Source organism: Bacillus sp. AR2-1 (genome assembly GCF_008368755.1).
GTDB lineage: Bacteria > Bacillota > Bacilli > Bacillales > Bacillaceae_G > Bacillus_A > Bacillus_A wiedmannii.
On sequence record NZ_QORY01000035.1, the window covers coordinates 44,376 to 102,046 of the forward strand.

57 protein-coding genes, 5 pseudogenes and 1 riboswitch (1 of these 63 only partly in view) are annotated in these 57,671 nt (G+C 35.2%); of the genes and pseudogenes, 18 read left to right on the forward strand and 44 right to left on the reverse strand.

Annotated features, from left to right (window positions below):
- Positions 1-4,907 (reverse strand): SpaA isopeptide-forming pilin-related protein (locus DT250_RS28865; protein WP_149214205.1); only part of this gene is annotated, 4,907 nt, incomplete at its 3' end.
- Between the two features lie 59 nt (positions 4,908-4,966).
- Positions 4,967-5,059, reverse strand: a riboswitch (cyclic di-GMP riboswitch).
- Positions 5,060-5,230: 171 nt separating this feature from the next.
- A complete protein-coding gene (locus DT250_RS28870) occupies positions 5,231-5,767 on the reverse strand; it encodes a TetR/AcrR family transcriptional regulator (RefSeq protein WP_149214172.1) in 537 nt (178 codons plus the stop codon).
- Between the two features lie 322 nt (positions 5,768-6,089).
- Between DT250_RS28870 and DT250_RS28875 the strand changes: the two are divergent.
- Positions 6,090-6,311 (forward strand): annotated as a pseudogene (locus tag DT250_RS28875) (hypothetical protein); the annotation flags it as partial.
- On the opposite strand, the pseudogene DT250_RS28880 reads toward DT250_RS28875, so the two are convergent.
- From DT250_RS28880 to DT250_RS28905, 7 genes and pseudogenes are all read right to left on the reverse strand, one after another.
- Positions 6,301-6,420 (reverse strand): annotated as a pseudogene (locus DT250_RS28880) (CPCC family cysteine-rich protein); the annotation flags it as partial. The pseudogenes DT250_RS28875 and DT250_RS28880 overlap by 11 nt on opposite strands.
- Positions 6,417-6,852 (reverse strand): annotated as a pseudogene (locus DT250_RS28885) (hypothetical protein). The pseudogenes DT250_RS28880 and DT250_RS28885, both read right to left, overlap by 4 nt.
- Positions 6,853-7,040: 188 nt before the next feature.
- On the reverse strand, positions 7,041-7,694 hold the full coding sequence (locus DT250_RS28890; protein ID WP_131933761.1) for a DUF975 family protein: 654 nt from the start codon (positions 7,692-7,694) through the stop codon (positions 7,041-7,043).
- 202 nt (positions 7,695-7,896) lie between these two features.
- On the reverse strand, positions 7,897-9,336 hold the full coding sequence (locus DT250_RS28895) for a PH domain-containing protein (protein WP_149214206.1): 1,440 nt from the start codon (positions 9,334-9,336) through the stop codon (positions 7,897-7,899).
- Positions 9,329-9,805, reverse strand: coding sequence for a PH domain-containing protein (locus DT250_RS28900; RefSeq protein WP_149214174.1), 477 nt, complete (start codon positions 9,803-9,805; stop codon positions 9,329-9,331). The genes DT250_RS28895 and DT250_RS28900 overlap by 8 nt, the downstream gene beginning before the upstream one ends.
- 79 nt (positions 9,806-9,884) lie before the next feature.
- Positions 9,885-10,052 carry a hypothetical protein gene (locus DT250_RS31910; RefSeq protein WP_179952875.1) on the reverse strand — a complete coding sequence of 56 codons (168 nt, stop codon included), beginning with the start codon at positions 10,050-10,052 and terminating at the stop codon, positions 9,885-9,887.
- A 2-nt stretch (positions 10,053-10,054) separates the two neighbouring features.
- Positions 10,055-10,636 carry a TetR/AcrR family transcriptional regulator gene (locus tag DT250_RS28905; RefSeq protein WP_088057532.1) on the reverse strand — a complete coding sequence of 194 codons (582 nt, stop codon included), beginning with the start codon at positions 10,634-10,636 and terminating at the stop codon, positions 10,055-10,057.
- Between the two features lie 156 nt (positions 10,637-10,792).
- Between DT250_RS28905 and DT250_RS28910 the strand changes: the two genes are divergently transcribed.
- On the forward strand, positions 10,793-10,945 hold the full coding sequence (locus DT250_RS28910) for a sporulation protein YjcZ (RefSeq protein ID WP_149214175.1): 153 nt from the start codon (positions 10,793-10,795) through the stop codon (positions 10,943-10,945).
- Between the two features lie 39 nt (positions 10,946-10,984).
- Here DT250_RS28910 and ecsC read toward each other — a convergent pair whose 3' ends face one another.
- Genes ecsC through ecsA form a run of 3 tightly spaced genes read right to left on the reverse strand, consistent with a single transcriptional unit; the run spans position 10,985 to position 13,653 of the window.
- Positions 10,985-11,692 (reverse strand): ecs operon protein EcsC, encoded by a 708-nt coding sequence (gene ecsC, locus DT250_RS28915; protein ID WP_149214176.1) that lies wholly within the window; start codon positions 11,690-11,692, stop codon positions 10,985-10,987.
- A 13-nt stretch (positions 11,693-11,705) separates the two neighbouring features.
- A complete protein-coding gene (ecsB, locus tag DT250_RS28920) occupies positions 11,706-12,917 on the reverse strand; it encodes an ABC transporter permease EcsB (protein WP_149214177.1) in 1,212 nt (403 codons plus the stop codon).
- Positions 12,910-13,653 carry an ABC transporter ATP-binding protein EcsA gene (gene ecsA / locus DT250_RS28925; RefSeq protein WP_001292603.1) on the reverse strand — a complete coding sequence of 248 codons (744 nt, stop codon included), beginning with the start codon at positions 13,651-13,653 and terminating at the stop codon, positions 12,910-12,912. The genes ecsB and ecsA overlap by 8 nt, the downstream gene beginning before the upstream one ends.
- 556 nt (positions 13,654-14,209) lie before the next feature.
- Here ecsA and DT250_RS28930 point away from each other — a divergent pair.
- The 3 genes from DT250_RS28930 (at position 14,210) to DT250_RS28940 (ending at position 16,048) form a co-directional block, all read left to right on the forward strand.
- Positions 14,210-14,644 (forward strand): HIT family protein, encoded by a 435-nt coding sequence (locus DT250_RS28930; RefSeq protein ID WP_001016840.1) that lies wholly within the window; start codon positions 14,210-14,212, stop codon positions 14,642-14,644.
- 185 nt (positions 14,645-14,829) lie between these two features.
- Positions 14,830-15,192: a YtxH domain-containing protein gene (locus DT250_RS28935; protein ID WP_087985644.1), complete on the forward strand. Its 363-nt coding sequence runs from the start codon at positions 14,830-14,832 to the stop codon at positions 15,190-15,192.
- 298 nt (positions 15,193-15,490) lie between these two features.
- Positions 15,491-16,048, forward strand: coding sequence for an HTH-type transcriptional regulator Hpr (locus DT250_RS28940; protein WP_000834920.1), 558 nt, complete (start codon positions 15,491-15,493; stop codon positions 16,046-16,048).
- 5 nt (positions 16,049-16,053) lie between these two features.
- On the opposite strand, the gene DT250_RS28945 is transcribed toward DT250_RS28940, so the two are convergent.
- Positions 16,054-16,389, reverse strand: coding sequence for a DUF1878 family protein (locus tag DT250_RS28945; RefSeq protein WP_000383652.1), 336 nt, complete (start codon positions 16,387-16,389; stop codon positions 16,054-16,056).
- Between the two features lie 117 nt (positions 16,390-16,506).
- Here DT250_RS28945 and DT250_RS28950 point away from each other — a divergent pair, with 117 nt between their 5' ends.
- On the forward strand, positions 16,507-16,701 hold the full coding sequence (locus tag DT250_RS28950; protein WP_000172690.1) for a hypothetical protein: 195 nt from the start codon (positions 16,507-16,509) through the stop codon (positions 16,699-16,701).
- Positions 16,702-16,731: 30 nt separating this feature from the next.
- Here DT250_RS28950 and DT250_RS32760 read toward each other — a convergent pair whose 3' ends face one another.
- Positions 16,732-16,845: a hypothetical protein gene (locus DT250_RS32760; RefSeq protein ID WP_002007073.1), complete on the reverse strand. Its 114-nt coding sequence runs from the start codon at positions 16,843-16,845 to the stop codon at positions 16,732-16,734.
- Between the two features lie 279 nt (positions 16,846-17,124).
- Between DT250_RS32760 and prsA the strand changes: the two genes are divergently transcribed.
- Both prsA and helD read left to right on the forward strand, forming a co-directional pair.
- Positions 17,125-17,991, forward strand: a complete 867-nt coding sequence (prsA, locus tag DT250_RS28955) for a peptidylprolyl isomerase PrsA (RefSeq protein ID WP_149214178.1) — start codon at positions 17,125-17,127, stop codon at positions 17,989-17,991.
- Between the two features lie 419 nt (positions 17,992-18,410).
- Positions 18,411-20,747 (forward strand): RNA polymerase recycling motor HelD, encoded by a 2,337-nt coding sequence (gene helD / locus DT250_RS28960; RefSeq protein ID WP_149214179.1) that lies wholly within the window; start codon positions 18,411-18,413, stop codon positions 20,745-20,747.
- Positions 20,748-20,751: 4 nt separating this feature from the next.
- On the opposite strand, the gene DT250_RS28965 is transcribed toward helD, so the two are convergent.
- The 4 genes from DT250_RS28965 to DT250_RS28980 form a co-directional block, all read right to left on the reverse strand.
- Positions 20,752-22,008, reverse strand: coding sequence for an FtsW/RodA/SpoVE family cell cycle protein (locus DT250_RS28965; protein WP_149214180.1), 1,257 nt, complete (start codon positions 22,006-22,008; stop codon positions 20,752-20,754).
- 7 nt (positions 22,009-22,015) lie between these two features.
- Positions 22,016-22,423: a PadR family transcriptional regulator gene (locus DT250_RS28970; protein ID WP_097906861.1), complete on the reverse strand. Its 408-nt coding sequence runs from the start codon at positions 22,421-22,423 to the stop codon at positions 22,016-22,018.
- A 4-nt stretch (positions 22,424-22,427) separates the two neighbouring features.
- Positions 22,428-22,961, reverse strand: coding sequence for a sigma-70 family RNA polymerase sigma factor (locus DT250_RS28975; RefSeq protein WP_060489197.1), 534 nt, complete (start codon positions 22,959-22,961; stop codon positions 22,428-22,430).
- Positions 22,962-23,244: 283 nt separating this feature from the next.
- Positions 23,245-23,655, reverse strand: a complete 411-nt coding sequence (locus DT250_RS28980; RefSeq protein ID WP_149214181.1) for a DUF2283 domain-containing protein — start codon at positions 23,653-23,655, stop codon at positions 23,245-23,247.
- Positions 23,656-23,793: 138 nt separating this feature from the next.
- Between DT250_RS28980 and DT250_RS31915 the strand changes: the two genes are divergently transcribed.
- Entirely contained in the window at positions 23,794-23,958 is a 165-nt protein-coding gene (locus tag DT250_RS31915) for a hypothetical protein (protein ID WP_000561154.1), read from the forward strand.
- A gap of 388 nt (positions 23,959-24,346) precedes the next feature.
- Here DT250_RS31915 and glpD read toward each other — a convergent pair whose 3' ends face one another.
- From glpD to DT250_RS29060, 16 genes and pseudogenes are all read right to left on the reverse strand, one after another.
- The gene (gene glpD, locus DT250_RS28985) at positions 24,347-26,029 is read right to left on the reverse strand and encodes an aerobic glycerol-3-phosphate dehydrogenase (RefSeq protein ID WP_000672824.1); all 1,683 of its coding nucleotides are present in this window, start codon (positions 26,027-26,029) and stop codon (positions 24,347-24,349) included.
- Between the two features lie 133 nt (positions 26,030-26,162).
- Complete coding sequence (glpK, locus tag DT250_RS28990; protein WP_097890536.1) at positions 26,163-27,653, reverse strand: glycerol kinase GlpK; 1,491 nt, start codon at positions 27,651-27,653, stop codon at positions 26,163-26,165.
- 12 nt (positions 27,654-27,665) lie between these two features.
- Positions 27,666-28,487 carry a glycerol uptake facilitator protein GlpF gene (glpF, locus tag DT250_RS28995; RefSeq protein ID WP_088610017.1) on the reverse strand — a complete coding sequence of 274 codons (822 nt, stop codon included), beginning with the start codon at positions 28,485-28,487 and terminating at the stop codon, positions 27,666-27,668.
- A 226-nt stretch (positions 28,488-28,713) separates the two neighbouring features.
- A complete protein-coding gene (gene glpP, locus DT250_RS29000) occupies positions 28,714-29,274 on the reverse strand; it encodes a glycerol uptake operon antiterminator GlpP (protein ID WP_000394296.1) in 561 nt (186 codons plus the stop codon).
- An 88-nt stretch (positions 29,275-29,362) separates the two neighbouring features.
- A pseudogene (locus DT250_RS29005) lies at positions 29,363-29,812 on the reverse strand (helix-turn-helix domain-containing protein).
- Between the two features lie 360 nt (positions 29,813-30,172).
- Complete coding sequence (locus DT250_RS29010; protein WP_044444076.1) at positions 30,173-31,024, reverse strand: DUF2935 domain-containing protein; 852 nt, start codon at positions 31,022-31,024, stop codon at positions 30,173-30,175.
- 194 nt (positions 31,025-31,218) lie between these two features.
- Positions 31,219-31,419 (reverse strand): sporulation YhaL family protein, encoded by a 201-nt coding sequence (locus DT250_RS29015; RefSeq protein WP_000449224.1) that lies wholly within the window; start codon positions 31,417-31,419, stop codon positions 31,219-31,221.
- A 76-nt stretch (positions 31,420-31,495) separates the two neighbouring features.
- On the reverse strand, positions 31,496-32,368 hold the full coding sequence (locus DT250_RS29020; RefSeq protein ID WP_149214182.1) for an alpha/beta fold hydrolase: 873 nt from the start codon (positions 32,366-32,368) through the stop codon (positions 31,496-31,498).
- Positions 32,369-32,607: 239 nt separating this feature from the next.
- The gene (locus DT250_RS29025) at positions 32,608-32,856 is read right to left on the reverse strand and encodes a hypothetical protein (RefSeq protein WP_149214183.1); all 249 of its coding nucleotides are present in this window, start codon (positions 32,854-32,856) and stop codon (positions 32,608-32,610) included.
- On the reverse strand, positions 32,856-33,944 hold the full coding sequence (locus DT250_RS29030; protein WP_149214184.1) for a response regulator aspartate phosphatase: 1,089 nt from the start codon (positions 33,942-33,944) through the stop codon (positions 32,856-32,858). Before DT250_RS29030 ends, DT250_RS29025 begins: the two co-directional genes overlap by 1 nt.
- Positions 33,945-34,193: 249 nt before the next feature.
- Positions 34,194-35,171, reverse strand: coding sequence for a ring-cleaving dioxygenase (locus DT250_RS29035; protein ID WP_088080549.1), 978 nt, complete (start codon positions 35,169-35,171; stop codon positions 34,194-34,196).
- 45 nt (positions 35,172-35,216) lie between these two features.
- A complete protein-coding gene (locus tag DT250_RS29040) occupies positions 35,217-36,161 on the reverse strand; it encodes a ring-cleaving dioxygenase (RefSeq protein ID WP_149214185.1) in 945 nt (314 codons plus the stop codon).
- Positions 36,162-36,857: 696 nt separating this feature from the next.
- Positions 36,858-37,667: a hypothetical protein gene (locus DT250_RS29045; RefSeq protein WP_149214186.1), complete on the reverse strand. Its 810-nt coding sequence runs from the start codon at positions 37,665-37,667 to the stop codon at positions 36,858-36,860.
- Between the two features lie 675 nt (positions 37,668-38,342).
- A complete protein-coding gene (yhaM, locus tag DT250_RS29050) occupies positions 38,343-39,287 on the reverse strand; it encodes a 3'-5' exoribonuclease YhaM (RefSeq protein ID WP_000726648.1) in 945 nt (314 codons plus the stop codon).
- A gap of 41 nt (positions 39,288-39,328) precedes the next feature.
- Entirely contained in the window at positions 39,329-42,253 is a 2,925-nt protein-coding gene (locus DT250_RS29055) for an ATP-binding protein (RefSeq protein WP_149214187.1), read from the reverse strand.
- The gene (locus tag DT250_RS29060; RefSeq protein WP_149214188.1) at positions 42,250-43,491 is read right to left on the reverse strand and encodes a metallophosphoesterase family protein; all 1,242 of its coding nucleotides are present in this window, start codon (positions 43,489-43,491) and stop codon (positions 42,250-42,252) included. The genes DT250_RS29055 and DT250_RS29060 overlap by 4 nt, the downstream gene beginning before the upstream one ends.
- Before the next feature lie 208 nt (positions 43,492-43,699).
- Here DT250_RS29060 and DT250_RS29065 point away from each other — a divergent pair, with 208 nt between their 5' ends.
- Positions 43,700-43,885, forward strand: coding sequence for a YhzD family protein (locus DT250_RS29065; RefSeq protein ID WP_149214189.1), 186 nt, complete (start codon positions 43,700-43,702; stop codon positions 43,883-43,885).
- Positions 43,886-43,911: 26 nt separating this feature from the next.
- On the opposite strand, the gene DT250_RS29070 is transcribed toward DT250_RS29065, so the two are convergent.
- Positions 43,912-44,274: a hypothetical protein gene (locus tag DT250_RS29070; RefSeq protein WP_016136590.1), complete on the reverse strand. Its 363-nt coding sequence runs from the start codon at positions 44,272-44,274 to the stop codon at positions 43,912-43,914.
- Between the two features lie 154 nt (positions 44,275-44,428).
- Between DT250_RS29070 and DT250_RS29075 the strand changes: the two genes are divergently transcribed.
- On the forward strand, positions 44,429-44,569 hold the full coding sequence (locus DT250_RS29075; protein WP_000273536.1) for a YflJ family protein: 141 nt from the start codon (positions 44,429-44,431) through the stop codon (positions 44,567-44,569).
- Between the two features lie 66 nt (positions 44,570-44,635).
- On the opposite strand, the gene DT250_RS29080 is transcribed toward DT250_RS29075, so the two are convergent.
- Both DT250_RS29080 and DT250_RS29085 read right to left on the reverse strand, forming a co-directional pair.
- Positions 44,636-45,220 carry a hypothetical protein gene (locus DT250_RS29080; RefSeq protein WP_149214190.1) on the reverse strand — a complete coding sequence of 195 codons (585 nt, stop codon included), beginning with the start codon at positions 45,218-45,220 and terminating at the stop codon, positions 44,636-44,638.
- 79 nt (positions 45,221-45,299) lie between these two features.
- On the reverse strand, positions 45,300-45,836 hold the full coding sequence (locus DT250_RS29085; RefSeq protein WP_149214191.1) for a DUF4352 domain-containing protein: 537 nt from the start codon (positions 45,834-45,836) through the stop codon (positions 45,300-45,302).
- 317 nt (positions 45,837-46,153) lie between these two features.
- Here DT250_RS29085 and DT250_RS29090 point away from each other — a divergent pair, with 317 nt between their 5' ends.
- The 4 genes from DT250_RS29090 (at position 46,154) to DT250_RS29105 (ending at position 49,610) form a co-directional block, all read left to right on the forward strand.
- Positions 46,154-47,146 carry a zinc-dependent alcohol dehydrogenase family protein gene (locus DT250_RS29090; protein WP_149214192.1) on the forward strand — a complete coding sequence of 331 codons (993 nt, stop codon included), beginning with the start codon at positions 46,154-46,156 and terminating at the stop codon, positions 47,144-47,146.
- 160 nt (positions 47,147-47,306) lie between these two features.
- Positions 47,307-47,987 (forward strand): FadR/GntR family transcriptional regulator, encoded by a 681-nt coding sequence (locus DT250_RS29095; protein ID WP_088121492.1) that lies wholly within the window; start codon positions 47,307-47,309, stop codon positions 47,985-47,987.
- 70 nt (positions 47,988-48,057) lie between these two features.
- Positions 48,058-49,248 carry an MFS transporter gene (locus tag DT250_RS29100; protein ID WP_149214193.1) on the forward strand — a complete coding sequence of 397 codons (1,191 nt, stop codon included), beginning with the start codon at positions 48,058-48,060 and terminating at the stop codon, positions 49,246-49,248.
- Between the two features lie 56 nt (positions 49,249-49,304).
- Positions 49,305-49,610 carry a hypothetical protein gene (locus DT250_RS29105; RefSeq protein ID WP_088610007.1) on the forward strand — a complete coding sequence of 102 codons (306 nt, stop codon included), beginning with the start codon at positions 49,305-49,307 and terminating at the stop codon, positions 49,608-49,610.
- A gap of 96 nt (positions 49,611-49,706) precedes the next feature.
- Here DT250_RS29105 and DT250_RS31920 read toward each other — a convergent pair whose 3' ends face one another.
- From DT250_RS31920 to DT250_RS31925, 5 genes are all read right to left on the reverse strand, one after another.
- Positions 49,707-49,853 carry a hypothetical protein gene (locus DT250_RS31920; protein WP_000498635.1) on the reverse strand — a complete coding sequence of 49 codons (147 nt, stop codon included), beginning with the start codon at positions 49,851-49,853 and terminating at the stop codon, positions 49,707-49,709.
- Positions 49,854-50,356: 503 nt separating this feature from the next.
- Positions 50,357-50,668: a YbjQ family protein gene (locus DT250_RS29110; RefSeq protein ID WP_000637510.1), complete on the reverse strand. Its 312-nt coding sequence runs from the start codon at positions 50,666-50,668 to the stop codon at positions 50,357-50,359.
- A 136-nt stretch (positions 50,669-50,804) separates the two neighbouring features.
- Entirely contained in the window at positions 50,805-51,008 is a 204-nt protein-coding gene (locus DT250_RS29115; protein ID WP_088121490.1) for a DUF4028 family protein, read from the reverse strand.
- 138 nt (positions 51,009-51,146) lie between these two features.
- The gene (locus DT250_RS29120) at positions 51,147-51,677 is read right to left on the reverse strand and encodes a general stress protein (protein ID WP_097890560.1); all 531 of its coding nucleotides are present in this window, start codon (positions 51,675-51,677) and stop codon (positions 51,147-51,149) included.
- Between the two features lie 36 nt (positions 51,678-51,713).
- On the reverse strand, positions 51,714-51,854 hold the full coding sequence (locus tag DT250_RS31925) for a hypothetical protein (protein ID WP_080377776.1): 141 nt from the start codon (positions 51,852-51,854) through the stop codon (positions 51,714-51,716).
- 222 nt (positions 51,855-52,076) lie between these two features.
- Between DT250_RS31925 and DT250_RS29125 the strand changes: the two are divergent.
- The 3 genes and pseudogenes from DT250_RS29125 to DT250_RS29135 all read left to right on the forward strand — a co-directional run bounded on the left by DT250_RS29125 (position 52,077) and on the right by DT250_RS29135 (position 56,097).
- Positions 52,077-52,327: pseudogene (locus DT250_RS29125) on the forward strand (hypothetical protein).
- A gap of 205 nt (positions 52,328-52,532) precedes the next feature.
- A complete protein-coding gene (locus DT250_RS29130) occupies positions 52,533-55,223 on the forward strand; it encodes an ATP-binding protein (protein ID WP_097906876.1) in 2,691 nt (896 codons plus the stop codon).
- 16 nt (positions 55,224-55,239) lie between these two features.
- Entirely contained in the window at positions 55,240-56,097 is an 858-nt protein-coding gene (locus DT250_RS29135) for a CheR family methyltransferase (RefSeq protein ID WP_149214194.1), read from the forward strand.
- A 38-nt stretch (positions 56,098-56,135) separates the two neighbouring features.
- Here the strand turns inward: DT250_RS29135 and DT250_RS29140 are convergent, their stop codons facing one another.
- Positions 56,136-57,278, reverse strand: coding sequence for a fused response regulator/phosphatase (locus DT250_RS29140; protein ID WP_149214195.1), 1,143 nt, complete (start codon positions 57,276-57,278; stop codon positions 56,136-56,138).
- 167 nt (positions 57,279-57,445) lie between these two features.
- Positions 57,446-57,671, reverse strand: the 3' portion of a protein-coding gene (locus DT250_RS29145) for a ferritin-like domain-containing protein (RefSeq protein WP_088062271.1). It continues 215 nt past the right edge of the window; only the last 226 of its 441 coding nucleotides appear in the window; its start codon lies beyond the right edge, outside the window; the stop codon is at positions 57,446-57,448.

Here is a 57,671-nt window from a genome sequence, read left to right on the forward strand (position 1 = left end):
TTCGTTGTTTCTGGTTTTTCTGGATTCGTTGTTTCTGGTTTTTCTGGATCCGTCGTTTCTGGTTTTTCTGGATCCGTCGTTTCTGGTTTTTCTGGATCCGTCGTTTCTGGTTTCTCTGGGCCTGGTGGTGCTAAAGAAGTCAATTTGTTTAATACTTCTAATTGAACTGGACTTATCATTCCTTTTGTAATTTCAAATGGAATTGGATTAGTTAATTTTTCATAACCCTTTGGTGCTTCTACTTCTACAAGTGTGTAGTGACCTACAGATAAGTCTGAGACTTTCGCTTTTCCTTCTTTATCTGTTGCTACTTTCGTTACTACTTTTCCTTTTTCGTCATGAACTTCAAACACTGCCCCTGATAATACATTCTTACTTTCAGCAGCCATTTTTGTAATTTCTACTGAACCTTTATCTAACTGTTCATTCTCTACTTTTAGTGATAAAACTTCTGTCATACCTTTTTTGATTTCGAATGATACTGGCTCTGTTAGTTTTTTGTAGCCTGGTAAATTTTCTACTTCTACTAATTTGTAACTCCCTACAGATAGGTCTGAAATGTTTGCTTTTCCTTCTTTATCTGTTGTTACTTTCGTTACTACTTTCCCTTTTTCATCTTGGATTTCAAAGACTACACCTTCTAATGCCTTCTGACTGTCTTTGTCCACTTTTGTGATCTCTACTGAACCTTTATCTACTTGTTCGTTTTCTACTTTCAGCGATAAAACTTCTGTCATACCCTTTTTGATTTCAAATGATACTGGCTCTGTTAGTTTTTTGTAACCTGGCAAACTTTCCGTTTCTACTAATTTGTATTTTCCTACTAATAGATCTGAAACTTTCGCTTTCCCTTCTTTATCTGTTGTTACTTTCGTTACTACTTTTCCTTTTTCATCTTGCACTTCAAAGACTACGCCTTCTAATGCTTTTTGACTGTCTTTATCTACCTTTGTAATTTCTACTGAACCTTTATCTAACTGTTCATTCTCTACTTTTAGTGATAAGACTTCTGTCATACCTTTTTTGATTTCGAATGATACTGGTTCTGTTAGTTTTTTGTAACCTGGTAAACTTTCCGTTTCTACTAATTTGTATTTTCCTACTAATAGATCTGAAACTTTCGCTTTTCCTTCTTTATCTGTTGTTACTTTCGTTATTACTTCGCCTTGCTCATCTTGCACTTCGAAGACTACGCCTTCTAATGCTTTCTGACTGTCTTTATCTACCTTTGTAATTTCTACTGAACCTTTATCTAACTGTTCATTCTCTACTTTTAGTGATAAGACTTCTGTTATACCCTTTTTGATTTCGAATGATACTGGCTCTGTTAGTTTTTTGTAGCCTGGTAAATTTTCTACTTCTACTAATTTGTAACTCCCTACAGATAGGTCTGAAATGTTTGCTTTTCCTTCTTTATCTGTTGTTACTTTCGTTACTACTTTTCCTTTTTCATCTTGCACTTCGAAGACTACGCCTTCTAATGCTTTTTGACTGTCTTTATCCACTTTTGTAACTTCTACATCACCCTTGTCTAACATTTCATTTTCGACTGTTAAAGCAAGAGATTTTGTCATGCCTTTTTCAATTTGGAAAGTAATCGGATCTACTAATTGCTTATATCCTTTTGGTGCTTTCACTTCTACTAACTTATATGTTCCAACTGATAAATTAGTAATTTTTGCTTGTCCTTTTTTATCTGTCGTTATTTTAGCAACTACTTTACCTTTTAAATCACGTACTTCAAATACAACATTTTCTAATGGTGCTTTACTATCTTTATCTATTTTTGTTATCTCTACATTCCCTGTATCCAACATTTCATTTTCTACTTTTAATGATAGAACTTCGGTCATGCCTTTTTTGATTTCAAATGATACTGGTTTTTCTAGCTTTTTATAACCTGGTAAACTTTCTACCTCCACCAACTCATACTTCCCAATAGATAAATCTGAAACGTTTGCTTTTCCTTCTTTATCTGTCGTTACTTTTTCAACTACTTTACCTTTTAAATCACGTACTTCAAATACAACATTTTCTAATGGTGCTTTACTATCTTTATCTATTTTTGTTATCTCTACATTCCCTGTATCCAACATTTCATTTTCTACTTTTAATGATAGAACTTCGGTCATGCCTTTTTTGATTTCAAATGATACTGGTTTTTCTAGCTTTTTATAACCTGGTAAACTTTCTACCTCTACTAATTTATACTTTCCTACTGATAAATCATCAATTGTTGCTTTTCCATCTTTATCTGTTGTTACTTCTTTGACTACTTTATCTTTTTCATCTCGTACTTCGAAGACTACGCCTTTTAATGCTTTCTGGCTGTCTTTATCTACTTTTGTGATTTCTACTGAACCTTTATCTAACTGTTCATTCTCTACTTTTAATGATAGGACTTTCGTCATACCTTTTGTAATTTCAAATGACACTGGCTCTGTTAGTTTCTTATAACCTGGTAAGCTTTTCGTCTCTACTAATTTGTACTTTCCTACTGAAAGATCTGAAACGTTTGCTTTTCCTTCTTTATCTGTTGTTACCTCTTTGACTCCTTTATCTTTTTCATCTCGTACTTCGAAAACTACGCCTTTTAATGCTTTCTGGCTATCTTTATCCACTTTTGTAATTTCTACTGAACCGTTTTCTAACTGTTCATTCTCTACTTTTAATGATAGGACTTTCGTCATACCTTTTGTAATTTCAAACGATACTGGCTCTGTTAGTTTCTTGTAACCTGGTAAGCTTTTCGTCTCTACTAATTTGTACTTTCCTACTGAAAGATCTGAAACGTTTGCCTTTCCTTCTTTATCCGTCGTTACTTTTCTTACTACTTCACCTTTCTCATCTTGGACTTCAAATTCGACACCCGCTAATACTGAACCGTTTTCTTTGTCCACCTTTGTAATTTCTACATTACCTTTGTCTGTCATTGCATTTTCTACTGTTATCGGGAATATACCGTCCCCTGTTACATTTACTTCGAATTCTGTTTCTTTTAATTGGTATCCTTCAGGCGCTTTCGTTTCTTTTAAAATATATTTTCCTGGCGCTAACGGTTTAGAAATTGCCTTACCATCTTTATCTGTAATAATATGCTCAACTACTACACCGTCTTTTACTATATCAAACTCTGCATTTGCTAATGGTTTTTCACCATTTTCTGAATCAATTTTCTTTAATTCAATTTGACCCTTTTGCAAAGTATTTTTAATTTCAATTGCTTTTGTTTCTCCAGCTTGAAGTGTAACCTCTACTGGAATCGTTAATTTTTGATACCCTTCTGGTGCTACTGTTTCATAAATTTTATACGTCCCAGGAGCTAAAGTTTGAGGTACTGAAAAGCCGTTTTCGTCCGTTATCAGTTTTGCAACAACTTCATTTGCACTATTTCGAACTTCAAATTCGGCACCTTTTAACCCTTTGTTCGGATTCTCAGCATCTATTTTATGAATCGATACTGTACCTTCTTTTGGAGCTTCAGGCGGTGTAACAGTTACTTCTTTCGATGTTAATGTTTTATCATCAAAATGTAATTCTGCCTTATTAGGAATCTTCTTATCTACGTAAGAAGATAAGTCTGCATTAGCTTTAATTTTCGCCTTAATACTAAGGTTAATTACCTGGTCTTCATATGACTTATAGTCAAAATTCTCACCAAACGTAAATGTTACTTCACTTCTTTGTTTATCTATATTTAACGTTCCTTTAGAAGTAATATCTTGGCCATTTTGATCATATACTTTTGCCTCTAATACTTCTAAAACATCCTCTAAATCATCACTGATTACCATTGACGTATAATTAGACGGATTTTTCGGTATATGTGTACCAACTTGGTATTGAATAGCTTGATCCATTTGTGTTAACTGCTGATTCTCTACAAGCTTACCATTCTCATCGACTATATTTTTTTCAATGCTAGGTGGATTATCGTCACCTGAACCGGTTCCTCCCCCACCACTTACAAATACTTCTCCAACTTTTTCTTCAGTTACAATATTTTTACCTTCTAATTTTACTGTATTTTTATGAGGCTTTGCAGCAGGATTAGTAATCTTTGTTTTATATCTTAAAATATAACCTTTTGAGCTGTCTGGAAATTCAATTTTAAATCCAGTTTTCGTTGCATTAATTTTAATTTTAGATAAATCTGCTGGCTTAACATTTGTTGGTGCATAGCCATCTTCAAATACAGCCTCTTCTAATACTAAGCTATTTGTAATTAATTCATGCCCAGGTCCTAATGTGTCTGTTAATTTAAGATCTTGCATTTCTGTTCCAGTTGCATTTACATATACCGTCCAGTCTGCAATTGAAGGATCTTCCTGATTATAAGAACCCCATTTCAATAGATTATCTGTATTGGGCTGTGGCTTTGGTCTCTCTGTCGTATTATTTACACTTATTTCTTTATTTACGATTTGACCATCAACGTTAAATTCTAATGGGATTTTTTTAATACCATCATATGCTTCTAGACCAAAATAGAATTCTACGAATAAAGAACCTTTAATGTTATTCTTTCCTTCTACGTAATCACCCATAGTACATGTCAATAGACCCTTTTTCATCTCACATGTACCAACTGTTTTTCCTTCAGCATCTTTTAAAGGAAAACTCATATTCATAAGATCTTTTCTGAATTCTTTTGGCATATCAATTGTGAATTGATCTCCACTTTTTATTTTTTCTTTAGCTGACCACTTCACTTCTACTTTCATGCCATCTGAGGCTTGATATGGTTCAGACGTTGTACCATCAGTACGGGAAATATTAATCTCGTCCACTGGATTTTTTATCACAGCGGCTTGAATAACTGGAGCCCACACATTTAGCACTGAAAATAATACTAGAAAAACTAATGAAACCATCGAAATATGCCTTTTAGTACTTTTCATTTGCATAATTCCCTCCTATTTTTTATATTTATATAACAAAAAAAGACCGTCCGGTTGCATCAAAAATGTGCAACCAGACGATCTTAGTAACCAATATGTATTACCGTAGACTCTAAGCTTTGCGGCCTATCCTTTCGAATAGTGTGCTAAAAATATTTTTTATTCTTTTTTTGTTTCATTTTCCTCTTAAACCAAATATTACTATACCGTCTGGACGGTTATAATTCAATACTCTATAAAATTGTTCTATTTTTCTAATAAAAAAAATAATTCACCAGTGCATTAAATAAGCAATGGTGAATTATTTTACATTATATAGTTAGTATATTCTATTTATACGAACTATAAATAAGAGCTTGAATCACTTTTTCTCTTAATTCGGGGCTTAGTCTTCCAACCCCTAAATATTCCGAATACCATAATCCATCTGCCGCTAATCTAATAATTGTGGCACAAACTGAATCTATCTCATCATTTTCTATTTTATTTTGCAGTTGCTGAAATGATTGTTTTAACGGTTCAAGTAATTCAGGCTTTAGCATTAATGCTGCCATCATACTACTACCCAGCTCTTCTACTCTTCTCTCATTACTTAATCTTTCCTCTACAAAAGAACGTACCCACCTTCCTTTCTTCTCTAAGTCCTCCGCTACTTTATTGTGAATAGCGTCTTGATACTCCTCCGTCCCTTTGAATATCATGCCCTCTATTAAAGCTTCTTTAGTTGAAAAGTGATACAACAATCCACCTTTACTTATCCCCGCCTCTTTTGCTACCGCTTCTAAGGTTAACTTAGCAACCCCTTTACATTGCACAATTTGAGAAGCGGCCGCTAAAATTTTTTGCCTTGTTATACTTATACTCATTCCTTTTTAAAACCCCCATTTCTACTAAATTTATATAAATACGTATCTTATTTTTAATATCGCTGAGTAATAATAAATATTTTCTTTATACAACAAAGGCTTCATTACCTTTGAATTGTTCGTTGCTTCTTCTATTAAAAATTTCCATATCATTCAATATGATAACATCAAACACTTACGATTGACTATACATCTATACAATTATATTCGTTGAAAATATATCCATAAACACAAAATGCATACAAATTGATTATCCTTATATATTTAATCTATAATTTAAAGAGGTTTATATGTTCATAAAATAAAGTGAACTTTTATAAGGATGATTCCATTAGAAAAATTTTCTCTTAGTTATTTAATATGCTTATTAGTTTTCTCTATAACAGTAAATGTTTTACCATATGCACGCATTCTAAATTATACGGATTCATGGGGACCGATTTGGGTATCTATTATTATGTTTTCAATTCTTGGAAGCATTCCTGTTCTTATCGGTTGTTTATTAGGTGAATTTTGTTATAGAAAAATAAAAGGAAGTCAGGACCGTTAAACTGAACCTCATCATCTTCCCAATAACATATATTACAAATTTCATATGTACCTGGTGGTTCTTCTATTGTTCTATACCCGCAGCACGGACAAGTGTATTTCATTCTGTCACTCCATTATTAACTTGTTTTTTCCGATATATTCCGGCCCACAAAGAATGTAACAGCGCAAATCATAGTTATTCCCATGAAAGAAATATTAGAATCTTCATATGTAGTTGGAATCCCAACTGTTACTGAAACAATACTACAAGCTAAAAGTAAATATAATAATAAAGATATAATATAGCTTAGTTTAAATCGAAAAATGATACCTCTAAACAATAATTCCCCAAGTAGACAGCCACCTAAAATGATAGGTACTCCGAAATATAATGTAAGGACTCCCATTTGCGCAGTAGATTGAATTATCTTTCCAATTATGTTTGGCGAAGTCATCTCATCATTTTTTCCTATCCTATCATATAAATCAAGTGCCGTTACTGAAATAAAGAAACTTAATATAGAAAATGAATACGGAATTAAAAACTTGCTCACTCTCATTCACCTCGCTTTTTTGTTTCACATATATTATTCATTATTTTTACATGAAAAAATAGCCCTCTATCCTAAAACATAGAGGGCAGAATTTTTATATAAAAACCTATACCTTATCCTGAAGTGCTCCCCATAAACAGAACATCTAAACTATCTGTGCCCTATATTCTTTAGGGGATAGGTGGTTATTAGAAAGTAGTGTCTTCTTTTTTATAATATTCTTTTGAAATCTCTTCATAAAATGCAGCTGATGTCGTGTAGAAATAAGGTACTAACCATAAGAAACCGATTCCTAAAGTAAGAATACTTAAAATGAACCAACCTAAGAAACTTAAGCATAGTAAAAAGTAATCCATTTTATGTCCATTCATCATACGACGGCTTTCAGTAATCGCTTGATTCGCTGTATATTCTGGATGATCATTCAAAATAAAATATGTCATAGAATAAGAAAATGATTTAATAATACCTGGAATAATAAGAAGTAATGTCCATAGAACCAAGTACACATTCATTAGTAAATATGTTAAAAACGATTTCATAAACTTACTTCCATCGTTAAACCATCTAAATATATGACCAATACGAGCATTAGTCCCGCGAATTACATTTAAAACAAAATAAGAAGCACCTACTGTTAACGGCCCGATAATAAACATTGCAATAATAGTTACTGTAAGTGACTCATTTGCTTCTTCCCAACCCCAAAATATCGAGAAAATACCTGTAGTTAAAATTTCAACAGCTCCAATAAGGATTCCAACCAATAAGGTTGCCCCTACCGCTAATCCCCATTTTCCTTTTAATGCATCAAGTGCTTCTCTTTTTAACTGACTGATCATATATAGCCTCCTAATACTTTTTCTATATTAGTATACCATTTATATCAAAAATTCCACAGATTTTCCTGAAATAGAAGCATACTACCTTTTTTGATATGTATTGATATATGTGTGCTGTAGCTTTACTAATATATGAATTAAGTCACTCATTTTCCTATAATAAAAAAAAGCCTGCCTTTCATAATAGGCAAGCTTTTTCAAGCTAATTCTCACTCATTCTCTTCTTATACCAATCCTGCATTCTCTCCGCATCTTCTACTCTCGTATGTTCTAATTTATACTCCGATGATGCGTTAGAGAACTTATACGTACATAGATTTGCACGGCGCTGGAAATAGGATTGTGTCTTTTCCATTGATTGGACGTGCCTTCTTCTAACAAGCCCTGTATATTTGCCGACGCTGCGATATACAAGCGTAATTTGCTCTCCGTTTACACTGTAACCATTTGTTTTAAATGTTGCGTATCCAAGTGTAAAGATGAGAATCGCGAGCGGAATTAATGCCCACATGATGAAGTGCTTTTCAAAGTATATACTTATTCCAATAAGTGGGATTGCTAGCATTGCGAAAAAGATGAAACTATCAATGAGATAGCGGCGTAATGCTGCTTTTGGTAGTGAAATAATGTTTTTATTCAGTTCATATGGTAGTTGTAAATGTGCGAGTAACTGTTGTACGCGATCTTTTCGAATGATAGGATGCAGTGTAACTTTTTCTTTCTCGTCACCCAGTCCTTTACCTTGAATCACTTCTACTTGTACAGCACAATAACCGAATGGCTGACGCAAAATACTTTCTTTTATCGTAATACCTTGAATGCGGTGCAATTTTAGGACGAGTTCTTTTTTCTCAAGTAATCCTTGCGAAATGCGGACTTCATCATTTCTTCGATTCACTGTGAAATCTCCATGTTTTAGCGCATAACCGATTGTCGATATAATCCATGAAAGGACAATCAAAATAGCTATCATGAAAATCCAGCCATATATATCATGTTCCATTACATACGACTTGACGCCATTCTCTATCCATTTCGGAATGTACTCATCTACTTGGTGATACACGAAAAAGATTAATGAGAATAATAGTCCAAACTGACCAGATGTAACAGACGCTAGCAAAATTTCTTTCCAAGTTAATTTATATTCAGTCGCTTGCTTTTCCTCTGTTACGATTTCTTTTTCTACTACTTCTTCTGATGTTTCTTCTGCTTTCAATTCTGGAGTTGGATCATTTAGCATGGCAATAAGCTCTGTTGCTTCTTCTACTGTAATACCAGCTAAACTTACTTCTGCATCGTCGCCTCCCCCTGCTGTTTCGATTTGAATCTTTTTTAAGCCAAGCATTTGATATAGCACGTTAGAACTTGTATTAATCGTTTGAACACGCTCTTTATTTAAGTAGCTCTCCTTCTTCACAAAGAGCCCTTGCTTCACATGTAATACGTTATTTTCGACCCAATATGTTGTGTAATACCATTTTTCAAATGCTGAAAAAACGGTGAGTAAACCGAATGCAGCGGGGATTAAATACCAAAACGGGAATTTTCCATTTAAACTAAACATGAAAATAATGAGTGGTATAAAATCTGTTATTTTTAATTCTAATAACATCGTGATCGGATGCTGCCTCTTATACATCCTCATCACTCACTTTCGCTAATTCTGCGATTTTCGTTTTCAACATTTCTGCTTCATACATCGTTAAGCCTGGGATACTGTGAGAAGTTGCCGCTGTTGAAATGTGCAATTCTGCTAAGCCATATTTTCTCATAATCGGACCTTGTTCAATTGTCACGTGCTGTACACGAATCATCGGTACTAATACGCGCTTTACGACGAAAAGACCGTGCTGAATTTCAAGTTCTTCTTCATTTAATTGATAACTGTAATAACGTTGACGAAGTTTTGGGAATAAAAAGTACGAAAATGGTGCAAAAGCAACTGTTAGACCAATCATCACGTACAAAATCCACGCCCACCAATCAAACTTTATCATGAGGAAAAGGTAAGCTAACATGACGAGAATACCGATTCCTTCTTCAATTACAGCACGAACTTTCCACACCTTGACCATGTCAGGGTTAATTTCATTTTTCAATGGATCCATGTAACCACTCCAAATCTAGTAATCTAATATACGAATACTCTCAATCTATATTTTACATAACTTTACATAAAATTGAAATTTAATCTTCTTTCTTCTCAGGAATAAAATATCCGAACCAAAGTAGCCAAACGAAGCCAATTAACTTCATCCAACTTCCATCTGCTTGAAAAGCTTCAATCATACCTGGTATTTTATAAATCCCAATAAATCCAAGAAAACCGAGCCACCAGTTTTTTTGCATTTTCATTTTTATTCCTCCTTCATTACGTTTTTCACATTTTGAATCCAAATTTCTTTATACTTTAACTGGAATCCCATCAGCATGTAATTACTCATATTATCGATTACGAGCGCTAACGTATGAGCATTTTCTTCCGTTGCATGTTGTGACACAACGTCAAGTTCTACACCTTTCTTCAATAAATCGTGGAAACCATTTAAGAAATCTTCTTGTATTTCAAATAAGCGTTTCTGATACTTTTCATTTCGCGATGCAGTTACGATAAATTCATTTATAACGCGTAATATTCCTTCTTGCCCTTCATACTCAGAGAGCATATGTAAACCATCAGCAATTAACTTTTCTGCAAAGTTTTCTTTCGTATATTGCTCTTTATCGAAATAACTCACGAAATGATATCCAGAGAAAATTTCTTCAAATAAAAAATCGACTAACGCTTCTTTAGAAGAAAAATGATAATAAATAGCCGGTTTTGAAATACCTACCTCTTTCGCAATCATGGAAAGGCTCATCTTCTCAATGCCGTGCTCTGCCATGAGTTTAAATGATGCTTCTACAATGTTTTGCGATGTTTGTAAATTCTTCGTCATACTGTACCTCACTTATTTTTACTTACCGGTCGGTAAATAAATTATAAAATGAAACGAAACGATTTGCAAGTTAGTTAGAGTGACAGAAGGGATTTATTGGTAAATATAGAAAAGTATAAAGTAAAAGCAACATATAACAATAAGGAGGATATTCCTATGGGACTTGGCGGTAAAGGCGGTAGTGGTGGCACTGGTGGCGGTGAAGCTGGACAAGATGGTAAGAGCGTTAGTAGTGGGTATATAATACTCATTGTGCTCTTTATCGTATTGACTGTAGTCGGAGTTGGCTATAACGGGATTAACTTCTAAAAAAAGCATCCTAAATTACACATTTAGGATGCTTTCTTTTTAATTTTTATTCAGCAATCGCATACGATAACAATTCATCGTCACTTCTCCAAGTCTTTGCAGTAATTGATAGTTCGCATATGCACCGACCGGGGCACCGATTATTGGTACGAGCTGAAGCATTTTGGCTAAATCAATATAGTCTCGGTACTCTGTTTGGAACTTTTCCCAGTCCATATGATTTTCTTCTTCTGTATCCCACGTTTCGATTGCTTTCCATATTTCTTTTCGGTGGTCGTCACTTGAAAAGGCAAGTTGGAAAACGTGAAGGATAAAAAGGCGCTCTTCTTTGTTGCTCGTATCAAATCCGTACAATGTTGCTGCATCGAATAAAAATTTAATTTTAATGCCGAGTAAGAGCGGAAAGTCAGCAAGGCCAAGGAGAATACCGCCAGCTCCTGTTCCAGCCCCTTCTGCCGCTGCTATTTTTTTGTACTCATCCATTTTTTTACGTACTTCGTCGTCTCGTCTTTGCAATGACCAGTTCGTCTCTTTTAATTTCGGCTTTATAAAGTTTGATCCGGCACTAATCGTTTGCACCATCATCCGAATCGTTTCTGTTAATACTTTTTGCACTTTCGCCGGAATAAGCTGTTGTACTTTCGTCTGCACTTTCTTAGAGAACCGTGTCATCATAGAAGAATCTTTCATGAATGTAGCTTTCCACTGCTCCAATTCTTTTATAACCTTCTCTTCGTATGTAATCATAGGTTCATTCCCTTCAATTTAAACGCTCAATACGTTTCGCTCCGTATTGATAAACGAAACCGATACTAAATATTATGCTTACGAATAGTAAAATTCCCGTCATCATGAAATCTTTCGTCGCAAGGGCAAATATAACTGTAAATACAACGCTGCCAGTAAGAAGAATTGCATTTAATAAAGTAAGAAAATCTTTCTTCTTTTCTTCTCCCCCGACCGGATACAAATCAAGCCAAATCTTCATGCGGTGATGCTTCCATAACGTTAATAGCTGATAACCGATTAAATACAGGAAAATAAGGCTTACGATAAATCGTCCATATAAAAACGGAATGAAGTACAGAATAACTCCGCCAAGAGCGAGCAAGCGCATATATAAGCCAAAATAGTTACCAGATCGTAAAAACGTTCTCGTATATAAGTATAAATATGTACGTTTTTCACCAATCATCGAAAGGATGAAATCGAGCCATTTTCTGCGTGCTACTCTTTCTTTTAATGCCGGTACATCAACGAACATATTCGCTATGCGATACAGCAGCATCATCTTCTTACCTTCTTCAGAAATTAAGTACTCCCAGTTTAGCGGCTTTCCCTTCACCATTTGATGCAGTACTACAAGGTATAACATCATGAGAAGGACGATTCCGCCAATAAACATAACGGAAGTACGCTCTACAAGGAAGTACACAAATAAGCCGTTTAAAATAAAACGAATGAACCAATCTGCTCTTTGTATATTTTGATCTGTTAAAAATGACTTTTCCCACGCTACAAATAAGTTCCACGCTTTTACAATGACAAACGCGAGTACAATCCATATGTAAGCCGCTCCTGTTTGTTTCATTTGCTGGAAGTATAACGGGGCAAGCGCTGCCGCTACGATTGCGATTATGTATAACTGAATCATAAACGTAAAGAGAAATGCCTTTGTGAAGTAAGGTTTTAAATTTTCTTCAACTGGCAGCAAGTAAACGAGATCTGCTTCTTTTAATAACGTTTGAATAGATCCGGCCGTTAATACGAGACCAAGCAACACTGCCATAACGAGCGCCGCCGGAAATGAAGGTGTTAACGTTTGTAACCATTGCTGGTAATAGTACGCTCCTGCGCCGATAATGAATACGAAAATAAATTTTAAATGATCGTTAAATACGTATTTACTATATGTACGAACTTCTTTTAGAAAGTGACGAAATCGTTCTTTCCATAATGCTGTGCTATTCATAATCTTCTTCCTTTGTTAATGCAATATAAATATCATCTAACGTTGCACCTGGCATATTAAACTGTGATTGCAGTTCAGATAATGTTCCCTTCGCTCTCACTTCACCTTGATGGAGAATAATGAATGAATCACAATAACGCTCTGCTGTCGCTAAAATATGTGTACTCATTAAAATGCCCGCGCCGCTCTTTTTCATTTGATCCATCATTTGAAGGAGTGATTGAATTGCTAACGGATCAAGCCCAACGAAAGGTTCGTCCACAATGTAAAGAGATGGCTCCACTAAAAACGCACTCATAATCATTACTTTTTGTTTCATCCCTTTTGAGAAATGAGATGGAAACCACTTTAAACGATTTTTCATGCGAAACTCTTGTAATAGTTGTCCTACACGTTCTTCATATTGTTTTTCATCGACACCGTACGCCATCGCTGTTAACTTCAAATGTTCTTCTAGCGTTAGCTCATCATATAATACTGGTGTTTCTGGGATGAACGAAAAACTAGAACGGTACGCTGTCATATCGTCACGAATTGTTTTCCCATTAATTGTGACAGTTCCTTTTTTCGGTTCCATTAAACCGATAATATGTTTAATCGTCGTACTTTTACCAGCTCCATTTAAACCAATTAAGCCGACAAGTTCGCCTTTATTAACAGAGAACGAAACATCTTTTAGTACAGGGCGCTTCGTATATCCTCCTGTAACATTTTCTACACGCAATAACTCGCTCATACGACACCACTTTCTTCATTAGTATTTTCTATATTCATCTTACCAAAAATGGCGCTGTACTACATAGTATCGATGTCTTAAAAAAATTTTAAATTTGTTAGCATATATTTTTACGAAAGCGGACATCATAATTAGTGAAGAAGGAACACATTGAAAAAGCGACCACCAATTGATGAGTACAACAACATAGTTAAGTCATCATGAAATGGGGTGTCCATGTTGGACAAAGAAATTTACACATAACCAGATCATTTGTTTCATTTTAGAAACGGGGTGTCTCCGAAAGAGCATATACTGTTTTAAAAAATAAACAATTTCCTTTTATAAAGATTGCAATTCATTTCACTTGAAAATGGGGTGTCTACGGCAGAAACTTTAGCCGATTTACCGTGCATTTCTTAAATAAATGAGGTGTCTGCGAAACGTAAATTACGATAATGCTTTTTCAATCCCTCTTCAGAAAACAGGAAGCTGAGTCAGCTTCCTGTTTTTCGTGTTTGTTCTCTTATATAATTATGGTAAAATACGGCTAAGGCTACTTGAAAGGATGAGATCAATGAATCATACAGCAGATAATTGTATTTTTTGTAAAATTATTGACGGGCAAATCCCTTGCTCAAAAGTATACGAAGATGAACATGTGCTTGCATTTTTAGATATTAGTCAAGTAACAAAAGGACATACCCTTGTTATTCCAAAAGTTCACAAACAAGACATTTTTGCATTAACGCCAGAAATCGCATCACACATTTTTTCTGTCGTTCCGAAAATCGCAAATGCGATTAAAGCAGAGTTTAACCCAGTTGGCTTTAACCTACTTAACAATAACGGTGAAAAAGCTGGACAAACTGTGTTCCACTTCCACCTTCATTTAATTCCACGCTACGGTGAAAACGATGGTTTCGGTGCTGTTTGGAAATCACATCAAAATGAATACACAATGGAAAATTTACAGAACATCGCAAGTACAATTGCAAATAGTGTGAAATAGTGACACTATAATAAGAAGTAATACATAACAAGCCACTTTCCTAACGTGATTAAATATTGCAAGGCTTGTTTCTTCACTCAAGATGCCAGGGAACGTGCACCGCACAATTTTCTTTCCCTTATCTTAAAGATATGCATATTTTTTCACATCATGAATACGAACAAAAAATAAGGAGGTTTCCTTTTATGTCAAAAGCTAAATCCTTTATTACAGGTGTCATTTGCGGCGGAGCAGTTGCTGGACTAGCCGTTCTTTTCTCTACTCCTTCTTCTGGCAAAGCTATGCGCGGTAAGTTAAAAGAAAAAGGAAATGATATTAAAAAGACTTTAGCTGATATTACAGCTGATACAAAATTATTAAAACGTCAAATCGTTGAAACTGCTTCAGAAGGTAAAGAAGTGTTTCAAGAATTAAAAGACGATATGCACGATACGATTTCTAACTGGAAGCAAGACATTTCTCAAAACAAACGCCATATTGAGAAAGAGATTTTGGACATTCAAAAATCAATTGAGAAACTACAAGAAGCTGTTCCGGAAAAGGCGTAAACAAATTCCTGCTTAGTTTTTTGCATATAACAAATATTTTTTATATAAATCGACCTTAACACGGCATATCACACAGATATGCCGTGTTTTTATGCATTTACAATATATGTTATCACTTAACATGTAAGGACAACACATGTATTCACAACTCATAAAACGCTTCCATAGTTATGCATGATTTGTATAGAATGTCATTTTTCCGAAAAATTTTCACAATTCTCACAAAAAGACTTTATTAATTTTTACTTTACTGGCATAATAGATAGTAATGAAAAAGAATGTTAAAGTGGGTGAGTAAATGAAAAGTGGAGAAAAAGATTACTCGGTAAAAGAAGCGATGATTTTCAGCCAACGCATTGCTCAATTATCGAAAGCGTTATGGAAATGTGTAGAGAAAGATTGGCAACAGTGGATTAAGCCTTACGATTTAAACATTAATGAGCATCATATTTTGTCAATCGCTTATCATTTAAAAGGGGCTTCTATTTCTGAGATTGCTAAGTTTGGAGTTATGCACGTATCAACGGCGTTTAACTTCTCGAAAAAGCTGGAAGAACGCGGCTATCTTGTATTCTCAAAAAAAGAAGATGATAAACGAAATACGTACATTGAGATTACAGACAAAGGGGAAGAATTACTACTTCGCTTAATGGAGGAGTATGATCCTGAAAATAACTCTGTATTTAATGGGGCTCTTGCACTTCGTAATTTCTATGGTAAGTTCCCAGAAAATATCGAACTTATCGCTATCTTGCGCAACATTTACGGACAAGACTTCATCGATATTTTTGAGAAATCATTAGAGAATATTGAGGAGAATTTTACGGAATCCGATCAGAAGTTAGTTAAGAAGTAATCTATTTATTGTTTCGCAATCATGCTTAAGAATTCATTCATAAGCGGCTTAAATAAACCTTGTTTTGCTAGCGCTTCCGCAGTTTCGTGTACTTCGAGCTGATGTGGAAGCGCTTTTTCAAATTGATCTAACAGCGCATCGAACAAAAGAAGTCCTTCTGCTTTCTCCACTACATATTGCTCGTTCAATATTTCACAAAGATTTAGTATACGTTCAATATCTTTTTTACGAGCTTTTTTCTTTATGATCAAAGAATAAAATGGACACTTTTCTTCATCAATCATTTTAAATAGTAGGTCTACGTAGTATTCAGCTTGTTCTAATCTTCTAACAACGTCCATTTTCTCCCTCTCTTTCTAACACAAAGTCTTCTATTTCTGAATTTTATAACACGAACAAAATATCGTATGATACAATATATAAAGTATATGTATTTTACCAAAAGGAGGTCTCGCCTCATGACACTTATAACAGTTGTTTTTGTCGCATTCGCACTTCTTGTTATATTTTACACGAATTTCATGACACATACACTGTGTGAACGAAAACAAATAGCTGCGAGCCGCCAACCCGGTGTCTTTCGGGTTATTAATGTATGTATAACAATTTTATTAATTTCTAGTTATATAGAAATTATATTTCATGGAAAGTGAGGAAGGAAGCCCCTTCCTCACTTTTTTCCTCTATAAGCAAATTATACCTACTATAACCAATAAAATAAACAGTACAAGTAATAAAATAAGTTGAGAATTCATCCCCATCCCCTCCTCTTTTCTGTATATGCGGCATGCGCCCAATATGGAACACCTTCAAAATCTGACACGCACTGGTTAAATTTTCTTTATCAATATGAAATCGAGTCGAAATATGATATATTAAATTTTGTACATATTGCTTATACTATGAAATAAATGACACGCATCTTAACTTTATCCTCAGCCTCGGTAAGCCCTGTTAAGCGCGCTTTACCAATATACAAAGCAAAAGTATCAGTGAGACTTAATCGGGCTCTTATGAACTAAAATTCATTGGTGTAGGATAAATTAAAAATACATAATAGTAGGAGTGTTTATCGAATGAAGAAAGCTATGCTTGCCTTAGCCGCAACAAGTGTAATCGCATTATCAGCATGTGGAACAGGATCATCATCAGACAAAATCGTTACATCTAAAGCTGGTGACATTACAAAAGACGAGTTCTACAATCAAATGAAGACACAAGCTGGTAAACAAGTACTAAACAACATGGTTATGGAAAAAGTACTTATTAAAAACTACAAAGTTGAAGACAAAGAAGTAGACAAAAAGTTCGATGAAATGAAAAAACAATACGGTGATCAATTCGATACACTATTAAAACAACAAGGTATTAAAGAAGAAACTTTAAAAACTGGTGTGCGTGCTCAATTAGCTCAAGAAAAAGCTATCGAGAAAACAATCACTGATAAAGAATTAAAAGATAACTACAAGCCTGAAGTTAAAGCAAGCCACATTCTTGTAAAAGATGAAGCGACTGCGAAAAAAATTAAAGAGGAACTTGGACAAGGTAAATCTTTCGAAGAGTTAGCGAAACAATACTCTGAAGATACTGGTTCAAAAGAAAAAGGTGGAGACTTAGGATTCTTCGAACATGGTAAAATGGTTAAAGAATTCGAAGATGCTGCTTATAAACTGAAAAAAGATGAAGTAAGCGAACCTGTAAAAACACAATTCGGTTACCACATCATTAAAGTTACAGACATTAAAGAGCCAGAAAAATCATTCGAGCAATCAAAAGCTGACCTGAAAAAAGAGTTAGTTGCGAAGAAAGCACAAGACGCTGAATTCATGAACGATCTTATGATGAAAGAAATCAAAAAAGCTGACGTAAAAGTTGAAGATAAAGATTTAAAAGATCTTTTCAAAGAGCAAAAAGCTGACGCTAAGAAAGACGAAAAGAAATAATGAAAAGCTCGGGATTAGCCCGAGCTTTTTTGTTTGCACTCTTCTCTCGATACATTGCGTCTAGATTCGGTACATAAAATTATGTAGTTGATTTTCGTGAATCTAAATTATATCAGCGATTTTTCAATTATATCGACCGCAACTCTAATTATATCGGCGATTTTCAAAATATATCGACTTACCGACAAAAACTGACAATGATCGCGATCCCCTCTTCAAGAAACACAAAAAAACCTCGATTCCACCGCGCGGAACCAAGGTTTATCTTATTATCATTGATTAAATGAAAAAACTATGTTAAATTAGTACAGAAACACGTTTTCAAAAATATATAGAACGTATTTATCCGTATCTTAATTGTACACCAAAACACATCTTCAGTCAACCTCTATTTTTCACTTTTAAAGGAGTGCTTACGTATGAACAAAAAACTTGATTTAGAGCAAAAACGATTGGATACCGTAATTGAAACAATTACGGAGCAAATTGATAAACTGGAAAACGAAACTGGCAGACGCCGGGCAGAAGTAATCAATATTCGTAAACACTTTTGGGATGACGTGAAAGTAAACACTGATACTTTCGATGATTATCTTGAAACAGTTATCAACTTGAGACAACAAGCTCAGTCACTAGCTGTCACACAAATTACCCATAAGCACACCTTTAATCGACTTGCCGCATTAAGACGTATGCATAAAGCACCTTATTTCGGACGAATTGATTTCAAAGAAGAAGGAGAATCTGCCGCGGATCAAATTTATATCGGCGTAGCTACACTTACTGATGCAAGCGGGGAAAACTTTCTTATATATGACTGGCGCGCACCTATTTCGAGTGTGTACTACGATTATCCACCAGGACCGGCTGAATACAGTACACCAGGCGGCGTAATCCACGGTAATGTGGAGAAAAAATTACAATACATTATTCAAAATGGCGAGATTGATTCTATGTTCGATACGAGCCTTACAATTGGTGATGAAATCTTGCAACAAGCGCTCGGAAAAGGTACGAACAAACATATGCAGAGCATCGTCGCTACAATTCAGCGCGAGCAAAATGAAATTATCCGTCACGATGAAGGCCGACTTCTTATCGTGCAAGGAGCTGCTGGTAGTGGTAAAACGTCAGCTGCCCTGCAACGAATCGCCTACTTACTATATAAATATCGCGAATGGCTAAAAGCAGATCAAATTATTCTCTTCTCCCCTAACTCTATGTTCAATAGCTACGTTTCTAACGTACTACCTGAACTCGGTGAAGAAAATATGCAACAAGTGACATTCCAAGAATATTTAAACCATAGACTAAGTAAAGCATTTGACGTTGAAGACCCTTATGAGCAATTAGAATATATGTTAACTGAAACGAATAGCCCTACCTATAAAACGAGAAATGCGAGCATTCGCTTTAAAGCATCCACTCAATTTTTTGAAATGATTAGAACGTACAGACAATCTCTTGAATCTTCAGGCATGTTATTTAGAGGAATGAAATTTAGAGGAAAGTTAATTGTTTCTGCTAAAGAAATTACAGAACAATTTTACAACACTGACTCCTCCCTCCGTTTCCATAATCGAATTGAAAAGTTAACAGATTGGCTAAATAAACAAATAGATGCAATTGAAAAAACAGAGCTGAAAAAGCCTTGGGTAGAAGAGGAAATTGAATTACTGAGTAAAGATGAATATCAAAAGGCTTATAAATATTTACAGAAAAAAGGCGAGTTTGACGACAACTCCTTTAATGATTTTGAGAAAGAAACGAAAGTACTTGGACGTATGATTGTTCGTAAAAAATTGAAGCCGCTTCGTAAAGGCGTTCAAACATTGCGTTTCATCAATTTCACAGGCATATATAAACAACTCTTCACAGATGCATCATGGGTTACTGGAGAAAAGCCGAAGGAATGGGATGACATTTGCTCCTTAACAGTAAACATGCTTGATGAAGGAAAGTTATATTACGAGGATGCAACGCCATTTTTACTTTTAAAAGAGTTAATTGAAGGCTTCCAAACGAATAGATCGATTAAACACGTACTCGTAGACGAAGCGCAAGATTATTCGCCGTTTCAGTTTGAGTTTTTAAAACGTCTCTTCCCTGCTGCAAGAATGACTGTACTCGGAGACTTTAACCAAGCGATATTTGCCCATGCGAGTGAAGCAGTGAATTTCAACACACTTACTAGCTTATACGGACCAGATGAAACGAACGGCATCAACTTAACTCGTAGCTATCGCTCAACAAAACCCATTATTGAATTTACACGTGCTCTCGTACCAGAAGGAAAGAACATTCACGCCTTTGAACGTGACGGCGAGAAACCTACAGTGACGAAAGTATCGAATAACAGCGAACTGCACGAGCATATTACTGCCAAAGTTGCTGCACTACAAAAAGAGCAGCACAATACGATCGCAATTATATGTAAATCTGCCGCCGAAAGCGCCGCTGCCTACGAAGCACTTCGTCATATCGAGAATATTAAACTTGTGAAAAGTAACTCAGCCGAGTATGAGCAAGGCATTGTCGTGATCCCTGCTTACTTAGCGAAAGGTATCGAATTTGATGCTGTTATTATTTACGATGCTTCTAAAGATGTGTACAGCGATGAGAGCGTTCGTAGATTGTTCTACACTGCTTGCACGCGCGCAATGCATGAACTGCAACTTTATAGCGTTGGCGAGGTTAGTCCTTTTATACTTGGGGCTGATTCGGAGAGTTTTGAGCTTATAACGAAAACACCTTGATGATTCAAGGTGTTTTTCTCATTCTAACTGAAATATCCTTACGCCTATATACACTCAGCACAATCCCCATTATAAATGCATGAAATAGAGTTGGTATCCATCCGTAACTAATAAAAGGTAATGATATAGAAAAACGTGGTAATATCCCAAGGATCATGCCAACGTTACAAATAAAATGGATTACAAAAAGAGTCACTCCGCCAACGAGGAGCAATTTACCATATCCATCATTTATTTTATAAGCTATGTTCATTATTCTTACTGCAAAAAGAGAAAGAATCAAGACAAGAACTAACGCAAGCACATATCCATAGTAGTAAGTCAAACTCGCGAATACAAAATCAGTATGGGCAGCAGGGATAGACTTTATATTTCCATATGTACCAAACCAACCTGCTAAAGACATCGCCTCTTTTAAACGTAAATACCATAGATCATGCTCTGGGTTTAACATTCCTAAAATTCTAGCTATCCGGTATTCTTTTACAGCCGACCAGGAAAATAGATCCCTAATAATAAAGGGTAAAATTGGTAAAATTGTAATGAGCCATGCCGTTTTCTTTCCTAATTTACTCCACCAAAGCATAACGAAGACCATCGTGATATAAATAAACATCGTTGAAAAAGCGGCTCCAATTAAGAATAAATACAGAGAAAATAAATATAGGGCGACAAGATACCTAACTTTCAACCTACTATTATTGAAAAAAGAAGCCCAAGCTAGAAAAAAGAACGGCACTGCCATTAAACGACTAATTGCAACGGGACCAATTTTTATTAACGGTTCTCCAGCCACCAAAACGTTCGGAAAATAATTTAATATTAACAAGATAAGTGCCCCAATTGTATAAAACAGCCACCCGAATCTTTCTAACTTCCGATAATCAGTCAGCATCATAACTACAACTGTTGCAATACCGAGAATAACAGATATCACTTTATTCATTAGTAAATCATTCATATATCCAAAAGCTATAACCGGTAAAAACCCTAACCCCATAGCAGTCACTAATAAAATAAGTAAACACCAATCCACCTTTGGCTTATGCAGTTTATTAAGCTCCTGCCCTAATTTAATCGGACTTCCCATTTGTTCCACAGCTTTATTTTCAGCAACTTCCTCACTTAATCCTTTTTCTATCCATGTGTTCTTTGCCTGTTTTAAGTGAAACTCTAGTTCAGTTGCTACAAAATCTTTCGCTTCTTTTGATTTAATATGATTCGTAACTTCGCTTACAAAACGCTCCCCTTTTTTATTCAATTTCGCCTCACTCCTGTACTAAGCCTTTTAGTATAAATTGTACCTTCGTAGCATTTTTTTCTGCCTTTCGCAGCATCTTTCTTCCTTTATCATTTAATTGATAATATTTCGCTCCTGCATGATCCCAGCTAGATTGAATAAAACGGTTCTGCTCTAGGCGATGTAATACGGTATATAAAAACCCTTCATTTCCTTCGAATTTCCGAATCCCTCTCCCTCGTAGTAGCTGTGACAATTCGTACCCTGTTTTTTCATTACTGAGGAGTTGTAAGATAGCTAAAGAGATATCCTCTTCTTTTTCGTTTAAAGCATTGATTTTTTCACGCACCTGCTTTCGATGTTGATTAGAAAAACTCAAATGTTTAAACGTTGTATTCTCCATTGATTTTCGCAGGCCTTTTAATCGATCTTCCATTTGATTATTCCTCCAATCCTTTCTTCAAAAGCTCCTTCGCTTTTTTCAGTCTCGTTTTTATCGTGTTTTCTTTCACGTCTATTACAATAGCAATCTCTTTAATTGATAATTCTTCATAATAAAATAGATAAATAACTTCTCGATATTTTATCGGTAAATTCATTACTGCAGAAGCGAGCTCACGGTCCTCCGCATTTTGAATGACAATTTGTTCGACACTATCATTTTGAACCCCAATGTAAGCAGATTCATCCTCTGCCACGATCACCTTTTTGTTATACCAACTCTTTATATAGTCCTTACATTGATTAATCGCAATTCTCCATAACCACGTTTTCACATTCGACTTCCCTTTGTATGTATGAAGAGATTTATAACATTTCACAAATATATCTTGCGTTACATCCTCAGCAACCTCTTTATTATTTACATATGAATACACAAGTTGTAAGACTTCTTGTCCATACTTGTTCATGATTTCATCGATAAGGAGTTCCTTATCTTCTATTTCAAACGCTTCTACCGTTAATTCATCCACATCATTTCCTCCTTCCCATATATTAGACGACGTACTGTATGGAAAAGTTTTATAAATTTACAAAAAAAATCCGTTTGGCAATAATGTTTTTTATAAATCACTTCCTCAGCAACTTACATATAATAAACCGAATAGTCGTTACAATACATTCACCTAAAGAGCGCCTTTCTCCCAAGGCGCTTTTTAAGTTTGCAATAAGGATTTTGTCTTAGTTTTCTATCGTCAAGATTCCCCTCATCGCTAAATGAAAAAGAGAACCCATTCAATCGAGTCCTCTTCCCTCCTAACACTCACTTAAAGAATCTAATATTTCATGGCCATATAAAGATGGCTTGATAATATCAAAACCAATAAATTCTTCATACTTCTTATCTGCAAAATAAAATACAACGTTTTGAAATAACACTTTTTGCAAATGAATATCCTGAGAAATTCTAAATGAGTATATGTATGTATTATCATTTGAAGCTTTCTTTTTATATATTTTACTTCTATTTGTTAATCCTTTTAATTTATCAGCATTTTCTCCAAAAAACTCAATCCCCACTATACGATCAAATTGATCTATATCTACATTCAGTTTTGGATTTTCTTCCAACTCTTCAGTTGATTCAATCTCAATTTCTGAAGTGAATGGAATTACATACAGATATGCCATCTGAATTTCAGAATCATAAGTAATTAATTTTTTCATGCTGCACCTCATATCCGTATTCATTTGTCTTGTTCCCTATTTTAAAACATAATACAATTGAAATGTAACTTAATAAGCTATAACTAGTAGGTGTGATAATCATCTCTTCCATTTTGAAAAAAGGGGGGAGGTGATAAAATGATCGCGATGTTTGTAATTAAATTAGTGTATGGTATCCTAACCGGAGCTGGCGTTGTCATCGGTAGAAGATACGTCGGTCCGTGGCTAATTTCTGTATACAAAAAAGCGAGAACCACCCTGCTTCGTGGAAAAGGTAAGGGCGGTTCTCGGCTAAAACGTTAATGTAATTGTCTTATAACCGCACCTACTACCACCACAATAGTAAGTTAGGTTACACAAGGCAGAAGTTTCTCAGGCTTCTGTCTTCTTTATTTTATGCAAAATTCATACTATATACTCTATCATCATTGTAACATATTTTATTTATTTTTAGTCAAGGTAACCAAATGATGATTATTATCCAATTTCGTTATCTTAAGATATATTCCCTCCTTATCTAAGGGCAGATTGTATCGTAAGACAAAAAACAAAAGAGTTCAGACTACCTTCTGACGGCAATTCAGCTCCACCTGAATTGTTGGGTTTCACCCGTAACACAAATCAGATGGAGCCTTCTTGCCGAAAAGGATAAAAAACACCTGAAGAGGTTCTCTTCAGGTGTTTCTCTATTTTACGCTAATGCAGCTGCTTGTTCTTGTTGATCTACAGGAATGACAGCGTCTGTTAATGCTTTTTCTAATTCAGCTGTGTATTTCATTTGCTCTTCTTTGCTCCAGCCTAGTTTCGCAGCCATGTAGTTGATTACTGCTTCTTTCCACTCGTATACCCAGTGGATGTTGAAGAACACAGCGCCTCTGCGGCGTACGAAGAAGTCAACTGGTTTTGCTGTCATTTCGTAATCCATTGCGTATACAAGTGGGATTAGAACGTCTAGCGGCATGTTGTATTCTTTCGCTTCGTCTTTATGTTTTTTCGCTAAGTCGAACAGTACGTCAACGTTAGAGCCATAGAATTTCGCGAATTCTTCTGCTTGTGCTTTCGTTAAACCAGATTTCGTACCCTCGTCTGCTTTTTTCGCAACGAATGCTGGGAATCCGTGTGAACCACTTACATGCCCACCAGAGATTGGCATATGTTTCGTGTCGCTCTTCGGATATGCACTATGACCTTCTTTTTGTAATAGGTTTGTTACGTAGTCTACTACCATTTCAGCCATTTTACGGTATCCTGTTAATTTACCACCTGCGATTGTAATTAAACCAGATTCAGAAGTCCAAATTTCATCTTTACGAGAAATTTCAGATGCATTCTTACCTTCTTCGTAAATTAACGGACGTACACCAGCCCAGCTTGACTCCACATCTTTTTCTGTAATTTTCACACTTGGGAACATGTAGTTAATCGCATTAATGATGTATGTTCGATCTTCTGTTGTCATGTGTGGTACAGCTGCGTCTTTATCATAGAACGTATCCGTTGTACCTACGTATGTTTTTCCGCCGCGAGGAATCGCGAACACCATACGTTTATCTGGTGTATCGAAGTAAATAGCTTGCCCTAATGGGAAACGTTTTTGGTCAATTACTAAGTGGACACCTTTTGATAACTGAAGTACTTTCCCTTTTTTCGAGTTATCTTTTTCACGAAGTGTATCTACCCAAGGGCCAGCTGCGTTTACAATTTTCTTACCGTACACTTCATACACTTCGCCATCTAGTAAATCGATTACACGTACACCGCATACTTTTCCATCTTTATATAAGAAACTGTCTACTTTTGCGTAGTTAACAGCTTTCGCACCGTGTTCAATTGCTTCTTTCATTACTTCAATTGTAAGACGCGCATCGTCTGTACGATATTCTACGTAGTAACCGCCGCCTTTTAATCCTTCTTTTTTTACAAGAGGCTCTTTGTTTAATGTTTCTTCACGGTTAAACATTTTTCTGCGCTCGCTTCGTTTTACGCCTGCTAAGAAGTCATATACACGAAGACCAATTGATGTACTGAATGATCCGAACGTACCGCCTGTATGGAATGGAAGTAACATCCACTCTGGTGTTGTTACATGGGGACCGTTCTCATATACGATCGCACGCTCTTTCCCCACCTCTGCTACCATTTTCACTTCAAGTTGTTTTAAATAACGTAGACCACCGTGTACAAGCTTCGTTGAACGACTTGATGTACCTGCTGCAAAGTCCTGCATTTCAAACACAATTGTTGATAACCCGCGTGTTGCCCCATCTAATGCAATACCAGAACCAGTAATACCTCCACCAATTACGATCACATCTAACTCTTGTTTATTTACTCCGTTTAATACGTCTTTACGTTGTTTACTTGAAAATTTCATGGTAATTCCTCCCTTTGATAACGAAAAAAGAGACCACGAACTCCGCTATAGATTTCGCCTCTATAGCGTGTTGTGGTCTCTCCAAATCTCCTACCGAATTATTAACTTGTCACCATTATAACACTGTTTATGATTATTTGAAAGCTTTTGTTGCTTCAATCGCTTTTTTCCATCCAGCATATAGCTCTTCGCTTGTTTCCGCTTCCATCGTTGGTTCAAAGCGTTTGTCCATATGCCACTGTTCTTTAATTTCATCTTGGTTTTTCCAATATCCAACCGCAAGACCAGCTAAGTACGCTGCACCTAAAGCTGTCGTTTCGTTGATTACTGGACGCTCTACAGGAACGTCTAAAATATCACTTTGGAACTTCATTAAGAAGTTATTTTTAACCGCTCCACCATCAACGCGTAATGTTTTCAGTTCAATACCTGAATCTGCTTCCATTGCACATAATACATCTTTCGTTTGGTATGCTAAAGATTCTAGTGTTGCACGAATGAAATGCTCTTTCGTCGTACCGCGCGTTACACCAAACATAGCGCCGCGTACTTCACTATCCCAATAAGGTGTTCCTAGTCCAACGAATGCTGGTACCACGTATACACCATCAGTTGATGCAACGCGTGATGCGTACACTTCACTCTCACTTGCATCTTTAAACATGCGCATTCCGTCACGTAACCATTGAATTGCAGAACCTGCTACGAAAATACTTCCTTCTAATGCGTAGTTTACTTTACCATCTATACCCCATGCAATTGTTGTTAATAGGCCGTGCTCAGAAGCTACTGCTTTTTCTCCTGTGTTCATTAACATGAAGCAACCAGTTCCGTACGTGTTCTTCGCCATACCTTCACCGAAACAAGCTTGTCCAAATAATGCTGCTTGTTGGTCACCAGCTACACCTGCAATCGGTATATTTTGACCGAAGAAGTGATAATCAATTGTTTCTCCATATATTTCAGATGATGGACGTACTTCTGGAAGCATGCTCTTTGGCACTGTTAACATGTCTAGAAGCTCATCATCCCACTGTAAGTCGTGAATGTTAAACATTAATGTACGTGATGCATTTGAGTAATCCGTTACGTGCGCTTTACCGCCAGACAATTTCCATACAAGCCACGTATCAATTGTTCCGAATAATAGATCGCCGTTTTCTGCTTTTTCTCTTGCACCTTCAACGTTATCTAAAATCCATTTTACTTTCGTACCAGAGAAGTATGCGTCAATTAAAAGACCTGTTTTTTCGCGAACCATTTCGCTATAACCTTTTTCTTTTAGCTCATCACAAATTTCAACTGTTTGACGAGATTGCCATACGATTGCGTTGTAAATTGGTTTTCCAGTCGTTTTATCCCATACAACCGCTGTTTCACGTTGGTTCGTAATACCGATACCAGCGATTTGTTCTGGTTTTACATCTGCTTCACTTAAGCAAGTTGCGATAACTGCTAAAATAGATCCCCAAATTTCTTGTGCGTTATGCTCTACCCAGCCTGGCTTTGGAAAATGTTGTGTAAACTCTTTTTGAGCTGAATGAACAATTTCACCTTTTTTATTGAAAAGAATTGCGCGTGAGCTAGTTGTTCCTTGGTCTAAAGAAAGAATATATTTTTTCATAATGGTTTCCCCCTATGCTACTTTTCTACTATTTGTAGTGCTTTCACTTTTTTTACTTGTCATATAAGAGATTGCTAGTACAATCACAGTTGCAATAATCACATAAATAAGTGCTGCATTTTGTTTTCCTTCAAATACAACTTGATGGAATAATCCTGCAAGTGATCCACCTAGAATTGGACCAACTACTGGAATCCATGCATACTTCCAGTTCGAACCGCCTTTTCCTGCAATCGGAAGGAAGAAGTGTGCGATACGCGGACCTAAATCACGAGCCGGGTTAATCGCGTATCCTGTCGTTCCACCTAATGATAAACCAATACTTACAATTAAGAAACCTACGATAAATGGATTTAAACCATCTGCAAATTTATTTGCTCCAATTGCTAATATACCAAATACTAAAACGAATGTTCCAATCATTTCACTTAAAAGGTTTGCAAATGTGTTCGGAATTGCTGGACCTGTTGCAAATACGCCTAACTTTGTTCCTGGATCTTCTGTTTCTTTCCAGTGTGGTAAGTAATGTAAATATACGATAACTGCCCCGATAATTGCCCCAATCATTTGTGCTGCGATATAACCTGGTACGTCACTCCATGGGAACGCTCCCTTAAATGCTAGTCCTATCGTTAAAGCCGGATTCAAATGTGCCCCACTAATTGATCCAACCGCGTACGCTGCTACCGCTACCGCTAAGCCCCAGCCCATTGTAATGACAATCCATCCAGAATCTTTCGCAAACGATTTCTTTAAACTTACACCAGCACAAACGCCGCCACCAAGTACGATTAACAACGCTGTCCCTATTAATTCCCCTAAAAATGCTGACATAAAATCCCTCCACAATCAATTTAAATGCGTTCAAATGTGATAGAGGTAAAATGAATGGCCATTCGTTTTTTCAAAAGAAAAAGATCCACAGCTTACATGCTTCTATATAAAAATATATAGAAACAATAAAATGTGGATCTCTTCTTTTCTCCGTCACGTTTATTAACTTGTCTATAATGTTAACCTTTCATGAAAGCGGTGTCAACAGAATTTTTTCACATTTTCGTCACTTTTTTTGGTAATGTTTCCATAGTTCTTTTTTTGATGTCGTAATTGCTGTCGCACCAGCACTTAAAGCTCTTTCAACATCTTGCACAGTACGAATGAAACCACCCGCTAAAATCGGGACACCAGTACGCTCTTTCACTTCAGCAATCACATCCGTTAGCGCACCAGGGAGCACCTCTATATAATCCGGCTTCGTCTTTTCTAGCAAATTACAGCTCTTTTCCATCGCGCTAGAATCAATTAAAAAGATGCGTTGAATTGACACGACACCCTTTTGCTTCGCCTTCATAATCACGCTCGCCTTTGTCGACAGTAACCCGTACGGTTTATATTCTTGGCATAAAAACTCCGTCGCATGCCCATCACTTTGTAATCCATGGATCAAATCAACATGTAAAAACACCTTTTTACTATGCTGCTTCGCAAGTGACACAACACTCTTCAATTGACCAACATGAATATCTAAAATAACAATATACTCATATGAACTATGTAATAGCTTTTCCAAATCTTTAATTTGCCTCACTGCCGGCAAAATCTTCTGTTCATGAAATTCCATTCTAAATGTCCCCTTCTTTATGTCATCCTATCCTTTATAGTACACAATTTGAGTAGAAAGAACAGCTAGTGTGGGGAAATTATTTCCTCTATCTATATATTTTCTTCAACTTATCAGAACCCGTGCCACCTATAACCATTAATATGAGGGGTAAAAAATTCATTACATACGGTGCATCTGCTACAAGTGTAATGCTCGCTCCGGCAAGCTTATTTAACATCCATACAACGATTTTTGTAAGAAATAAAAATACGCCCATCATAAATAAACTATCGAAAAACACCTTCCATTTTGGATATGCTAATTGTTTGCTATCGTTAATTACTTTTTGCGTCAACTCTTCATCGCTCCTTAATAACTCATCAATCGTAATACCGAACAGACCACTTAGATGAATAATAATTTCAATGCTCGGTTAGTTCTTTCCCGTCTCCCATTTCGAAACAGATTGTCTACTTACATGAATTTTTTCAGCCAAATCATGTTGCGACCAATTTCGTTTTTCTCGTTCTCGTTTCAAGCGTTCACTAAAAATCATACTGTGTTTATCACCTCTCTACGTCTAGTATGGGCAAATAACTGATGAAGAGTAAAGCGAGTTGTCATTGCTTAGGTGGTGCAACTTGTGCGTTACATAGTAAAATGGCGCTATTTCATACTTTATATCACGCTGGTTTTATATACTTTTCTTCTATAATAATTTCCCGAACAATAATACAACTAATGAACACTAGTAAATACAGGAGGAGACATAAAAAAATACGCTATTCCTTCTTATCATTCTCCAGAAAGAATAACGCAAAGTTTCATTTTTAAACTTTTTCATCAAAAAGAAAAGAAGCTAACAATAAATTGTTAACTTCTCAGCTGAAAGTAAAATAGTATCTTTCCTTATCTTCTAATATCTAGGTTGTGATTGAATATTTGTAAGATGAGTATCAAACATATCAATTATTTCAAGAAATCTATCAGCTTCACGGAAAACGTGATCTGCTAATAATGGATGAATGATACTCTTTATTTTACATTGCTCAATTAAATCACGTGCTGTTTTCTTAAAATCCCGAAGAGATGCAACCGACACACGATTTTGATCTAAAAATTGATCTAAAAGTGGGACTGTTTGAGATTGTGGTTTCATAGATTCTAAGTCAATTGCTTGATACATCAATTCATCAAAATCATTGCTAAAATTCCGCGCTGTGTCTACAAGCTTTCTTTCCGATGGATCAAGAAGATGACCAATAAATTTAGCATGGTCTGCCATAATCCTTAAAAAGAAAACATTTTCTTTAATAATAGCATCAGGAAGAGCATCTAATTTACCTTCATTTAATTGTATTAAACGTTTTCTAAAATAATCAGCTTCCCTACTGGTATGGTCAACTAACAATGGAAAGTTATTTTGTCCTGGCAATTTACATGTGAGAATTAATCCTAAAATTTTTCGTTTAAATCCCCAAATATTAGTTGCGGCTTGTTGTACTTCTGAATTAAATCTTTTTATTTGCTCAGGATCTGTTTCATTTGTATAGGAATGCGCTATTTGTTCGATATGTTCAAACAATCGATAAAATTGATTAGCCTCTTCGATTAGTTGAGTATCCTCACATCTAAACCCTAAGCGAAGAAAAAAAGAATGCTCCTTCATGATTCTAGACCAAAAACGAATTTCATTTAATGAACGCTCAACAAACATTACAGATGTAACACCTGTATCAGGATGTAATGATGTTTCATCCCTATGCATTGTTAATCCCCCCCAGTAAATACTGCGCTAGTTCCATTCTTATGAGTAAAAAAATATATAAATACCATTTATAAAAGTTCATGATGAATCTCGTATACATGTAAAGTTAAACTTATATAACCTGCTCCCCCAGAAGAAAAAGGCTATCACCTAGATATAAAATTCTACTAGGTGATAGCCTTTCAAAATTTCTATTAAAGCAATACCGAATCCTTATCAGTATCCTGATTCCGTTTCTCTCGCTCTTCTTCTAAACGCTTCATATACACTTCGCCTTCTTTTTCGATAAACTCATTATCCATATCTTGCTCTTTTTTTGAAGTATATAAAACCATGTAGCCACTTAATACGATCCCGACGATTACAAGATACACCCACCATGGTAAAGTTTCCACTGTACTTCATTCCTTTCCTTAGACAAGCCTTATTAGTTTCACTGTATGAGGAAAGAAGTGGATTTATGCTTAAAATTTATTGTGGATTCTTCGCGAAGAACGCTTGTACATATTCCATAAACTCTATTGGTTCCTGGCGAAACGGTGCATGGTATCCTTTTTCAATGATATGGAACGTACTATTCGTAAATAGCTCATGATACAGTTCACCATTTTTCCAAGAAACGCTCTTATCGTGTCGTCCCCATATAATTAAAGTCGGCACCTTAATTTTATCGGCTTCCATCGCGATGCGGCGCTCTCTCATTTTCGTCAGTTGATCATAATGCTCTTTATCGTCGCGACTATTTTTCACTGCATTTTTATTATAATCTGTAATCTCTGTTACAGTTTGTAAATCCGTTGATAGCGGCGGCACTTCATAGCTTTCTTTTTGCTGGAAAGACTCGATCCCTGTAGAATCCGCTAAAACGAGATGCGTTACTGCATCCGGATATAAATACGCTAAATTTAGAGACATCTCTCCGCCCATCGAATGACCAAGTACTGCGAATTGATCGTATCCGAGTTTCTTCATTAACTTATAATATAAATTCACTTGCGCAGGAAACGAATACTGAAAATCAACCGGCTTCGAAGAACGTCCAAATCCTAAAATATCAACCGCTATAATCGTGTGATCTCGTGCAAGTTCCGGATAAATATCACTAAACCCATCAGATGAACCACCAAACCCGTGAAGCATAAGTAAAGGCGGCTTGCCCTCACCAATTTGCTTAAAATAAATCGTCTGTCCATCAATTTGCGCCATACTCTCTTTCGTATTCAGCTTCATCATAACAGTATTTTTCACTTCTCCAACCTTTGCAATCGGCTTATCAACGAAGTTACATACGATTAACAAAACGAGCGCAATACCGCTAATAAAATAAAATTTAAACCGTTTCAAAATTCCCGTCTCCTTTCTCTTGTTGCTATTTAAAGTTTTTACATTATTTGGTTGTTTTATGATTATTTTTAATTGTAACTAAATTAGTTACAATTATATTAAAAAAATATTACTCACTTCTATTAGTGATGGTTATTTTGTAACTATTATAGTTACATATTTAAAGTAAGTCAATTCTTTTATCTGCATGGCCTCATAACAAAGAAAAGGACTTCATGTTGAAGTCCTTTTCTTTGTTATTATAGTTGGCTTACTCCGCCGTCTCCTCTATTATCTGCTGGTGCTCCGCCATCTCCTTTATTAAAGCTAACGTAGTCTGGTCTTGCTGGCGCTCCGCCGGTGTCTCCCTTATTAAAGCTAACATAGTCTGGTCTTGCTGGCGCTCCACCTGTGTCTCCCTTATTAAAAGCAACAGCATTAAAATTGTGGGAACCTAAAACTGAAAAAATAAATGCAAATCCAATTACTGTTAACACAATTTTTCTCATTATTTTAACGCCCCTTTTGCCACCTGTTTTTTCCTTGATTCGTTACTCATGCGATAGTATTTACTAGCCTTTTCATGATTGTTTACATTATAAAATTTATCTGCTAAGCGTTCTGTATATTCCTGAATACAGTCAAACAACTCTTCTCTTTCAAAGTAAGAAGCTCCCGCTATAACAGCCTCCTCTAATGCATCAACATTTGTATTCATTTCACTTAAAACCATAAATCGGGATTGATATTCTTGATTCTTCAACTGATTACAAATATGTAATCCTTTACTTATTATGACACTCGCTTTTTCAAATTCATTTATTTTTAAATATTCATCAGCTTCCAAGTAAAGTGCTCTAAAATGATTAGGAGCTTTCTTTGTTACTTCGGATAAATGCTGAATTGCTAATTCTGATAAATTCTGATTTGCATATAGCAATCCTAAGTTATTTCTAACCATTAAAATATATTTTTCATGATCAATTTGCTGAAAAATATTTAGTGAGTGATTAAATATCTCCTCCGCTAACTCAAATTGATTTAAATCAACATAGCATAACCCTAAAATATTCTCACATAAAGCAAAATTAATCTCATATCCTTGTTGCTTCGTAAAATCTTCTTTTGCTTTTTTCAAATAATCAATCGCATTGATTTGTTGATAGGAATGATAATAGAAATTCCCCATCCGATAATTAAACTCCGCATGTTCTATCGGATCTGCAATATATTTCAATAACTTCTCAGCTTGTTCGTACTGCTGTTTCGCTTCGTTATAATTTGAAATTAATGTGCAATGAAATCCTTTGAAAAAGTGATAATAATAAGCTAAAAAGCCCTCTGTTGGAATTTCGAAAGCTTCCACTTTATCAAAACTATCTTCTCTAACCCCAATCCAATCAACTAATGCATCATATCTAAAGTTCAATAACGCATGATAAAGCAATACATCCTGATCCACATCCAACCCACTAATCTTACTTTCAATCTCCTCTTGCATTTCCGTAGCTTTCTCTATGTTTTGCTGCAACATTACACGATACCAATCATCTAAAGAATGTTTCATTTGCTCCCTTGTTACTACATCTACTCCCATACACTCGCATCCCCTTTTCCCTAAAATTACAAAATTAGGATATTTATACAATTATCAAAATTGTATAGTATCACCTCTTTTCTATGTATTGAAAAATAATTATCAGAAAGTTTATAATTTAAATGAATTATACCAATTTTTTCCTTTTTGATAACTTGAGAAACAATTGTCAGAAAACTTAATGGAACAAATAAAAAAGCAAGCAATTTCAGCTATCAGCTAAAACTACTTGCTCTACTATCTCTACTTTTACTCTTTAATAAATTCCTTCGTGCTTCTTACTGTATCAATTGGACGAACTAATTTTTCAATTTCTTCACGTTTTGGCTCTAGGAACGGAGGTAATGATAATTTTTCGCCAAGTGTTTCGTATGGCTCATCTCCCATAAATCCTGGGCCATCTGTTGCAAATTCAAATAAGATTTGTGGTGCAACTCTTGCGTATAATGACTCGAAGAAGTGACGATTTACATATCCAGATGACGGAAGACCAACGCTACCTATTCTCTCAATCCATTCTTCTAATACAGCACGATCTTCTACGCGGAATGCGGCATGGTGCACTGTACCAAAACCTTGTTGTGCTTCTGGAAGAACCGTATTATGTTCTACAATGACAGAAGCACCGTTTCCGCCTTCGTTTACTTCAAATAAATAGAATTCTCCTTCTTGCGCAATCTCTTTAAATAATAGAACTTTTTCTAACACTTCTTTAAAGAAACTAAAGTTTGAAATGCGGATAAATACAGGGCCTAAGCCAGTAATTGCATATTCTAATGGAACTGGACCGTTTTGCCACGGTGTACCTGATTCTATCCCGTTATCTAATTCATCTGAGATTAATTGATAGTGTTGATCATCAAAGTCAACGAAAGAAAGAGTTTTCTTACCAAATTGCTCTTTAATGCCTGTATGTTCCACTTCAAGACGGTCAAAGCGTTTCACCCAATACGCTAACGCTGCGTCAGTTGGAACACGGAATGAAGTTTTTGAAATTTCATTTGTACCGTGTACTCCTTTTGGAACACCTGGGAAGTCAAAGAATGTCATATCTGTTCCTGCACTACCTTTATCATCTGCAAAGAATAAATGGTACGTTTGAATATCATCTTGGTTTACTGTTTTTTTAACTAAACGCATTCCTAACACGTGAGTGAAAAACTCATAGTTCTTTTCTGCACTACTTGTAATTGCTGTAACGTGGTGAATTCCTTTTAATTGGTTCATTTTATATTCCTCCAATGGGTTTTTAAATTTATATTTTCTCTTCTATTACTTCTCTTCAATAGGTGCTAATTTCGCTTCAATTTCTGCTCGCTGATCTTCTAAGAACGGCGGTAAATCAAGTTTTTCTCCTAAATGCTCTACATCTCCATCAACTGTAAATCCTGGTCCATCTGTCGCAATTTCAAATAAGATTCCGTTTGATTCACGGAAGTATAAGCTTTTAAAGTAGAAACGGTCGATAATGCCTGAAGAATGGAAACCTTTTTGTATTACCTGTTCTTCCCAGTAAGCAAGCTCTGCATCGTTCTTTACACGAATTGCTAAATGATGAATGCTACCGCGGCCTGGCTTTTCAGTAGGACCATCTAAATATTTCACAACGATTTCTCCAAAAGCTTCTCCTTTAATAGATTGGAAAATCGCTTCTTCGCCATTTCGGCTAACCTCTGTATAACCAAATATATCTGTTAATGTACTCGCCAGTTTATCAAGTCTACGCACTGTCATTTCCACAGAACCCATTCCTTGAATTTGATGCTGTGCAGGAACTTCTGATTTCTCCCAAGTTTCCCAGTGCTCTACTTTCTCCCCATTTGAAACGAGTAGCACGAGACGAAGACCTTCAGCATCCTCAAATTGCAAAGCAGGACGATTTGCATATGTTGTTATTTCACTATGTTTCACATCAAATTTCTCAAATCGTTCTTTCCAGTAATGTAAGCTTTCCTCTGACGGAACGAGTAATCCAATTCGAGTAATTGCATTCGTACCACGGTATGTTTTTCCTACTAAAGGCATTTCAAAAAATGATAATTCTGTACCTGGACTTCCTGTTCTATCTCCGTAAAATAAGTGATACATGGACGGATCATCTTGGTTTACCGTCATTTTCACACGACGTAAACCAAGCACGTTTTTATAAAAATGGTTATTCTCACTTCCGTTTTTCGTAACCATTGAAATATGATGATGACCTTTAATTTCATACATTGATAATTCCTCCGTTTTCATTTTACTAGTCAAGTGATACCTAAAAAATAATATGCTTCTTAGCTTTTCAATTTTTTCTCATTATATTTTTGTAAATTCATCTTAGTTTTTACTGCATAAGTTACTTCGTTTTTTTAATCGAAAGCAACTGAGTATATGTTTTTCATATGACTCAATCACTTTCGTTACTATCACTTTACAGCTCAAGTGATTAAAAAGCAAGTTATTTATCTCAAATTCGAGATATTTTTTATTGCATAACATTTTGAACTGGAGAATGATAAATTTCTATATGGGATAGCCTCATAAAAATGTGGATTTACAACGCTAAGTCTTTTATAAACTTTTCCTTACGTTTTCATGTATCCATTTCCGCATCAGCTGTAACATCCCTCTAACATAATTATTATCATATCTCTTCCTTCTAATTGGAGCGGAATTTAATAAGAGTGATGCGAACACTCCATCTTCCAATCCGTTTCCCACTCTATTTGTTCATCCGAACGAAACTGAAGAGTTGCTTTAAAGATTGGAAAACGTGCTTCAGCTCCCCTAAATAGGAAGTAAGTATGTATCACGTTTATGATGATTTGAGCAAGGGGATACTGCAAAAGTGTTGCAATGAAGGGGAATATAAAATAAGAAGATCAATCTAGAAAAACTATCTAGTTTGATCTTCTATTATTTTATTTCTCATTAATACATTTTTACCCTTAAAATAAAACTATCAACGGGTGGATTATTCTTTATATCCTCAAAATCAGGTCTAATTTTAAAGTCAAATTCATTTGTTATTTCGCTCAATGAATAAAGGTTTGTTCCATCTACACTTGTATGTGGGGCAATATATCCTCTTTGATCCCAATTCCCTTTGAAATCTGATGGTATTGTACTTTTTCCGTTTTGTTCTATTTTAGCCCCAGGTGCACCGGAAAAAATAGTTTGGTTTGTAGTGTTATTAATTGTGTACTTCACACGAACTATATTATCAGCTTGTTCAACTTTATGAACTGTAACAATAATCCCATGTTGTTCTAAAGTTACACTTGTAGCAGATTGCTCTTGATTTTGATTAGGTTTTTGTTGATTATTGTTTGAATTATTATTCGAGTTATTATTACTATTATTAGTGCCCCATTCATTATTTGTATTAGTGTTATTATTACCACTAGAATTGTTTGCGTTGCTGTTATTGTTATTATTGCCATTAGAGTTATTTGCATTGCCGTTACTGTTATTATTGCCATTAGAGTTATTTGCATTGCTGTTATTGTTATTATTGCCATTAGAGTTATTTGCATTGCCGTTACTGTTATTATTGCCATTAGAGTTGTTTGAACTACTATTATTGTTATTATTGCTTGAATCATTATTATTATTGTTTTGTTGTTTACTAGATTCAGCGTTTGTTTTTTCTTTGTTATCAGTTACACCACAAGCTGCCATAGAAAATGCTAATCCAGTTGCTAATAAAATTTTCCCCGATTTTTTCTTCAAATATTTCATGGTATTTTTGTCTCTCCCTCTTCAAATCCTATTGTCATTTAAAAAATACTAGACCTTTCTAAAATAATCCAAAAATCCCCTTCATATGTATGTAATTTTACAAGAAGTTACCATTATAGTCAAAGTTATTTGTATAATTAGAAACTTAAATCAATTAGGTGCATATTAAAAAAGAAAGAACCAAAAAAATTTCACGTGAAATGTAACTTATATAATCTTAGCTTGATGGAGATGGGGATCACCCACCTTGTAATGAAAATATACTTTAAACAAATTTCAACATAAAATTTGGCTGTTATTTTTAGACCTGTTGTAAAGGCTGAAGGGATTCTAGCTTTAATATCTGTCATATTCTATCGACACTCAACTAAAAAGTTGATATGCTCCCATTCTAGTGGCAAGATATGTTTTATTAGTTCTTCGTTACACCCATGCGTACTTCTTAACTATTTTATCCCGCTTTAATGGGCAGTAAGACCCCCACCTCAAAATTCAGCGAAAGCAAAGAATTTAGGTGGGGGATCAACTGCCCATAAAAGTCCGATTGGTTCAACTAATAATCAGTAGGGGATGAAGAAAACCCCCACTGATTAAAGTTTCACTTTATTTCATTTTCAATAAAAAACAGCCCCACTAAGCTTATTAACACTTAATGAGGCCATTTGATTCACATTATTAATTATGGAACGTCGGTTTATAGAACGAACGATTATCAAGTGCAAAGACACGCTCTGTGTATTCACCTGGTTTTGTGCGTCCTAATGCGCGGTCCATCATGTTCATTTTTGCATCTAAGTTATCGATGTAGTGCAGAATTTCTGCTTCTTTTACTAATGGTGGTTTTGGGCTACCCCATTCTGCTTTTCCGTGGTGAGAAAGGACGATGTGTTGAAGAATTAATACTTCTTCTGCATCGATTTGTAGCTCGTCTGCTGCTTTACCAATTTCGTTCACCATAATAGAAATGTGGCCTAGTAAATTTCCTTCTAACGTGTATGTTGTGGAAATTGGACCAGATAATTCGATTACTTTACCAAGGTCATGTAAAATAACGCCTGCATATAGTAAGTCTTTATCTAACGATGGGTACAGTGCAGAAATTGCTTTCGCAAGATCTAACATTGATACAACGTGATAAGCTAGTCCAGATACGAACTCGTGATGATTTTTCGTCGCTGCTGGATATTCTAAAAATTCGTTTTGATGCTTATTTAACAAATGTCTTGTTAGACGCTGAATGTTCGGGTTTCTCATTTCAAATATGTATTGCGTAATTTTTTCAACCATATCTTCTTTTTTCACTGGGGCTTTTTCTACGAAATCCGAGATATCTGTTACTTCATTTTCATTCGCAACACGGATTTGTTTCACACGTAATTGAATACGTCCTTTGTAGTTTAAAATATCACCAGCTACTTTAACGATTGTTTCTGCTACATATTGTTTCTCAACTTCTGGCGATACGTCCCATAGCTTCGCTTCAATATCTCCACTTGGATCTTGTAAAATTACTGTTAAAAATGGTTTTCCATTGCTTGCTAAACCTTTTGTCGCTGTTTTAATTAACAAGAAAACATCGACTTGTTCACCAACTTCATATTCTGCAATTTTCTTTTTCATTCGAATTCCTCCACCATATCAATTACTTTTAGTATAGCACACTACAACTCATTTTCTTTACGCTTACGCACTAATTTTATAATCTGTTTTTCTGTAAAATACGTTAGTAAATGCGCATGACATGTAAAGAAGATGACTTGTCTATCTTTCGCAATTTCCTTTATTAGTTCAATCGTACGATTCGTCCTTACCGCATCAAAATGTACAAAACTATCATCAATAATAAATGGATAATCATGCTCAAACGTTTTCGCTAACGCAAATCGTAACGATAAATATAACTGCTCTGCTGTCGCTTGGCTTAGTTCATGACTGTAAAAACGCATACCGTCATTACGCTCAACGATGAACGGTTCTGCCTCTGACGGTGAAAAGATTTTACTATATCGTCCGCCTGTTAAATAGACGAAATACTCTTCTGATTTTTGTAAAATACGAGGAAGATGTACTTCATGATAATATTGCTTCGTTTTCGTTAATACTGTCTTCGCGGCCGCATAAGCAGCCCACTTCTTCACTTGTTCACGCACTTGCGCTTTTTTCATTTCCCATTCGTGCAGTAAATCACCGTACGTACTACCTTCTTCTAAATTCGCGATTTCCATACGATGTTTCGCAATACGCTCTGTCAGTTCTTTCTCTTTCATAAGACAATTTTGCGCAGCTGTCATTTCTTGCTTTAATTTTTCATCATAACCGTCAGCCTCATAATGTTCAGCTAATGATAAACTCGTTAAACGCTGTTCTAACAGATCAATTTGCGGTAATAAACGCCCGACTTGCTGCTCAGCATCTTCACGTTTTTCTGCCAGTTTACCTGCTTCTAAAAACATCTCTTCATCTGTAGAATGTGCGATATGCCATAAACTATCTCTTTCTACTAACAGTTGTTTCAATTGCTCTTGCATGAACTCATATTCTTCTTGCCATTCCACAAGCTTCTCTTTTAACTGCTTACAAGTTTGGCGCTTTTCTTTCTCATTTTGCATACGGCTTTGCGCCTCGTGCAGCTTACTATATTCCGCACTACCGATAACAGTTTCTAGTTTATGTTCAAATTGCGAAATCATTTCATATAATGAAGATTTCCGCTCATTTTGTTTCTCTAACTCGCGATATAATTGCTGCATTTTTTCCATACGCTCAAACGCCGGCAATATGTGTGCATACGTATAAAATTCAGGGAACATATAGCGCACTTTATACACATTTACTTGTTCGCTAATGCGGAACGTTTCTCTCTCCCATTCCTCATACGATGAAACGACTTTATCATAAGCTCGCTCCATTTGCTGTAACTTATACGACTCACGCTCAAATAATTTACGTATCTCTTCATCTTTTTCTAATTGATAACGAACTGACATTGCTTCTTCACTTTGTCTCCCACCAGCACTTTGCTGAAGAGTAAGAAGCTCTTCTTGTAATCCACTTGACAGATCTTTATATAAAACAAGGGCAAGAACAATCCCTACAAAAACAATGACACTAATAAATAAGAGCGGGCGGTTGTCTATAAATAAGCTTGTGAATAAAACGCCTGTGTTAATAAGAAGTAACAGAAGACAAACTCTTTGCCACTGTTTTTTCTTTTGCACTGCCGCTCCTGCCTTCTCTTCATACTTGCGCTTCATTCTCTCTGCGCCCATACCGATAAACGCCGCATCTTGGAATGACTTTTCTTTCTCAACTAGCGTATTTCGTTCTTCATCCGCTAACATTTGGTGCTTAACCTGTCTTATGTTTTCTTCTTGTTCTTCTAATTGCTCCTGCGCTACTTTGAAACGATCGTCAAGCTGTACTTTTTGCGTTTCTAGTTCGCGCGCCTTTTGCACCGTTTGCGTAATTAACTCTTTCGTTGCCAAACTCATATCAAACGAAAGAACTGTTTCTTTTTCAAAAGTAGCACCAATTTGTTGCTCTAATTCTGTCAGTTCTTCTTTTATATTCGTAATCGTTCCTGTTATATCACGCATTTCTTGGCGTGCATTTTCGTAAGACATATGCTGCATACGAAGTTCTTCTACATAACTTTCTTTTTGTAAAAATTCTTCATCTATTTGAATCGATTCAATTTCCGTTTGCACACTCTCTATTTTCTTATGGAGTGAATCCACTTGTAATTGAAGCGGCTCTATCTTCGCCTTAATCGCTTCATAGCGCGCCATCCCGTTTACAGGAAACTGCCCGCTCTCGTTTTCTAACACTTTCTCATGCGCACGCTTTTCAATAACGAGAGGCTCTAGCACTGCTAATATTTCATAATCTTGCTTTCGCTTTTCTGCACTCTCTTTTTCCGCACGAACAAAAGCTAGCTGCTCTTCACTTTCTTTTAACTGCTCCACTTGCTTTTCATACGTGCCAATTTTCCCTTGCCACTCTTTCATCTTCTCTTCAAGCTTCTTCATCTCTTGCAGTGATACGTTAATTTCTGGTTTACGTCCACTCGGCTTAAAGCGCTGATCCATTTCTTTTTCTAGCTTTTTATCTAGCTGTAATAACGCATCGCTTCCAACTGCGCTTGCTGAAAATAAATAATTTCCGATATCCGCTTCGCCTAGCTGATGAATATTTTGAAGACCGTGCATATCAAATGAAAAGACAGATTCAAATAAACTTTCATTCATCCCGCTTAATATATCGTGTAAAATTTCCTCGTTGCCCGTTTTCCCGTCTTCAAAATACACGGTCACCTCACCAGCTGCCGTCTTTGGCAACCGTTCAATTTTCAAACGGCCGTACTTCTCTGTTTGCACAGTCATCGTACCGCCATACTTGCCGCCTTCTTTCGGCTCATAACGGCGCTGTCCTCTCGTTGGAAAACCGAATAAAATACTTTTCATAAATGAGCGAATTGTCGATTTCCCCGCTTCATTTTCACCGTATAACACTGTCAGCATTGACAGATCCATTTCCACATTTTCTAATTTTCCGTACCCATAAATATGGAGTTTTTCAATTCTCATTTCTTATCCCTCTCTTGCTGGAATAATTGCTCTAAAATAATATTTTCTGCTTCCTTTTGAATCTCTTTCTTCTCTTCTTCTGTAAAAGACTCAATACTATTACGCGCTACAGGAGATGTCCAAATACTGCGCAATACGCCGTCCATATTGGTGAAAGCTTCTAGCTCTTTTAGCACACTACCGACGAAATGATTTTCCTCTTTCAAACGCTCGATTTCCGCAAAAGAAACCGTCTCATTTTTCCACTTCATCGCATATACGAAGTCTTTTCGCTCTTCGCCAGCTGCTAAAATATGAAAAATCTCTTCCACACGTTTTTCATCACGTAAATAAGGAGAGAGTGGTCCCTGCCCTGTAAATACGACAGTAAGTAGCGTCCCTTCCTCTTCTCTTCGGCACTCATTCATCGCACTCGATGCGCTCGTCATAAGTTCATCAACAGTTTCAAGTCCATCAATATTCACTTCTATCTCATCCCACACAACATCTGCCGTATGGAAAAATGAAGTATGCGTTCCTTGTTTCGTAAGTTCAATAAGGTACGCGCCCTTCTCTCCAGTTTCCTTACGATGACGCCCTTGTATATTACCTGGATAAATAATGTACGGCTCTTCTGATAAAATTTCACGTTTATGTATATGACCAAGAGCCCAATAATCAAACTGCTTTTCTTTCAGCTCACGAATTTGAAACGGTGCATAACGATTATGCTCTGCATCTCCTTCCACACTTCCGTGAAGCATACCAATATGAAAAGGCGCATCACTCATTTTCGTATACTGCGCTGTCATATTATCCGTTACCGCTTGCTGCAAATAACTAAACCCGTAAATAGAAGCTAATAACTCACCATTTTTATAAAATGATTTCTCTTCTACATAAGGCTCCGTAAACACATGAACATTTTCCGGAAACTCAATTGCTGCCCAGCTTCCCCCTAAATGATCGTGGTTACCGTGAATAATAAAAATAGGGATATCATACTGCGACAGTCTCTTCATTTGCTCGCGCACAAACACTTGCGCTCTCAAACTTCTCGTCTCCGCATCATACAAATCCCCGGCTAGTAATACGAAATCAACGCGCTCTTGAATCGCTTTATCAACAATACGCTCGAACGATTCAAACGTACTCTGCTTCATTCTCTCCCAAACAGACTGCGGTACATTCATCCCCATTCCTTTAAACGGACTATCCAAATGCAAATCAGCCGCATGTATAAACTTCACTTGTTTCACAAATAACGATCCTTTCTATATTTCAAAAGTTTCATTTTATCAATATTAAAATTGCTGAAAACTAATAATCATCGGGAATGAATAACTCCCCGATGATTAAAGTTTCACTTTATTGTAACACGCAATGTCATATATTTCTTTGCATATTCTAGCGATTTATGCCAAAATAGTTATAAGATTCTGATTTTTATTATTGGAGGGAATTTTCATGGGAGTATACGTTCTAACAGTCTTTGAAAAAGATGGTTCTAAAGTATTAGACGAATCATTCGAGGCGGCAACTGAAAAAGAAGCGAAAGCAAAAGGTGAATCTATTTTACAAGAAAAAGGATTGTATGGAAAAACACATCGCTGCACATCTTCTGCAGGTAAGCTCGTTTTATTCCAGCGCTAAAAAAAGAAGCGTCATCCGCTTCTTTTTCACTCTACTATATCTTCGTCACACCACGTAAACACCACATCTAGAATGCGATTACCGATACGTACGCGCTTATTCCATTTTCCTGTTTGGATCTGATGTTGCAATTCTGCTTTCATCTTTTCCGTCCAGTCGTGAATCGTTTCACTACCGTCGTACGGATATACGCTCGGAAACTCTTCCTGCAGTAGATGCAAGCTCTCTGCATCAAAATGAAAATGGAAGAAGTAGTTTGCTGTAAGCGATGGTTCTTGCAATCGTAAAAAATGATCATCAACTTGCTTTCTATTCCTATAGAAAGTAAAGATATTCACTTTACCGCTCGTAATTTGGTCAATTTGAATTTCGTGCTTCTCTATAATCACGTCTTGCCCACCTCGTTATATACTATCCTTAGTATATATGTCTTTTGCAACAAAGTTAACCATTTTCGAGCGAAATTCATTTCCTTCATTATATTACCTGTACCTCCATATGCAATCAGAACAAATAAAAACAAAGTTGAAGGGGAGCGATCACATGTATTTCGGAAGCAAAGGTTGGTATGTAAAAGAACTTAAAAAATTAGGTATCCGTACTTACGAAGGTAAAAAACTAGAATCATATCGTACGCATGTGTTATCTAGTTTACTTGAGAGAATGAAGAAGGCTTCGGCTTAATAAAAAATAGAAGAAGCTACTTTTAAAGTAGCTTCTTGCTTTTGAAAACTTCAATTACGATTTTAATTATTTCTTGTTTTTTTCTTTTATCTTTTCAACTTCACTTTTTATATCCTCAGATACAGCCACATCTATATTCCCTTTATACTTCTTGTATTCCTGAAATAACATATTTGCATTTTGGTTAAATGTCATTAGAGTCCCACTAGGTGATTCAGTTTGTTCCTTTAAAGATGTAATAGTTCCATACATTTTTTTGTATTCATCATAAAGCTCTTTATATTTATCTGGATTTTCTTTTGCAGCTTCAGAAACAGTTTTTAATTGCCCTTCCATATCATTATATATTACAGATGCTTGGGAGATTATTGTATCATTTGATTTTTTCTTAGCATTTACAGCTATATTAAAATCTCGGCGATCATCAATAGCTTTAGACCAGGCTTGTGAATATTGTGGTAAAACAAGATCAGCAACAAATCCCATTAGTTCGATATTATTATAAAATTCCACTGCTGCTTGAACATAACTAGCTTCACGCTTCTTTTTTTCCTCGGCTTCTTTAGCGTTTTGTTGTAATACGTTCATACTCACAAGAGCTATGATGATTACAATAACACCTAAAATTCCTCCGATTACCTTTTTGTTCATGCCGATTCCTCCATTTATGCGTAATTGTATTTGTGAAGGCAAAATAAAAGCACTCATCCGAGTGCCTTTAACTATTTAACTATTCAACTTTTAATTTAATTTCTTTTCCTGTCATACCGCCACGAGCTTTTAAAACTAATCCTTGTGCGTCAGCGGGAACATCGAAGATAATTTTACCTGTTTGAGATAAACCAGGGTTAAGTTGTTTTAAGAAGAAATCAGACTGACCGCCGTTACCTACATCAAAAGCTGTTTGGGCTTGTGTAGAGTAAGTAAACTCACGATCTTTATTATCAACTAATTTGAAGCTGTTAGCATCAACAGTGATAGCATCTTTTTGATTGTTTGTAACTGTAACTTCAACTACTTTAAACATACCTTGTGCTTTTTCTTTTAAATATTCGCCACCTACAGAATCTACAGATTCAACAGACCCTACAGCGATTTTAACGTTAGAAGACTCACCTTCTTTAGCCACTGGAGCTGTAGTTTCTTGCTTTGATTCAGTAGAAGACTGTTCTTTCTTATCATCTCCACCACCTAATGATGCTGCAATGATACCTAGTACGATTAAACCGATAAACCCTAAACACCCAAACTTAAATATTTTACCCATTAAACAGTTCCTCCAATAACAATATGTAAGATTTACAAAAATCATAATATCAGATGACCCGTTTTTATTGTGTCGTATTTTGTCGAACAGAAAAAATAAAAAAACGAAATTCCAAGGGATATTTCGTTTTTTTACTTTTATATGGATGGAAAAGCACCTTTTAATGACAAAAAACTCTTGTTTCCTTTCTATAACTGTAAATTTTTCCATTTTTCATCGAACTATTTCTGTACGTTTCCTTTTATACATTTAACAAAATAAGCACTCTACCAAAAGTGCTATAATAAACCCAATCAAACTAAGGGGGCACATTTATCTTGCACGGAAAACACATTCAATTTCACAAGTTTGGTAACCCAAAAGATGTATTACAAGTTGAATATAAAAATATAGAACCATTAAAAGATAATGAAGTTTTAGTTCGTATGTTAGTTAGGCCGATTAATCCATCTGACTTAATTCCAGTAACCGGAGCGTACGCACATAGAATCCCTTTACCTAGCATACCTGGTTATGAAGGTGTTGGCATTGTAGAAGATGTTGGCTCTTTCGTTTCTAGAGACCTTATCGGTAAACGTGTTTTACCGTTACGCGGAGATGGTACCTGGCAAGAGTTCGTTACAACATCAGCTGACTTTGTAGTCCCTATCCCTGATTCTATCGATGATTTTACAGCGGCACAAATGTATATTAATCCCCTTACAGCTTGGGTTACATGTACAGAAACACTAAATTTAAAACAGGATGACGTTTTATTAGTGAACGCTTGTGGATCCGCTATTGGTCATCTTTTTGCTCAGTTATCACAAATTTTAAACTTCCGATTAATTGCTGTTACAAGAAATAATAAGCATACAGAAGAATTACTACGCCTTGGTGCTGAGTATGTAATTGATACCTCCACTGCCCCGCTTTATGAAACAGTTATGGAATTAACAAACGGGCTCGGTGCAGATGCTGCGATTGACTCTATCGGAGGAACAGATGGAAATGAATTAGCTTTTTCCTTACGTCCAAACGGGCACTTTTTAACAATTGGTCTTCTATCAGGAATACAAGTGAACTGGGCAGAGATTGTCACGAAAGCAAAAGTGCACGCGAACATATTTCATTTACGACATTGGAATAAAGAAGTATCACCATATAAATGGCAAGAAACGTTTCGTCACTTAATTCGCTTAGTGGAAAACAAACAATTACATTTTATGAAAGTCCATTCTACGTATGACTTAGCAGATGTGAAAAGTGCGGTTGATGTTGTGCAGTCTGCTGAGAAAACGAAAGGGAAAGTGTTTTTGACGAGCTATTAAATGCAATTGAAGGATCTATTTTGATTGATTTTTTCAAAATAGATTTTTTTATGTCTTATAAACCCTATTTTAGTATCCCATTTCAACTACCTAAAAAATAACATTGTCAACCGAACTTAAATTGGTTATCATAAAAACGAATATAACAGGAGATGAGCAGATGAATATGAACGAAAAGAAATCTTTTTCAAAAGTTTCTCGGCGGAAATTAGTCGATGAAGTGTTGGAACGTCTACAAGAGAAAATCTTTTCTGGCGAGTATGAAGTTGGTGATCGCCTCCCTACAGAGCCGCAGTTAATGGAAGAGTTAGGGGTAGGACGTTCAACACTGCGAGAAAGCATAAAGATATTAGTACATGCTGGCATATTAGAAGTTCGACAAGGACAAGGTACTCGTATTGTCTCACTCAATACAACGCAAGATTCATTTGAAAAACGACTGCAAGCAGCTAATATAAATCATGTGTATGAAGCACGAAATATGTTAGATAAAGAAGTGGCGATGTTAGCGGCACAGCGCCGAAGCGACGAGGATCTTTTATACTTAAAAGGACATTTGAATAAAAGAAAACATGCCCTTCAAGAAGGAAATTATGTAGCATACATAGATGCAGACATTCAGTTTCATCTAGCCATTGCAAAGGCGAGCAAAAACGAAGTTCTACTTGATTTGTATCAATCTTTCGTACCTGCCCTTCGCCACATTTTAAGCCAATTCATATTAAATACAGTGGACTATGAAGATAACTCTGACATTCATGAAAAGTTATTCCAAGCTATTTTTAAACAAAATGCCGAAGAGGCACGAACATACGCCGTTCAAAATTTGGAGCTGAAATAAGCTCCTTATCTATTACACACAAACATCAGATGATATACCGAATAACATCTGATGTTTAAGAGAGGAGAAAATGAAATTGAAACATCAAGAACGAACTTATTTATATATACTAGCACTATTTTTTGTTTCTATTAATTTACGTATCGGAATTACATCTGTTTCACCTGTATTAGAAACAATCCGACAAGACTTAAATATAAGCAATTTTTCCGTTAGCTTTTTAACAGCTATTCCTGTTTTTTGTATGGGGACATTCGCCTTACTGACTGGGAAGGTAATTAAAAAATACGGGGCCGAAAAATCAATTATGGCTTGTCTTATTTTAATTGGCTTGGCAACATGTATGAGAGCTTTTACCTTTCCTATTTCCACATTATTCACAAGCTCTTTATTTATCGGTATTGGAATTGCACTTGCAGGCCCGTTACTATCAGGGTTTATTAAAGAAAAATTCCCTACGAAAATCGGCTTAATGATTGGCATATATTCAGTAGGTATGGGAACTGGTGCTTCTTTAAGTGCAGGGTTAACGATTCCTTTACAACATGTATTAAAAGACGATTGGAATATGGCACTCGCTTTTTGGGGTGTACTTACTATTATCGCTATTATGTTTTGGTATCCCGTTATGAAACGAAAAAAGAATACGAGTACACAAAATAAAAAGAATAATAGCTTACCTTTAAGAAATAAAAAAGCATGGTTGTTCACAATCTTTTTCGGGATACAATCAGGAATCTTTTATTCCATTACGACTTGGCTTGCGCCGGCAAATCAAAGTATGGGTGTGAGTAGCGAACAAGCGGGGACTCTTATAACTGTTTTTACAGTGATTCAAATGATATGCAGCTTTTTAATTCCAACATTAGCAGATATTTATAAAAACAGAGCACTTTGGTTATTAGGGAGTATATGCTTTGTACTCGTAGGTTTATCGCTTATGATTTACCCATTAACTACACCATGGGTCCCTTCTATTTTACTAGGTATCGGGCTCGGCGGCGTATTTCCACTCGCTCTTATGCTACCGCTATATGAAACAAAAACTTCAGAAGATGCGAGTGCATGGACTGCTATGATGCAATCAGGAGGATATATTATGGGCGGATTCATTCCTGTCCTAGCAGGAATCGCTCGTGACTATTTTAATAGTTATACGCAAGTTTTTATTATAATGGCACTTTTAAGCTTCCTTTTATTCCCATTAACTTTAGTCATGAATAAAAGGAATAGAAATGCAGAAGATCTTGTCTCCGCTTAAATTTAAAATGTTAATATATGGTATAATTTAATTAAAAAGCGAAAGGAGCTTCTAACATGTGGTTCATTTCGGCAATCGCGCCTGTTGTAATAGTTGGTGGAATTGTAGTATTTGTAATTAAAAGATTGGAACATAAATATAAGAACGGAAAATTAGGTAAGAAAAAATCTCAAAAAGCTCAACTGTTATTAGATAGTTTAATACCTATGGGAATGCTTGTCGGCTGTATGATCGGTTTAATTTTCGGTATGTTTTTCCTGGACTTCTCACTGCTTTCCATTAGTTTAGGGTCTGGAATAGGCTATTTATTTGGTTATTTCGCCTATGAAATTTATAGCAAGACAGGAAATAATTTTTCATAATCCAAAAGAAATAAGTGAGGACAGTACATAGTAGTCATATACAATATGTACTGTCCTTTATTTTTGCATCAACGTTATCACCTTACCTTCCACATCCTATACACCTTTTTTATTGATTTTCCTCTCCTCCCTCTTTTGTATATCCGCTTTTTTATTTTCATTGGATCTATACCCATAGTAAAGTAGAGCACATGTAATAACTGAACCTACAATATATCCTAAAAAACATCCTAACCAAAACATAATGTAACCCCCTCTATTCATTATAAATTTTATGTAATACAACTCTTTACATGCTCAATCGTTTATTTCTATAAACTATACACCCTCTAAAGTTATTCATACCATTATTTCTCTCCTTACCTCAAATAACAATTTTATTATTTATCATAAAGTTAACACTCTCGTTAAACATATATAAAGATTGTTGTATTTCTTACTTTTCTCCTTGAAAACAATATATACTACATTTGAAATAAGCAGGTACGTCTGCTTATTATCTAAATTCCCGTGCAATACCCCCTCACGAAATGCTAGGAGCAATCCTAGCATTTTTTACAATAACGTTTTGCTTATTTTAAACATATGTACAGTATAGTGTTTTTCAGCTTATCCCTTAAGCGGTTATATCATTTTAGCGAGCCAGTACATTCGCCATCAGCTCTTCTTCATTTTAACTGTAGTCATGAAACAAAAAAATCCCCTCAAAGCATGAACTTCAAGGGGGAGCCTGTTTTTTTATTTACTTATATACGTACAGCTGTACCACTTACAGCAACCATTAACATTCCATCACGAACAACTTCGTAATCTACGTCAATACCAACGATAGCGTTCGCACCTTTTTGTTTTGCAAGTTCTTTCATTTCATCCATTGCGATATCACGAGCTTCTTTTAGCTTGCTTTCGTAAGAACCAGCACGACCACCGACAACATCACGAACGGAAGCGAATAAGTCGCGGACAATATTTGCACCCATAATAGCTTCACCATTTACAATATCGATATACTCAATAATTTCTTTACCTTGAATTCCAGACGTTGTTGTTACAATCATGACTGACACTCTCCTAATATGTTGTAGTTTTTTAATGCGCTTTCTTATGTCTTTATTATGACACAGAAAAAGTATCTAATCTATTGAATTACCTTACAGGAGTGTGACAATTTTGTAAGAATGAAACGGCTATTATTTAATAAAGCGCTTTTACGTTAGGATACATAAACGATTTTCTATTTTCTTTCCAATCCTTTTCCACTTCTTTAAAGGTTGGTCGCCCTAATTCTTCATTGTTTTCCTGTTTACTAAACCATTTCTTCACATACTGCTCTCCATTTTTATTTTGCACTGTACAAAGGAAACTATTACTACTATCCTTTAATATTTTTACAATCACGAAAAGACACCCCTTCTCTCTTAAACTTGATCTTTTACTATAAGCCCTTCCTCTCTTATAGTCATACGACTCCTCGGCCGTGCCAAAGTTGTAAGATCAAAAACGATATTCATTATGTTTAAATATGTGACGTACATATTATTTAAAGAAATCAGAGTTATACGCATTATGCTTATCAAATATTTTATAGATTTCTAACTTATCATCTAATTTTGCATCTACTAAAATTAATATATTTCCATCGTAAATGTATTCTTCATATTTTTTAGCATGTTCTTCGGGAATTCCTAATCCGATAAATGCTCCTATTAAACTTCCAGCTCCTCCGCCAATACCGGCTCCTCCAATAGCTGCTGCGATAGGTCCCGCTGCTACGATTGGACCCATTCCAGAAACGGCAAGTATACCAAGACCTGTTAATAAACCACCGAGTCCGCCTGCTACTCCTCCTGCCACAAGCCCTGTCGCTGAAAAGATATCCGCTTTATGTGCAGTTTCATGATTCACTTTTTCACCCGATTTTTCTTCCAGATGCTCAATTTCCTTTTGATCCTTCGCAATAGCTGAAATATTATCCGCCGCATATCCTTTATCATTTAATTCATTAATAACGAACGCCGCATCATCAATTGTTCTAAAAACACCTACTATTTTTCTATCTACATCCATAACTATTAACCTCCTAAAGTTTTATATAATGTATCTTTATCTTTCTTCATTTCTGTATACACTAATCTTCTTATTAACATAACCATTTACGAAAAAAGCGAATAATAAAAGGATCACAAGCGAACTACTTAACAAGTAAATTAAATCAAATGTAATATTAATCATCATTTCATTCATGTATACCAGACTCCTTTTTATTTAAAGTAAAAGTATATTTTTATAGACTAGAACTCTTATAATTCATCTTCAGTCAATCTCTTTCTAGTATATGTATACCCTTCATAACCCTTTCTAAACCTAAAATACTATAATTATATTTTTTCTTATTTATATGTTTAACATTTTTTAAAACGGGTATGTTTATATTGTTATGCTTATTATATGGAAAGGAATATTTCGATGAATGCAATCCAATCTACTACTATTCTTTATAATGAAACACCTACAATAACGCAGATTCATCATTTTTATGCTTTAATGACAACATTTCAAACGAATTTATTTATAAGTAAACACGGAACACTTACTTCTATTAAAAGCTTAAGCACATTAATATCCTTTTTCCTTACTGTAAAAAAGAGAGAGCTTGTATTATTTATCTTTGAAGGAATAGATGCAAAAAAGCTTTAAGAACACTCTTTCCTTCTTAAAAGTTTTATTATCCCCCTATTCCCTCGATCGTTACTTTTCATATATGTTTTTATATTTCAAAATGATTTCCTCTATTAAAAAAGAACCCCCTAATACAATAGGGGGATTTCTAGTTTGGCCTTATGAAAACTGATATAATATATATTACGTTTTTCATTCTTTACAATTGAAAACTTTGAATAACCTTGAAGGTAGGAATTTTTAATGAAATCGAAAGCAAAATTTAGTATTCGCTTCAAAATTATGGCTGGTTATTTAGTTATCATTTTGTTCTTGCTTATTTCTTTCATTATGTTAAACAATGGGATTTCCAGTTTACAAAAATCTCGTAATTTTATTATTGATCACGATTTTAAAGTTCTTAATTTAACGAATCAAGTGGAGAAAGATTTACTAACAATTGAAAATAAAGCGAAAGGATTTATCACTTCTAATGATGCAAATTACGTTCAATCTCTTAACGCTGCGGAAAAGGATTACGAAAAACATTATCAAGATCTTTTAGCTCTATTAGAGGATAACCCTTCTCAGCAAGAAAAATTAAAACAGATTAATGAAAACATTACTAGTTGGATTAATAAAGAGATTCACCCATTCATTACGAATCACAATAGTAATAACGTACAAGCAATCGACACGACTCAAATTCAATCATTACAATCGCAGTTAACTAACTTCCGTAGTGTAGAGGAACAACTAACGAAAAAAAGAGCTGCACAATTAGATACTCAAAATAATAAATTAGAGATTTGGTTATATAGTTTATTGTTCTTACTTTCTTGTATTTCCATTATCATTTCACTCTATATTTCGAATTCCATTACAAAAACGATTAAAAATGTAATTCAAGTTATTAAATCCATTTCTTCTAAAGAAAAAATTACGGAAAGAATTCATGTAAACACACGGGATGAAATAAAAGATCTTGCTCATACAACGAACCACCTACTAGACGAAATATCTAAAAGAGAGTGGTTGCAAACCGAGCTTGCAGAATTAATTTTAATGTATCAAGGTGTCTCTTCTATTGAGATGTTAGGTAATAAAATTCTTAGTGGAGTTATACAAAAAACGCAAACTTCTTGCGGTGCATTTTATGTACGTGAAGAAATTGAAGAAACTGTCTACTATGTGAAGAAAGCTTCTTTCGCCGATCAAGGTTCTGATGTTGGAAAACAATCCATTAAAATGGGTGAAGGTCTAATTGGACAATGTGCTTTAGAAAAACAAAGCTTTATTCTTCGAGAAATACCAGAAGAATTTCGTTATGTCACTAGCGGCTTATTAGAAATACGCCCTAAAAACCTACTAGTCGTCCCTATCTTATTTGAGGATGAAGTAATCGCAGTAATGGAATTAGTAAGTGTAACTGAGATTTCAGACTTACATCAAGATTTAATTCAACAAACTGTTGATAACCTAGGTTTAACAATCCATAGTATTATGGGACGTATGCGGATTCAAACTCTTTTACATGAATCACAAGCAATGACAGAAGAGTTGCAAGTTCAATCAGAAGAATTGCAAACGCAAGCTGAAGAACTACAAATGCAAGCCGAAGAATTACGAACAACGAATGAACAACTAGAGTCTAGAACGGAAGAGGCAGAGCAAAAGACAGCTGACTTACAAATTACTAAATCAGAATTAGAAGAAAAAGCAAGTGAGTTATTACGTAGCTCAAAATACAAATCAGAATTTCTAGCAAATATGTCTCATGAATTACGCACACCGTTAAATAGTATTTTACTATTATCTGAAATGTTAAAAGAAAATCATGATAATCATTTATCCGACGATGAAATTGAATTAGCAACTGTCATTCATTCATCAGGAAAAGATTTACTTACTTTAATTAATGACATACTTGATTTATCTAAAGTAGAAGCTGGAAAACTAGATGTTATTTTCGAAGCAACAAACATAAGTGACATGGCAGCAAGTATGCATCAAAACTTTTTACATATAGCTGCACAAAAAAATGTCGAATTTACGATTGAAGACAGTGATACGATTCCTGATCTATTTTATACAGATGCAAAACGGATTGAACAAATTATTAAAAACTTATTATCCAATGCATTTAAATTCACGGAAAAAGGATCCGTCTCTTTACATTTCAATTCAATAGAAGCAACTAATTTAAGTCATGAAATGCAGTCTATAAGTAATGATTGGATTACAATTTCAGTAAAAGATACTGGTATTGGTATCGCTAAAGAACAGCAGCAACTCATTTTCGAAGCCTTTCAACAGGCAGATGGAGCAACAATTCGGAAATATGGTGGTACAGGCTTAGGGTTATCTATTTGTAAAGAGTTTGCTAGATTGTTAGGTGGTTGGATTACGTTAGAGAGTAATGTAGGAGAAGGCAGTACTTTCACTGTATATATTCCTAACCTTCCAAATGGATTAACTGATATACAAGTATCCAATTTAGAGGTTGCAGCAACGATAGAAGATGTTACCCCTGCTGAAGTTGTGGAGGAAACTATCGTGACTCCTGAAACAAATAATGTCTTCCAAGAGAAAACCATTTTAATTGTCGATGATGATCACCGAAATATATTTGCATTACAAAATGCATTAAAAAAACAACATGCCAACATTATTACTGCACAAAATGGCATAGAGTGTTTAGACATACTAAAAAACAATACAAATATTGACCTTATTTTAATGGATATTATGATGCCGAATATGGACGGTTATGAAACGATGGAACATATCCGAATGAACTTAAGGTTACATGAAATACCTATTATCGCATTAACTGCGAAAGCAATGCCAAATGATAAAGAGAAATGTTTATCTGCTGGCGCTTCAGATTATATAAGTAAACCATTAAATTTACATCAACTCTATTCGGTAATGAGTGTATGGTTAATAAAATAAGTGAGGTTTAATTTAAGTGGAAAATAAGTATTATAATTTTGATCCATCCGTCGATATGGATAAGCGCACGAACTTAGAAATTGAATTACTATTAGAAGCGGTATTTAAACTATCTGGCTTCGATTTCCGCCAATATGCTCGTACATCTATTTATAGAAGAATTTGTAATCGAATGCAGATCTCTAATATACCAACCATTTCAAAGTTAATTGAAAAAGTAATTCATGAGGAAGGGCTTTTAGAACAGTTATTAAATGATTTCTCCATTAATGTAACTGAAATGTTCCGTAACCCTAACTTTTTTAAAGCGCTAAGAGAGCATGTCATTCCTGAATTAAAAAAGTATCCTGAAATTAGAATTTGGCATGCTGGATGCGCAACTGGTGAAGAAGTATTATCCATGTCCATCTTACTTCACGAAGAAGGATTAAGTGAAAAAGCTGTTATTTACGCAACAGATATGAATACAAATGTGTTAGAAAAAGCAAAACAAGGCATCCTTCCGTTAAATAAAATGCAAACTTATACGAAAAACTATTTACAAGCTGGCGGTACACAAGCATTTTCTAACTACTATTCAACAGATAATCGTTTTGCTTATTTTAATCCATCTCTTTTACAAAACATTATCTTTGCGCAACATAATTTAGTAACTGATCAATCTTTTAACGAATTTCATATTATACTTTGCCGTAACGTTTTAATTTATTTTACAGGTAAACTTCAAAACCAAGTACAGCAACTATTTTATGAAAGTTTAGGCCACAATGGATTCCTATGTTTAGGAAATAAAGAAACTCTTCGTTTTTCAAATATAATGCCGCATTATATCCAGTTTAATCCGAACGAACAAATCTATCAAAAAATACAATAAAAGCGTATGAAATCCTCTGTTTGGATTTCATACGCTTTTTATTTCGCATTCGTTTGTATCATAATGAGGCACATATCATCTGATTGTGTTTTCTTCTGTTCTTCCTTATAAAACCCTTCTATCTCTTCTTCTAAATCTCCCCATTTTCTTTCTGTAAAAGCACGTAATTTCTCTTCAGACTCAAATTCATCATTTGCAATTGCTTCAAGCACACCATCTGTAAATAATAATATTTGAGCGTTCTCCTCAAAAGGTATAACTGTCTTTTCAACTTTTATTTCATCAAAAAATCCTACCGCACAACCCCCGCGATTTAGTTCCACTACATTCGCTTCATCGACTAAAACGTATCCAGAAGGATGTCCTGCATTTACATATTCAATTGTTCTCTTTTCTGTATCAACTACTAAGTATATCGCTGTAAAATAATATGGAATATTATCATTCTCATTATGTAAAAGAGTCATATATTTATTTAAGTCTTTAATGACAAGTTCTGGATCGATTAAAGATTTAATCGTTTCACGTAATACAGACGAAATAAACATACAAACTAATGAAGCAGATATACCATGTCCCATCACATCTAATAATATAATACCGTAACGGTTTTTATCGATTTTATACCAATAATACATATCTCCAGCTAGTTTGAATGAAGGTAAATAGCTTGCTTCAATTTTTATATGATTTTCTCTTAATGGGCTACTTAATAAGTTTCTTTGTACTTGTGTAGCTAAATCCAATTCATTACGAAGGTTTTCTTCTTGTTCTTTATGCCAATTTAATTCCGATTTCAAGCGTAATGCTACACGCATACGCGCTAACAATTCAACTTTATTTATCGGTTTCGTAATATAATCCATTGCGCCTATATCAAGCGCTTCAGCTAATTTATTCGCATCTTCTAAAGCTGTTACAAAAATAATAGGAATATCTTTAAACTTCTCCTCTTTTTGTAATCGCCTACAAACTTCAAGTCCGTCAATTTCAGGCATCATAATATCTAATAGTATTAAATCAATTTCATTATACCTGGAAGAATCTTTTCCAAATTGAATGTATTCGAAAAGCTCTTGTGCAGAATTAAGCGATACAAGATCCTGATATCCGGCTTGTTTTAAAATTTTTTCAATTACAAAGATGTTAACCGGATTATCATCGACAATTAAAATGGACACAAGTTATTTCCCCTTTTCTTATATAAAATGTAAATCTATGATCATTTTCTATTTTTCTAGTATTACATACTCAGTTACAAAATGAAAATTTCCTACTCAAACATATTTTTTATACAGCAAAAGAACAAACCCCCTAGAAATGAGAGTTTGTTCTTTCACTCTATAAATTAATTTAACACCATTGCTTTATCACTTAAAAGACGATCTAACTCTTCCATATGATTTGTTTCATCTGCAATCATATCTTCTAACTTTACAACTAACTCTGTCATATTTAATTTCGCGGCCTGTTCTTTTCTCGTTTCATAACGCTTAATTGTTTCATATTCTGACTTCCTAGCTTCTTCTAACATTTCTCTAACATCTTCTACTTGTTTCACTGGTAAAGGGATC

What these genes read in the sequence shown, in the direction of transcription:
- DT250_RS28890 (WP_131933761.1), bottom strand. Translation starts at nt 7,694, where the DNA reads ATGATCAGTCAGTTAAAAAGAGAAGCACTTGATGCATTAAAAGGAAAA.
- DT250_RS31920 (WP_000498635.1), bottom strand. Translation starts at nt 49,853, where the DNA reads ATGTTTTGGTTAGGATGTTTTTTAGGATATATTGTAGGTTCAGTTATT.
- DT250_RS29065 (WP_149214189.1), top strand. Translation starts at nt 43,700, where the DNA reads ATGGGAGTATACGTTCTAACAGTCTTTGAAAAAGATGGTTCTAAAGTA.
- DT250_RS29055 (WP_149214187.1), bottom strand. Translation starts at nt 42,253, where the DNA reads ATGAGAATTGAAAAACTCCATATTTATGGGTACGGAAAATTAGAAAAT.
- DT250_RS31915 (WP_000561154.1), top strand. Translation starts at nt 23,794, where the DNA reads ATGATCGCGATGTTTGTAATTAAATTAGTGTATGGTATCCTAACCGGA.
- DT250_RS29095 (WP_088121492.1), top strand. Translation starts at nt 47,307, where the DNA reads ATGAATATGAACGAAAAGAAATCTTTTTCAAAAGTTTCTCGGCGGAAA.
- DT250_RS28935 (WP_087985644.1), top strand. Translation starts at nt 14,830, where the DNA reads ATGTCAAAAGCTAAATCCTTTATTACAGGTGTCATTTGCGGCGGAGCA.
- DT250_RS29040 (WP_149214185.1), bottom strand. Translation starts at nt 36,161, where the DNA reads ATGTATGAAATTAAAGGTCATCATCATATTTCAATGGTTACGAAAAAC.
- ecsB (WP_149214177.1), bottom strand. Translation starts at nt 12,917, where the DNA reads ATGAATAGCACAGCATTATGGAAAGAACGATTTCGTCACTTTCTAAAA.
- DT250_RS29010 (WP_044444076.1), bottom strand. Translation starts at nt 31,024, where the DNA reads ATGCATAGGGATGAAACATCATTACATCCTGATACAGGTGTTACATCT.
- DT250_RS28900 (WP_149214174.1), bottom strand. Translation starts at nt 9,805, where the DNA reads ATGGATCCATTGAAAAATGAAATTAACCCTGACATGGTCAAGGTGTGG.
- DT250_RS29080 (WP_149214190.1), bottom strand. Translation starts at nt 45,220, where the DNA reads ATGAACAAAAAGGTAATCGGAGGAATTTTAGGTGTTATTGTAATCATC.
- DT250_RS31925 (WP_080377776.1), bottom strand. Translation starts at nt 51,854, where the DNA reads ATGAATGAAATGATGATTAATATTACATTTGATTTAATTTACTTGTTA.
- DT250_RS29100 (WP_149214193.1), top strand. Translation starts at nt 48,058, where the DNA reads ATGAAATTGAAACATCAAGAACGAACTTATTTATATATACTAGCACTA.
- DT250_RS31910 (WP_179952875.1), bottom strand. Translation starts at nt 10,052, where the DNA reads ATGAAAATGCAAAAAAACTGGTGGCTCGGTTTTCTTGGATTTATTGGG.
- DT250_RS28980 (WP_149214181.1), bottom strand. Translation starts at nt 23,655, where the DNA reads ATGAAAAAATTAATTACTTATGATTCTGAAATTCAGATGGCATATCTG.
- DT250_RS29130 (WP_097906876.1), top strand. Translation starts at nt 52,533, where the DNA reads ATGAAATCGAAAGCAAAATTTAGTATTCGCTTCAAAATTATGGCTGGT.
- DT250_RS28940 (WP_000834920.1), top strand. Translation starts at nt 15,491, where the DNA reads ATGAAAAGTGGAGAAAAAGATTACTCGGTAAAAGAAGCGATGATTTTC.
- DT250_RS28905 (WP_088057532.1), bottom strand. Translation starts at nt 10,636, where the DNA reads ATGACGAAGAATTTACAAACATCGCAAAACATTGTAGAAGCATCATTT.
- ecsC (WP_149214176.1), bottom strand. Translation starts at nt 11,692, where the DNA reads ATGATTACATACGAAGAGAAGGTTATAAAAGAATTGGAGCAGTGGAAA.
- DT250_RS28945 (WP_000383652.1), bottom strand. Translation starts at nt 16,389, where the DNA reads ATGGACGTTGTTAGAAGATTAGAACAAGCTGAATACTACGTAGACCTA.
- DT250_RS28930 (WP_001016840.1), top strand. Translation starts at nt 14,210, where the DNA reads ATGAATCATACAGCAGATAATTGTATTTTTTGTAAAATTATTGACGGG.
- DT250_RS29120 (WP_097890560.1), bottom strand. Translation starts at nt 51,677, where the DNA reads ATGGATGTAGATAGAAAAATAGTAGGTGTTTTTAGAACAATTGATGAT.
- DT250_RS28895 (WP_149214206.1), bottom strand. Translation starts at nt 9,336, where the DNA reads ATGTATAAGAGGCAGCATCCGATCACGATGTTATTAGAATTAAAAATA.
- DT250_RS28970 (WP_097906861.1), bottom strand. Translation starts at nt 22,423, where the DNA reads ATGGAAGATCGATTAAAAGGCCTGCGAAAATCAATGGAGAATACAACG.
- DT250_RS29035 (WP_088080549.1), bottom strand. Translation starts at nt 35,171, where the DNA reads ATGAACCAATTAAAAGGAATTCACCACGTTACAGCAATTACAAGTAGT.
- DT250_RS29025 (WP_149214183.1), bottom strand. Translation starts at nt 32,856, where the DNA reads ATGAGAAAAATTGTGTTAACAGTAATTGGATTTGCATTTATTTTTTCA.
- glpP (WP_000394296.1), bottom strand. Translation starts at nt 29,274, where the DNA reads ATGGAATTTCATGAACAGAAGATTTTGCCGGCAGTGAGGCAAATTAAA.
- DT250_RS29085 (WP_149214191.1), bottom strand. Translation starts at nt 45,836, where the DNA reads ATGGGTAAAATATTTAAGTTTGGGTGTTTAGGGTTTATCGGTTTAATC.
- glpD (WP_000672824.1), bottom strand. Translation starts at nt 26,029, where the DNA reads ATGAAATTTTCAAGTAAACAACGTAAAGACGTATTAAACGGAGTAAAT.
- DT250_RS29045 (WP_149214186.1), bottom strand. Translation starts at nt 37,667, where the DNA reads ATGAAATATTTGAAGAAAAAATCGGGGAAAATTTTATTAGCAACTGGA.
- ecsA (WP_001292603.1), bottom strand. Translation starts at nt 13,653, where the DNA reads ATGAGCGAGTTATTGCGTGTAGAAAATGTTACAGGAGGATATACGAAG.
- glpK (WP_097890536.1), bottom strand. Translation starts at nt 27,653, where the DNA reads ATGAAAAAATATATTCTTTCTTTAGACCAAGGAACAACTAGCTCACGC.
- yhaM (WP_000726648.1), bottom strand. Translation starts at nt 39,287, where the DNA reads ATGAAAAAGAAAATTGCAGAATATGAAGTTGGTGAACAAGTCGATGTT.
- DT250_RS28870 (WP_149214172.1), bottom strand. Translation starts at nt 5,767, where the DNA reads ATGAGTATAAGTATAACAAGGCAAAAAATTTTAGCGGCCGCTTCTCAA.
- DT250_RS29030 (WP_149214184.1), bottom strand. Translation starts at nt 33,944, where the DNA reads ATGGGAGTAGATGTAGTAACAAGGGAGCAAATGAAACATTCTTTAGAT.
- DT250_RS28950 (WP_000172690.1), top strand. Translation starts at nt 16,507, where the DNA reads ATGACACTTATAACAGTTGTTTTTGTCGCATTCGCACTTCTTGTTATA.
- DT250_RS28910 (WP_149214175.1), top strand. Translation starts at nt 10,793, where the DNA reads ATGGGACTTGGCGGTAAAGGCGGTAGTGGTGGCACTGGTGGCGGTGAA.
- DT250_RS29110 (WP_000637510.1), bottom strand. Translation starts at nt 50,668, where the DNA reads ATGATTGTAACAACAACGTCTGGAATTCAAGGTAAAGAAATTATTGAG.
- glpF (WP_088610017.1), bottom strand. Translation starts at nt 28,487, where the DNA reads ATGTCAGCATTTTTAGGGGAATTAATAGGGACAGCGTTGTTAATCGTA.
- DT250_RS29075 (WP_000273536.1), top strand. Translation starts at nt 44,429, where the DNA reads ATGTATTTCGGAAGCAAAGGTTGGTATGTAAAAGAACTTAAAAAATTA.
- DT250_RS29105 (WP_088610007.1), top strand. Translation starts at nt 49,305, where the DNA reads ATGTGGTTCATTTCGGCAATCGCGCCTGTTGTAATAGTTGGTGGAATT.
- prsA (WP_149214178.1), top strand. Translation starts at nt 17,125, where the DNA reads ATGAAGAAAGCTATGCTTGCCTTAGCCGCAACAAGTGTAATCGCATTA.
- helD (WP_149214179.1), top strand. Translation starts at nt 18,411, where the DNA reads ATGAACAAAAAACTTGATTTAGAGCAAAAACGATTGGATACCGTAATT.